Origin of the sequence: Pseudarthrobacter sp. 1C304 (assembly GCF_052245515.1) — a bacterium.
In the GTDB taxonomy this organism is placed as follows: domain Bacteria; phylum Actinomycetota; class Actinomycetes; order Actinomycetales; family Micrococcaceae; genus Arthrobacter.
In genome coordinates this window covers 170407-227167 of the sequence record NZ_JBQQCH010000003.1, presented here as the reverse complement: position 1 = coordinate 227167, position 56761 = coordinate 170407, and the positions used below count along the sequence as shown (strand labels likewise).

Below are 56761 nucleotides of genomic sequence, written 5' to 3'. Positions count from 1 at the left end.
TCCGCCGGCGACTGACCATCGCTCTGAGGATCCGCGGCATCAAGCGAGTCGGGCCTCATGCTCGAGTGTGCGGCCAACGCCTCGCCGACGGCACGGACAGGCACGCCCAACTCCCGCGCCACTTCAGCGGGTGTCGGATTCCGGCCCAGGGACTGCGTCAGTTCCGGGTGCACCCGCTGAACGCAGGTACGCAGATCCTGAACGCCCCGCGGTGGCCGGACAACCCAGCAGCGGTCCCGCAGATACCGCTTCAGCTCCCCATTGATGGTGGGCGCAGCGTAGCCCGGAAAACTGATCCCCCGGGACTCGTCGAACCCCCGGGCCGCCTTCACTAAGCCCAGATAGGCCACCTGGACCAGGTCCTCTTTTTCGCGCCCGCTCCCCGCGAAACGCTTCGCCAGTGATTGCGCCAGATCCAGGTATTCCAGAACCAGCTGGTTCTGGAATACCTCACGGAGCTGGCCGCTCCGGGACGAGTGGTTTTTGGATTGGGCCATGTCAGCGTGTCCTTTGACCATGGGTTCCGGTAAGCCCGCGGCAGGACTTAGAAGCAGGAAAACATAAGCTTGCTTATAATTCAATACTTCTTCGCTCCCGGATCTGGGCGGCCGGATGAAGCCGCAGGTCGGCTGGCTCCCGACTAAAAATCCGGCAAGATTTCCGGCGCCAGAACGTCCAGAGTGATGGCCGCGTGCTCTACCGGGCCTTCCGTGGGACTTGTATATTCTTTCTTGGTCGTGGGTGCGGACGGGACAGGTCTCCTTCAGAGCGTGGTGGACCGTCAGCCGCGGCTCTTTCCTGTATCGGAGGAACAGATGTGGTCGAAGCTTGATACGTACCTGTTTCCGCTCGGCCCCGGCACGAAGTGTCCTTCGGGAACCTTCGAATTCCATGTCCGCACCCGCAAGATGGAATGGTCCGAGGGCATGTTCGGCATCCACGGGCTGCGCCCCGGGGAGGTGGTGCCCACCCTGGACCTCTTCATGGCCCACAAACATCCGCTGGACCGTGGGCAGGTGCTCGCAGTCTGGGCGGAGCTCCTGAAGGACGGGGGACAGGGGGCGCTGCTGCATCGGATCAACGACATCCGTGGCAGGGAGAGGCGAGTTTTTTCGGCGCTGCAGGCCGTAACGGGGCCCACAGGCCAGGTGGACACGCGGCGTGGCTTTATGGTCGACGTGACTCAAAGCCTGCGCATCGAATCCCGGGACGCGACTTCAGAGGCTATCGAGCGCGTGTACGCCCATAGGGACCTCATCGAGCAGGCGAAGGGGATCGTCATGGCGCTAAGGGGGGTTGACGGGCCTGCAGCGTTCGACGTCCTGGCCGCTGCCAGCCAGCAGAGAAACGTCAAGCTCCATGCGGTCGCGGACGAACTGGTGGCCGCTGCTGCACACGGCGGGGCCGCCGAACATCTGGCGGCTTTATTCAGTTCCCACTGACCCCCTCCGCCAATCACGTGACTGGCTCCGGCTGCGGCAGTGCGTAAGTGCGCCGCGGGTATGGCTCCCCCAATAGTGTTCATTTCTTGAGCCATACCCGCGGTGGTTCTAAGGTCTCCGTACCCGTTGGAGGTTCACGGGCTTTCCTCCGCGGCTTTCAGGCCGCGCCGAATTACTTCGTCGTCGACGATCGAAAGCAGTTCGCTTTCGATCGTGATGGCGGGGCCGGTCACTGCGGCAGCGGACTGTCGCAGTGACCGGCGCAGGGTCAGGAGATCCTGGAGGGGCACTTGGGCCCAGGTGGAGAACCGCTGAACCCGGTCCGGGCGGGGAGGGGTTCCGCGGCCGCTCACGCTGCCAGCCTTGGTGCGGAAGCGCGGGGCGGCGGGTTGAAGGCCAGCACCGCCCGGGCGCTGAGTTGGCCCGCTGCGCGGATGGTGACGGAGGTGTGGTCCAGGTCCACAGAAACGACGACGGAAAGCTTCACGGCGCTCTTCCCTTTACGGAAATCGAAGAAGGCCGTCTGCAAAACCTCACCTAGAGGATAAGGGTGATAACCACAGGCAATCAACTTAAATGTGATTTCCGTTACGTAAGGAACGCGTGTGGCGAATGTTTCGCTGAACGCGTGCGGGGCCAGGTCCAGGGCCGGCGCTGTCAGTGGGTTGCCGGGAAGCTGGCGAGTATGTAGTCAGTGGCGGCGGGCCCGGTGATGCGTCTGCGGATGTTCCCGGGTTCCACGCCGTGCTTCTCGAGTGCGCTTCGGAAGTGGAGGTCTTCGAGGGGGCGGATGTGGTGCAGGAGGCACCAGCTGGTGTACAGCCCATAGAGGCAGTCAAGGCCGAGCGGTTGTCCGGCGTCCTCGGCGATGGTTGCTTCCAGGAGGAATTGTGTGATGTGCGAGGTGGGCATGGTGCGCCCTTCCAGTCATGTCACTTGTCCCACCGATCTGTTTCAGTGGCGCTCCCGCCGTGGGGAGCAGTAGGCCGGCGCTGGGTGGTCGTCATCCGGTGCCGGTATCCCGAACCTACGTCGTTAAGTCTGGTGCGTCCAGTGCGGGTAGAAGTGTCGGCTTCCGTTCAACACGTGGGACGGAGCAGCCACAGTCCCAAAGCCGCCGCCTGCCGCTGTTCCCGATACTTTCAGCGATGGGCAGACCCCGCCAGTGCCACCTGCCGGCACTGGTGGGTCTGCCCATCGACGAGGGCCGCGGTCAGTGCCCCCGGGCGATCCATTCGTCGAGCTGGGGCGCCTCGGCGCCGATGGTCGTCGGGTCGCCGTGCCCGGTCCGCACCACGGTGTCCGCCGGCAGCGTCAGCAGCCGGGTCTTGATGGACTCGATGATGGTGGGGAAGTCGCTGTAGGACCGGCCGGTGGCGCCGGGACCGCCCTGGAACAGGGTGTCGCCGCTGAAGACGGTGCCTTCGCTGGCCAGGGTGAAGCACATGGAGCCGGGGGAGTGGCCCGGCGTGTGCAGCGCCACGAGCCGTGCGCCGCCGACGTCGAACGTGTCCCCGTCCTCAATGGCGTGGTCCGGTTCGGTGCCCGGGAAGACGTTCTCCCACAGCATCCAGTCCGCGCGGTTGAGGTACACCGGGGCGTTGACGCGCGCGCGGACATCGCCGACGGCGGCGATGTGGTCATCGTGGCCATGCGTCAGCAGGATCGCGGCCACCGTGCGGCCGGCAACGGCTGCCTCGACGGCGGCGGGATCGTGCGCGGGGTCGATCACGATGCATTCCGCGTCATTGCCCACGATCCAGACGTTGTTCTCGACGTCCCAGGTGCCGCCGTCGAGGGAGAACGTGCCCGAGGTGACCAGCCGGTCGATCCTGAGGCCGTCCGCAGCTCCGCCGCTCACAGCTCGACCACCGAGCGGAGGACGGCGCCGGCGTGCATCTTGCCGAACGCCTCCTCGATCTGGTCGATGGTGATCCGCTCCGTGACGAAGGCGTCGAGGTCCAGCTTGCCCTGCCGGTACAGGTCGATCAGCATGGGGAAGTCGCGCGAGGGCAGGCAGTCGCCGTACCACGAGGACTTGAGCGAGCCGCCGCGGCCAAAGACATCCAGCAGGGGCAGTTCCAGGGTCATCTCGGGGCTGGGGACCCCCACCAGGACCACGGTGCCGGCAAGGTCGCGGGCGTAGAACGCCTGCTTGTACGTTTCGGGACGGCCGACGGCGTCGATCACCACGTCCGCACCGTTACCGCCGGTCAGTTCGCGGATGGCCTCCACGGGGTCGACGGCGGAGGAGTCCACGGTGTGGGTGGCGCCGAGGTCCTTGGCGCGGTCGAGCTTCTTCGGGTCGATGTCGACGGCGATCACCGTGGTGGCACCGGCGAGCGCGGCACCGGCAACGGCAGCCACGCCCACGCCGCCGCAGCCGATCACGGCGACGGAATCGCCGCGCTTGACGTTCCCGGTGTTGATGGCGGCGCCAATGCCTGCCATCACGCCGCAGCCGAGCAGGCCGATGGCGGCCGGGTCGGCCTCGGGGTCCACCTTGGTGCACTGGCCGGCGGCCACCAGGGTCTTCTCGGCAAAGGCGCCGATGCCCAGAGCGGCGGTCAGTTCCGTGCCGTCTTCCAGCGTCATCTTCTGGGTGGCGTTGTGGGTGTTGAAGCAGTACTGCGGCTGGCCCTTGGCACAGGCCCGGCATTCACCGCAGACGGCGCGCCAGTTCAGCACCACCCGGTCCCCGGGGGCCACCTCGGTGACGTCCGGGCCCACCGCGCTGACCACGCCGGTGGCCTCGTGGCCGAGCAGGAACGGGAAGTCGTCGTTGATGGCGCCCTGCTTGTAATGCAGGTCCGTATGGCACACACCGCAAGTGAGGATGTCCACCAGGGCCTCACCGGGTCCGGGATCCGGAACCAGGATGGTTTCCAGGGTGACATCGGCATTCTTTGCGCGGACTACTGCGCCTTTGACTTTATGGACCATGGGAAAGAGCTCCTCTGCTTAGATCACGGGGTATCCCCACAACATGCTTGCACAACGGAAGACGGCGCGGCCCCCTTAGGAGGGCCGCGCCGTCGTCGTTATCGGTTCATCAGGAAGGCCCTAGGCCGCGAGGCGGCTCTTGACCTCGGCTGCGGAGGGGTTGGTGGCCGCGCTGCCGTCCGGGAACAGGACGGTGGGGACGGTGCGGTTGCCACCGTTGAGCTTCTCCACGAGATCTGCGGTGCCGTCAACTTCTTCGATGTTGATCTCGGTGTAGCCGATGCCCTGGGCGTCCAGCTGCTTCTTCAGGCGGTTGCAGTAGCCGCACCAGGTGGTCGAAAACATGGTGATGGTGCCGGATTCGGGGGTGAAGTCCACGAAGTTCTCCTTCAACTGGTAGGCGGCGCGCGCTGCCGGCGCCGTTGCCGGCAGAAGCCGCCGGCACAATTCATACGTCACTCTCAATAACCGTAACCCGCGGGCCGCTATTCCCGCACAGCCACCAGTGCTGTACGGGCAGCGGGGAATAGTGTCCCGGAACTCCCGGTTCTTGCCTGTATGAAAGCCATAACGTACAGCGAATACGGCAGCCCCGACGTCCTGGAAGTCACGGAGCAGCCGCTGCCCAAGGTCGGCCCGGGCATGGTCCTGGTGAAAGTCAAGGCGGCCGCGGTGAACCCGGTCGACTGGAAAATCATGGCCGGCTACCTGGACCAGGTCATGGACCTGCAGTTCCCGGCAATCCCCGGATGGGATGTGGCCGGGGTGGTCGAATCCGTCGGGATCGATGCGCCGCAGTTCAGCCCCGGCGACGAGGTGATCGCCTATGGCCGGAAGGACTACGTCCACGGGGGAAGCTTTGCCGAATACATTGCACTGCCGGAGCGGCTGCTGGCCCGGAAACCCGCCTCCCTTGGGTGGGACGAATCCGCCGGCCTTCCCCTGGCCGGGCTGACGGCCTACCAGGTGCTCACCCGTCTGGGCCTGGCTCCGGGTGAGACCGTGCTGATCCATGGCGGTGCCGGCGGTGTGGGCTCCCTGGGGATCCAGATCGCCACGGCGCTCGGTGCCCGGGTAATTGCGACCGCCTCGGAAAAGAACCACGACTTCCTGCGCTCGCTCGGCGCTGAACCGGTCAGCTATGGCGAAGGCCTCGCGGAGCGGGTGCGCGCCCTGCGCCCCGGCGGCGTCGAGGTTGTGGCGGACTTCGCAGGCGGGAACCTCGAAGCCACTCTGGCCGTCCTGGCGGCGGACGGCAGGCACGCGTCCATTGCCGACAGCGAGGTGGAGGAGCACGGGGGCACCTGGATGTGGGTGAACCCCGTGGCCGCCGACCTGCAGGCGCTCGCCGGGCTGGTCGATGAGCACAACATCCGGGTCGAGATCGCCCGGACCTTCCCGCTGGAGCAGGCTGCGGAGGCCTTCCGGCTCAACATGGACGGACACACCCGCGGCAAGATCGTGGTTTCGGTCGACGGCGCATGATCCGCGGCGGCGGCCGGAGTGCGGCCGCCGCTGGCCCGCGGGTGCACCGGGTGGCATGCTGGAGCCATGTGTGGACGCTACGTCATGGCCCGGGCCGTCGGGGACCTGCTCGCTGAGTTCGACGCCGGGCTCGAGGAGGAGATCGCGATTCCGCCGTCGTGGAATGTGGCGCCGACGGCGGACGTGCCGATCCTGCTGGAGCGGCTGGTGGACGGGGAACAGGTCCGGCAGCTGCACCTTGCGCGGTGGGGCCTGGTTCCGTCGTGGGCCAAGGACCCGCGGATCGGTTCCAAGATGATCAACGCCCGCAGCGAGAGCGTGCTGGAGAAACCGGCGTTCCGGAAGGCCACCCGCGCCCGGCGCTGCGCCGTCCCCGCTGACGGCTATTACGAATGGAAGGGTGAGGGCCGGGGCAAGCAGCCCTACTACGTCCACCCCAAGGACGGCCGCCCGATCGCCTTCGCCGGCCTCTATGAATGGTGGAGGGACCACTCCAAGGCGGAGGACGACCCGGAGCGCTGGCTGCTGTCCACGTCCATCCTGACCACCGACTCGCCGCCGGAGGGTTATGCCGGCGGCATGCTGGCCGAGCTCACGGCCCTGCACGACCGGGTGCCGCTGCCGATGGACCGGGCCACCATGCAGGCGTGGCTGGACCCCCACGCCGACGACGCCGCCGGACTGGTGGACCTGGTCCGGGCCGGCGCGCACGATGTCGCGGAAGGCTGGACCATCGACGCCGTCGGAACCGCTGTCGGGAACGTGAAGAACGACTCCCCGGAGCTCATTAAGCCGGTGGGGAGCCTGTTCTAGCCTGGCCTTCCAGCCGGGAGGGCGCTGCTGGCGGTGGCGGAAGCTGCGTGGTGCCGCCGACGCACGCCGGCACCACTGCTGCTTTCCCGCTGACCGCACACCGGCTCGAATAGGCGTGCCGCCGTGTGCTCCATGTCACGTTAGTAATCCCGGGGAGCAGGCCAACAGGGTCTTAGTGCCCTTGGCCGGGGCGGCAGGCTGGGGATGCAGGGGCGCCGGCCTGCGCCGCGTCCCCTCGCGCGGGTTACAGCGTGACGTGCCCGGCGCCGTCGACCGCCCAGGTGGGATTGAAGGCGACTTCCCAGCGGTAGCCGTCGGGATCGGCAAAGTAGCCGGTGTAGCCGCCCCAGGGCTGGGTCTTCGGGGCGGCGACTATCTGCGCTCCGGCGGACTCGGCCTCCGCCATCACCCAGTCGACCTCCGCCGCGCTGCCCAGGTTGTGGCTGATTGTGATGGAGGGGACCCCGGCGGGGGGATCGGTGGCGGCTTCGGCCTGCATCTGCCCGGCATCCCACAGGGAGAGGATGAGGCCGTGGTTGGCCTGGATGAACAGGACCTCGCCCCGGACTTCCCGGTGGACGGGCCAGCCCAGGCCGTCGACATAGAAGCTGCGGGAGGCGTCAACGCTGCGGACACCCAGTGAAATTAAATCGACTCGTGGCTGCATCTTTCGATACTGTCATGGACATGTCCACAAATCACGAAGACGATAAAGCTGCCAAGGCCGACCGGGAACAGCTTGCTGCCGTGCGGGTGGCTGTTGACGAGGTGGACGAGCAGATCGTGTCCCTGATCGGACGCCGCGAGCGCCTGATCCGGATCGCCGGAACCCTCAAGTCGGACAGCGCCGAGGTGCGGGCCCCCGGCCGTGTGGAACGGGTTATCGAGCACGTCCGCGCCACGGCGGAACAGAAGGACATCGACGTCGACCTCGTGGAAAAAACCTACCGGGCCATGATCGATGCTTTCATCACGCTCGAGCTGGAAGTCTACAAAGCCAGCTCCTAGGCCCCGCCGCCTAGAGGGCTTCCTCCACCGGGACATTCGCCTGGTACTCGCGGCCGTCGCAGTCGCTGAACGCTGTCATGAGGTGCCCCTTCGCCAGGCCCATGACGGTGCTGAGCGGGAAATACCCGGTAATGGTGTTGCCGGAATGTTCCACGCCCTTGAGGTCAAAGTTCTCCTCCGTGCCGTCATGGCTGAAGCAGTAGAAGGAGACGGCCTCCCCGTTCATGAACTCGATCCCCATTCGCCGCTGATGGGAATGGTCCGGGGTTGCCGCGACGAGCCCCACCACATAGGCACCCTGGCCGGGGATATTCCCGTCAATATCGAACTTCGCCACCAAGGATGCGTCCTCGGCGGCGATGCTTACGTGCTTCAGGAGTGCGTTATGGGAGCTCATGGCTCAATCCTGCTACCTGTGCCAGCGTCCGTCCACCCCTGATCTAGGTTTTGTCCCGGCACCGTCGTAGACTGGAGTTATTCGAAGATATCTTCGAATAACTTCCGACTGGCTGGGTTCCGGCCTGAGCGCAGGCGGGGGTGCAGATGGTGTGGTCCGGGAGGCGTGATGGGCATGTTCAGCGAGGGGGTGGATGTCCTCTGCACACCCTCCGGCGAGCCCCGGGAGCTGACCTGGGCCGGCCGCGCCTACACAGTCTGCGCCGAACCGGTCCGCTGGTTCGAACGGCGCCAGTGGTGGGCCGAAGAGCAGCGGGCGCCCCTGGGGAGCGGGCCGGGGCTCGTGGACCATGAGATCTGGCGGGTGCAAGTGCAAATCCAAGGGGGCAGGGCGGATACTGCCGACGCCGGGACCTTCACCCTGGACCTCACCCGGCATATGGCCAGCGGGCGCTGGCGCCTGCTGCGCATCCACGACGCCCTGGTTTCCGTGCGGGAGCCGGAATCAGCATGAGCTTCACCCATCTCCATGTCTCCACAGCCTTCAGCGCCCACTACGGGGTGTCCTGGCCGGAGGAGCTGGCTGCCGCGGCGGCCGCGGACGGGGCCACGGCCCTCGCCTGCACCGACCGCGACGGCCTCTACGGCACTGTCAAGCACCTGAAAGCCTGCATGGCCGAGGGGTGGATCCGGTGGTCGGGGTGGACCTGGCGGTCCTGGACGACGACGGTGACCTCCGCACCCAGGTGGGGGGACGCGTCGTCGTGCTCGCCCACGGCCACAACGACGGCGCCGGCTACCGTGCGCTGTGCCGGCTGATCTCCGATGCGCATGCCCGCACCACGGGCAAGGCGGGGGGAGCGGTGCCTGTGGCTGTGACCCGGGCAGAGCTGGCATCCCGCGCCCTGCACCCGGAAACCCTCAAGCCAGTGCTGACCGTGCTGATCGGGCCGGACTCCGACGCCGGACGGGCCATGGGAGGTCGGCGCTACCTGCGCCCCCGCACCCTGTTCAAACGCTGGCTGGACGCCATGCCCGCCGGAACCATCGCCGCTGAGGTGGTCAGCCAGCTCAGCCCCCCCGGGGAGCCGCTCAGCACCGCCCACGCGGTGCGGATGCTCAAGCTCGCCGCCGAGCACGGGGTACCCGCAGTGCTGAGCAACGCCGTGCGCTATGTCGCCGAGGACGGTGCGGCCACCGCGGATGTGCTGGACTCCGCCCGCACCCTCAAATCGCTGCCCGAACTTTCCGCCGCGCCGCTGCTGCAGCCCAACGGGCAGGGCTGGCTCAAATCCGCCGGCCAGATGCTCCAGCTCGGCAAGGAGATCATGCACGCCGCCGGATACGGCGCCGCCGACCTCAAAAGCCTGATGGCGCAGACCGAGGCGCTCGCGGACCGCTGCCGGATGGACCCGGTCACGGACATGGGATGGAAGCAGCCGGTGGTGCCGGAAGCCTCCGTGATAGGCATTGCCGGAGACGCCCTCGTTGAGCTCACCCTGCGCTGCGAGGCAGGCATCAGCAGGCGGTTCCCCGGGATCACGGGCAAACCCGCCGGGGAGCTGCGCTCGCGGCTGGAACACGAACTGCGGATCATCGACAGCCTGGGCTTCGCCGCGTACTTCCTGACCGTGGCCGAGGTCTCCCGCATGATCCAGGACATGGGAGTCCGGGCCGCGGCCCGCGGCTCCGGGGCCTCCAGCCTGGTCAACTACCTGATCGACGTCAGCCAGGTGAACCCGCTGCAGCACGACCTCATCTTCGAACGCTTCCTGTCCCGGGACCGCGCCACGCTGCCGGACATCGACATCGACGTCGAAAGCGCCGAGCGGCACAACGTTTACCGGAAAATTTTTGAGCGCTTCGGCGCCGAGCGCGTCACGCTCATGAGCATGCAGAACGGCTACCGCGCCCGCGGTGCCGTGCGCGACGCCGGCCTTGCCCTGGGCATGGAGGAGGGCGAAATTGGCGACATCGCCAAGCAGCTGTGGCGTTTCTCGGCCCGGAACTTCCGTGAAGCCCTCGAGGAGAAACCCGAGCTGAAGGAGTTCGCCGGCCGGGTGGGCCAGCGCGACGCCGGCGGGAACCACCAGCTGGATCTGCTGGTGGACCTCACCGAACGGCTGGACCGGCTGCCGCGCCACATCTCCATGCATCCCTGCGGGGTGATCCTGGGGGACGCGACCCTGCTGGACCGGACTCCCGTGCAGCCCAGCGGACTTGGCCTGCCGATGAGCCAGTTCGACAAGCATGACATGGACCCGATGGGCATGCTCAAACTCGATGTCCTCGGCGTCCGGATGCAAAGTGCCATGGCCTTCGCCGTCCGCGAGGTGATCCGCCTGCATCCCTCCAAGGCCGAGGTGGTCGCAGCCGGCGCCCACCCGGTGGGGGAGGACGGGACAGGCCCGGACTACATCGCCGCGGACGGCACGATCGACCTGAACGCCGTGCCGCTCGACGACGAACCCACCTATGAGCTGATCCGCAGCACCCACACCCTGGGCTGCTTCCAGATCGAATCGCCCGGGCAGCGGGAGCTCATCGGGAAACTGGCTCCCCGTGAGTTCAATGACCTCATTATCGACATCTCCCTGTTCCGGCCGGGACCGATGAAGTCCGACATGGTCCGGCCCTTCCTGGAGCACCGGCACGGCTTCGCGCCGGAGATCTATCCGCATCCGGACCTCAAGCCCGTCCTGAAGGAGACCCACGGGGTCACAGTGTTCCATGAGCAGATCCTGAAGACCTTTGACGTCATGACCGGCTGCGGGCTGGCGCGGGCCGACGAATTCCGCCGCGCCCTCGGCAACGAGGTCCTGGAAGGCAGGGTGGAGGAGTTCTTCCGGAAGGAGGCCCGGTCGCGGGGGTACAGCCCCGAAGTGGTGGACAAGGTCTGGGGCACACTCAAGGCCTTCGGCAGCTTTGGTTTCTGCAAAGCCCACGGCGCCGCTTTTGCCGTGCCCACCTACCAGTCGGCCTGGCTCAAGACCCACCACCCGGAGGCCTTCCTCGCCGGGCTGTGGGAACACGATCCGGGAATGTACCCCAAACGGCTCCTGGTGGCCGAGGCGCGGCGGCTCGGCATCCCGATCCTGCCCCTGGACATCAACCGCAGCCAGGCCGAGTACCGGGTGGAACGCGTGGCCGCCGGCCCGGACCGTGGCAGGCTGGGCATCCGGCTGAGCCTGAACGGCATCTACGGTCTCTCCGGAACAGAACTGAAAAGGATCGTGGCGGGACAGCCCTACGACTCGCTCGCGGACCTGCGGGTCAGGTCACGGCTGAGCAAACCCAGCATCCAGCGGCTGGCCCAGCTCGGTGCCTTCGATTCCCTGCACCGGGCCTCCGGCGGGACAGCCAACCGCGCGGACCTGGTGCACCATCTGCAGACCCTGCAAAGCAGGCCGCAGCGGAAAGGCACCGACGTGATCGAGGGGCAGCTGTCGCTGCCGCTGGGAGACGTCGAGCTGAAAAACCTCAAGGCCGTCCTGCCCGCGCCCACCCTGGTGGATACCGTCCGGGCGGAGCTGGACCTGATGGCGGTGGATGTCAGCGACCACCTGATGGCCAGCCACCGGCCGCTGCTGGACCGGCTGGGTGTCACCACCGCGGACCGGCTGCTGGGACTGCGCAACGGCACCGAGGTGCTGGTCGCCGGGGTCCGCGTCGCCACCCAGACCCCTCCGATGCGGGGCGGGCGCCGCGTGGTGTTCATCAGCATCGACGACGGCACGGGCTGCGTGGACTCGGTCTTCTTCCATGAGGCCCAGAAGCTGGCCGGTCAGCTGCTGTTCGGCACCCGGCTGCTGCTGATCCGGGGAACCACCCGGCGGACCGGGCCAAGGGGGATCAGCATCAGCGCCAGCATGGCCTGGGACCTGAGCCGCACCGAGACCCTGCCGTTCCCGGTTACGGCTTCCGGGATCACGGAGCGCCGGGAACCTGAGCCGCCCGGCGCGCTGGACGGGATCAGCCGGAACCTTGCCATTACCGGGATGGGAGGCTGAGCGGTGCGTTGGTTGGCCTCTTCAGAAACCGATAGCATGGACGAGGCTGGCTGTGGTCCCCGTACGCCACAAGCTACGAAGCCTAAACTTTGAATAGGAGACACCCGTGTCAGATGCCCAGCAGATCACCCTTCTCGTCGATGGCGAAGAGACCAAGGTGACTACCGGGACCACCGGCGCGGAACTCTTTTTTGAGCGCCGCGACGTCGTAGTGGCCCGCGTCAACGGCGAGCTGAAGGACCTGGACCAGCCGCTGCCCGAGGATGCCACGATCGAGGGCGTCACCATCGACTCCCCGGACGGCCTCAACGTCCTGCGCCACTCCGCCGCCCACGTCATGGCCCAGGCCGTGCAGCAGCTGCGCCCTGACGCCAAGCTGGGCATCGGGCCCTACATCACCGACGGCTTCTACTTCGACTTCGACGTCGAGGAACCCTTTACGCCCGAGGACCTGAAGACCCTGGAAAAGATGATGCAGAAGATCATCAACCAGAACCAGAAGTTCGTCCGCCGCGTGGTCACCGAGGATGAGGCCCGCGAGGCCATGAAGGACGAGCCGTACAAGCTCGAACTGCTGGGCAAGAAGAACAACGCCGCCGAAGCGGGCGAAGGTGTCAACGTCGAGGTCGGCGCCGGTGACATCACCATCTACGACAACGTGGACCGCAAGAGCGGGGACAGCATCTGGTGCGACCTGTGCCGCGGCCCGCACCTGCCCAACACCAAGCTGATCTCCAACGCCTTCGCGCTGACCCGGTCCTCCGCCGCCTACTGGCTGGCCAACCAGAACAACCAGCAGCTGCAGCGCATCTACGGCACCGCCTGGCCCACCAAGGACGCCCTCAAGGCATACCAGGAGCGCATCGCCGAGGCCGAACGCCGCGACCACCGCAAGCTCGGCGCTGAACTTGACCTGTTCTCCTTCCCGGACGAGCTGGGCTCCGGCCTGCCGGTGTTCCACCCCAAGGGCGGCATCATCCGCAAGGCCATGGAGGACTACTCCCGCCAGCGCCACGTCGACGCCGGCTACGACTTCGTCTACACCCCGCACATCACCAAGGGCCACCTCTACGAAGTCTCCGGCCACCTGGACTGGTACAAGGAGGGCATGTTCCCGGCGATGCACATCGACGCGGAACTGAACGAGGACGGCACCGTGCGCAAGCCCGGCCAGGACTACTACCTGAAGCCGATGAACTGCCCCATGCACAACCTGATCTTCCGCTCCCGCGGACGGTCCTACCGTGAACTGCCGCTGCGGCTCTTCGAATTCGGCTCCGTCTACCGCTACGAGAAGTCCGGTGTGGTGCATGGCCTCACCCGGGTGCGCGGCATGACCCAGGACGACGCCCACATCTACTGCACCCGGGAGCAGATGAAGGACGAGCTCACCACCACGCTGAACTTCGTGCTGGGCCTGCTCAAGGACTACGGCCTGGACGACTTCTACCTGGAACTGTCCACCAAGAACCCGGACAAGTTCGTGGGCGACGACGCCACGTGGGACGAAGCCACCCGCACCCTCGCCGAGGTAGCCGAAGCCTCCGGACTGGAGCTCATCCCCGATCCGGGCGGAGCCGCGTTCTACGGCCCCAAGATCTCCGTCCAGGCCAAGGACGCCCTCGGCCGGACCTGGCAGATGTCGACGATCCAGCTGGACTTCAACCTGCCCGAGCGCTTCGAACTCGAGTTCCAGGCCGCGGACGGCACCCGCCAGCGCCCGGTGATGATCCACCGCGCCCTGTTCGGTTCCGTGGAACGGTTCATGGGTGTGCTCACCGAGCACTACGCCGGTGCCTTCCCGGCCTGGCTGGCCCCCGTCCAGGTGGTCGGCATCCCGGTGGCCGAGGCCTTCAACGACTACATGTTCGACGTCGTGGACCAGCTCAAGGCTGCGGGCATCCGCGCCGAGGTGGACATATCCTCGGACCGGTTCCCGAAGAAGATCCGCACCGCCAGCAAGGACAAGATCCCGTTCGTGCTGATCGCCGGCGGGGACGACGCCGAAGCCGGCGCCGTGTCCTTCCGCTTCCGGGACGGCAGCCAGGACAACGGCGTGCCGGTGGCCGAGGCCGTACAGCGGATCGTCGACGCCGTCCGCAACCGGACCAGCTAGCGGACAGGGAAGAAACAGGCATGCAGGAAACCACAGGGGCCGCTCCGGAGTATCCGGGGGACGACGGCGTGACCGACGACTTTGGCCTGGCCGGGGTGCCGGACGCGTTCCAGCGCCTGTGGACCCCGCACCGGATGGCGTATATCAAGGGCGGGCAGCACCAGTTCAAGAACGTGGACGACTGCCCGTTCTGTGTGGCGCCGGAACGCGAGGACGACGATTCCCTGATCGTCTACCGGGGGCGGACCAGCTACGTCGTGCTGAACCTCTTCCCGTACAACCCGGGCCACCTGCTGGTCTGCCCGTACCGGCACATCCCCGATTACACGGACCTGACCGTGGAGGAAACCGCCGAATTCGCCGAGCTGACGCAGACCGCCATGCGCGTGCTGCGCAAGGTCGCCAATCCCACCGGCTTCAACCTCGGGATGAACCAGGGTGTGACCGGCGGCGCCGGGATCGCCGGGCACCTCCACCAGCACGTGGTGCCGCGGTGGGGCGGCGACGGGAACTTCTTCCCGATCATCGCCCAGACCAAGGCGATCACCCAGACCCTGGGCGAGGTCCGCCAGCAGGTGGCGGACGCCTGGCCCCAGGCCAGCGGCGCGGGGCAGGCGGCCGCCGGGGCCACGGATGCTAAATAGGCACGCGCGCGGCTTCTTCACCGCGCTGTTCTCCCCGCTTGCCCGCTGGCTGCTGCGGATCGGAGTCTCCCCGGACGCCGTGACCATCGTCGGAACGCTCGGCGTGGTGGTCGGCGCTTTGGTGTTCTACCCGCTGGGCCAGCTCTGGTGGGGCACCCTCTTCATCACGGCCTTCATCTTCTCCGACGTCATCGACGGCATCATGGCACGGATGCAAAAGGGCGGAGGACGCTGGGGCAACTTCCTGGATTCCACCCTGGACCGGATAGCCGACGGCGCCCTGTTCGCCGGCGTCGCCATCTGGTTCTTCACCGGAGGGGAGAACACCCCGATCGCGATCGCCGCCGTCGTCTGCCTCGTCCTGGGCATGGTGGTCTCCTACGCCCGGGCGAAAGCCGAGGCGCTGGGCTTCCAGGCAAACGTGGGCCTCGCCGAGCGTGCCGAGCGGCTGGTCTCCGTCCTGGTGGTCACCGGCCTCACGGGCATCGGCCTGCCCACCGTGGTGCTTTTTGGCACGTTGTGCCTCCTCGCCGCTGCGAGCCTCGTGACGATCATTCAGCGGATCGTCACCGTGCGCCGCCAGTCGCTCGAAGAGACCGGGGGCACCGCGACCGGACAGGCTGACTGAGCGCGACGCTCCGGCCTGTCAGCGGGTGTAACCCGAATTCGACCCGGCGCGGCGGGGGACTAGTATTAGCACTACCGGCCAATGGATCCGGTAATCCGGTGTCTGCGAAGCGGCATTTGTGTGCCGTCCGCGCTCCGGCGAGGTCATCTATCTACCCATAGGGGTTTTTGTGTCTACACCTGATGTAAGCAGCGAAGCCGGCGCGTCCGCGAAGAGCGTTACGGGCAGCAACCGCGTCAAGCGCGGCATGGCGGAGATGCTCAAGGGCGGCGTCATCATGGACGTCGTTAACGTCGAGCAGGCCCGCATCGCTGAGGATGCCGGAGCCGTGGCAGTCATGGCGCTGGAACGCGTTCCCGCCGACATCCGCGCCCAGGGCGGCGTGTCCCGCATGTCCGATCCGGACATGATCGAGGCAATCATCGCGGCCGTCTCCATCCCGGTCATGGCGAAGGTCCGGATCGGCCACTTCGTCGAGGCGCAGGTCATCCAGACCCTCGGCGTGGACTACATTGACGAGTCCGAGGTCCTGACCCCGGCCGACTACGCCAACCACATCGACAAGTGGAACTTCACGATTCCCTTCGTCTGCGGCGCCACCAACCTCGGTGAGGCGCTGCGCCGCATCAACGAAGGTGCGGCGATGATCCGTTCCAAGGGCGAGGCCGGCACCGGCGACGTCTCCAACGCCACCACGCACATGCGCCAGATCCGCTCTGAGATCAAGAAGCTCGCCGGCATGGCCGAGGACGAGCTCTACGTCGCCGCCAAGGAGCTGCAGGCACCGTACGAACTGGTCAAGGAAGTTGCCGCCACCGGCAAGCTCCCCGTGGTCCTGTTCACCGCCGGCGGCATCGCCACCCCGGCCGACGCCGCGATGATGATGCAGCTCGGCGCCGACGGTGTCTTCGTCGGGTCCGGCATCTTCAAGTCCGGCAACCCGGCCCAGCGTGCCGCCGCCGTTGTGAAGGCGACCACCTTCTTCGACGACCCGGAGGAGATCGCCAAGGCCTCCCGCGGCCTGGGCGAGGCCATGGTCGGCATCAACGTCGACGAGATCCCGCAGCCGCACCGCCTCGCCGAGCGCGGCTGGTAACTGTTCGGGCGCTTCTCAATGGCCGTGGCGCGGGGCGCCCCGGCCATTGAGCCTCTGCGCCCTCTCTTATTAAGCCGAGCGAGTTAGGCGCGTCTTATTAAGCCGAGCGAGTTAGGCGCGCTTCGCACCAAGCCCGTACCACGACGGCGGCCGGTCACCTATTTTGGTGGCCGGCCGCCGTCGTTATTCCCCCCCCGTCGATTGCTCCGTAACTGCCGTTATGACGCTCCAAAAGGGCGGGTACGGAGCAACCGATGAGGGTTAGTCGAGACCGCGGCGCTTCAGCAGCGGCTCCAGCCGGGCGTCGCGGCCGCGGAACGCCCGGAATGACTCCAGCGGGTCACGGCTGTTGCCACGGGAGAGCAGCTCGGCCCGGAAGAAGTCGCCGTTGGCCCGGGTGAGGCCGCCGTTGTCCTTGAACCATTCCACGGTCTCGGCGTCCAGTACTTCGCTCCAGATGTAGGAGTAGTAGCCCGCGGCGTAGCCGGCGCCGGCGAAGATGTGCTGGAAGTAGCCGGTGCGGTAGCGCGGCGGGATCAGGTGGTGCGCCACACCGGCCGCCGCCAGGGCCTTCGCCTCAAATTCGAGGACATCCCCGGGCACCTCGGAACCGTCCAGCACGTGCCAGGCGAGGTCCAGTAGGGCTGCACCCAGGTATTCCGTGGTCCCGAAGCCCTCGCCCCACAGCTGCGCGGCATCGAGCTTGTCCACCACCTCCTGCGGCAGTGCCTCGCCCGTGGCGTGGTGGCGTGCGTAGTTGGCCAGGACCTCCGGCCACATAATCCACATCTCGTTGACCTGCGAGGGGTACTCCACAAAGTCCCTCGGCACGGAGGTGCCGGCGAACCGGGGGTAGGTGACCGAGGAAAACAGGCCGTGCAGGGCGTGGCCGAACTCGTGGAACGTGGTGCGGAGCTCGTCCAGGGTCAGGAGCGTGGGCTCGCCGGCCGGCGGCTTGGAGATGTTGAGGTTGTTGATCACCACAGGCCGGGTGCCACGCAGCCCGGACTGCTCCACGAGGGAATTCATCCAGGTCCCGCCGCGCTTGGATTCGCGCGTGTAGTAGTCACCGAGGAACAGGCCCAGCCCGGTCCCGTCCGCGTTGCGGACTTCCCAGACCCGCACGTCGGGGTGGTAGCCGGCGAGGTCGGGGCGCTCGTGGAAGGTGATGCCGTACAGGGCATTGGCGGCAAAGAACACGCCGTCGTGCAGGACGCGGTCCAGCTCAAAGTACGGCCGCAGGGCCTGCTCGTCCACCGCGTAGCGCTCCCGTTTGACCTTCGCCGAGTAGTACGCCCAGTCCCAGGCTTCGAGGGGGTGGCCGGCCACCTCGGCCAGTGCTTCGGCCTCGGCGTCGGCGTTCCGGACAGCGGCCGGCGCGAGCCGGTTCATCATGGTCTGCACGGCGGCGAAGTCCGGTGCGGTCTGCTGGTCGACGACGAGTTCGGCGTAGTTGGCGAAGCCCAGCAGCGCAGCCTTCTCGGCGCGGAGCCGGACCATGTCCTTGACCAGGTCCTGGACATCGAGGGCGCTGCCGTCGCTCCCGCGGCCGATTGATGCCTCGTAGAGGCGGCGGCGGACGTCCCGGTTGTCCAGGGCGGCGAGGGCGGGCTGGTTGCTGGGCTGGATCAGCGTCAGCAGGTACTTGCCCTCGTGCCCGGCGGTGCGGGCGGCCTCCGCGGCGCTGGCGACGTCGTCCGCGGGCAGGCCAGCGAGCTCGGCGGCGTCGTCGAGCAGCAGTGAGGCGGCCTTCATCGCTTCCTTCACCCGCTGGCCGAATTCGGTGCCGAGCCGGGAGAGCTCGGCGTTGACGGCCTTCAGCCGCTCCTGGCCGGCGTCGTCGAGCTGGATGCCGGACTGGCGGAACTCCTTGAGGTACTCCTCCACCAGGCGCGCCGATTCGGCGTCGAGCTTGTCGGTGGGGGCGGCGGCGAACCGTTCGAACAGCGCCCGGTTCAGGTACACGGCGTCCTGGTGCGCCGAGAACCTCGGGGCCAGTGTGGTTTCAAGTTCCCGGATGGCGTCGGAGGCGTCGGCGGAAACGAGCGTGAAGAACGACGCGGCGGCGCGCTGCAGGAGCTGTCCCGAACGTTCCATGGCCAGCGCGGTGTTTTCAAAGGTGGCGGGCTCCGGAGTGTCCACGATTGCCTGGATCTCCGCGAGGTGCGCGGCCAGGCCGGCCTCCACGGCTTCCGCGTAGTGTTCGGCGGTGATGTCCGCGAACGGCGGCAGGCCGAACGGCAGGGGACTGGGGCTCATGAGGGGATTAGTCATGAAATGACTCTTTCATGTAAAGGGGTGGCCATCAACGGTCTGCTAAGCGTGTTGTGGCCCCCGCCGCCGTAGGATTGCGCCATGCGTACCAACACCTCCCGGCTGCGGGGACGGCTTCTTGCCGCCGCTGCATCGGTCTCCCTGATGGCCGCCGTGGCCTCCTGCGGCATCGGCGCCGGCCCGGACAGCAGCCCGTCGGGTTCTCCGGCCGCCGCCGGCGGCACCACCACCGGACCGGCCGCGGCCCAGACCCCGGACCCGGCGGCGCCGTCGTCGGGCACTCCGACCGCCACCCCGACGCCGACTCCGACCCCCGGGAAGGGGCCCGGCTGCGAGGCTGTCCGGTGCACGTCGGTGGTGGTCACCGGCGACATGCTGGTCCACGCCCAGCTCTGGGAACAGGCCCGCGCGGACGCGCTGGCGACGGGCGCCAAGGGACTGGATTTCGGGCCCCTGATTGAGGGCCAGCGCAAGTACATCGAGAAGAGCGACCTTGCGGTCTGCCACCAGGAGACGCCGGTGGCCGGACCGGCCGGGCCGTTCTCCGCCTACCCGTCATTCAACGTTCCGCCGCAGATTCTCACGGCAGCCCGGCAGGTGGGCTATCAGGTGTGCACCACCGCCAGCAACCACACGATTGACCGCGGCACCGCCGGGCTGGTCCGGACCCTGGACGCCCTGGACGCTGCGGGGCTGCAGCACACGGGTGCCTACCGGAGCGAAGTCGACTCGGAAGGCATCCTGATTGTGCCGACGGCGGCGGCGAAAATCGCGGTGATCAGTGCGACCTACGGCCTGAACGGGCAGGTCCCGGAGGCCGCCTGGCAGGTGGACATGCTTGACCCCGAGGTGATGATCGCCAAGGCGAAAAAGGCCCGGGAACTCGGTGCCGACATCGTGCTCGCCGCGATGCACGCCGGCGACGAATACTCCAGTGTCCCCAACGCCGAGCAGACATCGGTCGCGCACGCCCTCGCGGACAGCGGCCAGTTCACCATGATCTACAGCCACCACTCGCACTCGGTCCTGCCGATCGAGAAGTACAAGGGCACCTGGATTGTCTACGGACTGGGCAACGGGATCACCGAACTTTCGCCGAACTATGTGGTGAACAATGAAGGGCTGCTGGTCCGGGCCCAGTTCAGCCAAGACGACGCCGGCACCTGGACCGCCTCCGACCTGGCCTGGGCGCCGTCGGTGATGGTCCGCGGACCGTACCGCTGGTGCTCCGTGGCGTCCGATGCTCCGCAGGGCACCTGCGCCAGTGCCGCGGCAGACGCCGCCACCCGCAAGCGCACACAGACTGTAGTCGAGTCGATGGGGGCCGCGGCTGCGGGAGCCCACGAGCTGCTGATCACTACGGAACCGTAGCCCGTCCCGGACTGGAGGCTTTTCGTGGGCAGAGTATCGACGGCGGACCGGGAACCCCGGAAGGGGACCTTCGCCAACGGCATGGAGTATGTCACCTGGGGCAGCGGCTCCAAGACGCTCCTCTTCATCCAGGGCGGGCCGGGGAGCACGGTTCCCAAGGGAATGCTGCGGGGAATATACCGGCGCCAGTTCGATCTCTTTCTCCAGGCCGGCTACGCCGTCTGGGTTGTCACCCGCCGCCGGGGCATGCCGCCGGAGCACACCATCGCTGACATGGCGGACGACTACGCCCAACTGATCGCCGAGCAGTTCGGCGGGCGTGTGGACCTCGTTGTGGCGGAGTCGTTTGGCGGGATGGTGGGGCAGTACCTGGCCGCGCGGCATCCGGACGTCTTCGGCCACATCGCCCTGGTGGTCACCGCGGCTGAGCTGAGCGACTGGGGCAAGGACGTTGATGCCCGGATGGCCACGGCACTGGCGGCCGGAGACCCGCGCGGGGCCGGCACCATCTTCGCGGAGTACATGTTCCCGGGCCGGCGAACGTGGTGGTTGCGGCGGCTGATCGGGCCCATCATCACCCGCCGGCTCCTCAGTGGATCCGCCTTTCCCGCCCAGGACGTGCTCACCGAGGTAAAGGGGGAGATGACCTTCGATTCCCGGGCGGTGCTTCCGCTCATCCGGCGCCCCGTGCTGCTGATCTGCGGCACCACCGACCTGTTTTTCCGCCGGGACACCGCGGCGGAAACGGCCGGGCTGATCCCGGACTGCACCCTCGTCTGGTACGAGGGGAAAGGCCACTTCCGGGCCGCCTCCAGCGGGCGCATGGCCCGCGACGTGCTGGCCTATGCCGGCCGCAGCTGAAGCCGCCGGGCAACCGCGGGCTCCGGGCCCTAGGGCCGGGGCGCGTCCAGAGCCAGGGTCATAAAGACGCTGTTCGGGTCCTCCGTGTAGCCGACAAAGGGCGGGCAGATTTCGAATCTGTGCCGCCTGTACAGCCGGCGCGCCGGTTTGAAGAAGTCCTGGCTGCCGGTCTCAAGGTAGAGGCGGCCGTAACCGCCGCGCCGGGCCTCGTCCACGATGTGGTTCAGCAGCAGGGTGGCGACGCCCTGTCCCCGCGCGTGGGCGGCGGTGCGCATCGACTTGATCTCGCCTTGCTTGGCCCCGGACGCGCCGGTCCCGAGCTGTTTCAGCGCCCCGCACCCGAGCAGTTCACCGTCCTCGCGCGCCGTCCAGAAGCTGATCCCGGGCCCGGCAAGAGCCGCAGGATCCAGAGCGTGCACACTTTCCGCGGGCGACGTCGCGAACATGTCCGCGAGGTGCTCGGCCAGGAGCTGCCGGACGTCCGCCCGGCCGGGGTTGTCACGGTCAATCCGGATCAACGCGCGCTGCTCCTCTCCCGCGGTCGCCGGAAGCGCGCGGGGTCGCCGTATCGTTCCGGCGCGTCCGACGGTTTCCGGCGTTTTCGAGTCCGACGGCGGCTGACGGCTCACCGCGGGCGGCGGGCGGCGTGCTCGCGGGCGAGGACCGCGTAGGTGTCATCCAAGGCGCCGGGGGTGAAGCTGCCGTATTTGCGTTCGACGGCGGTCCGGATGAGGAAGTCCGCCAGTGCCGGGTTCTTCGGCAGCAGGGAGCCGTGCAGGTAGCTCGCCACGATGTTCCGGTAGCGGGCGCCTTCCTGCCCGTCGGCGCTGTTGTTGCCCGTGCCCTTGGCGGTGGTTCCCAGCGGTGACACGCCCGGGCCAAGGGTGGTCTGGCCGCTGTGGTTTTCATAGCCCAGGATTGTGCCGAACTCGGGGGAGGACACGGACACGTTGCCGATCAGCCGTTCGTCGGTGCCGTTGGTCTCCACGTCCAGGATGCCGATCCCCGGGATCACGGAACCCGTCCGGGTCTTGAAGAACTTGCCGAACAGCTGGTAGAGCCCGCAGATCACCAGCATGGGCGTGCCGTCCTCGGCCAGCTGCTTTAGCACGGTCTCGCGGGACAGCAGGTCATCCTGGATGACGAGCTGGCCGCTGTCCTGCCCGCCGCCGCCGACAATCAGGTCAACGTCGGCCGGGAACTCGTCGCCCACGTTGTACTCCAGCAGCTCCGGTGTGTAACCGTGCCAGCGCAGCCGCTGGGCCAGCACCAGGGCGTTGCCCCAGTCGCCGTAGATGTTCATGTCGCGCGGATACAGCTGCACGACCCGGATGGTTCCTTTGGAGGGCGCGGGGGATTCCTCCGGCGGGAGGACGTGCCCGAACGAAAGGCTGGAATCGGACTGGGGGGTCATGAGACCACCTCTACTGTGGTGATTTTGGACAGCTCGCGGCGGATCGCCAGCATGGCTGTGTAGGTGCAGAAAATCCGCTTCGGCTTGTCCCGTGCGCCGCTGATGAAGGCCGCCAGGGCCGGAGCGATCTCGGTGTCCACGGCCCCGATCGCCACGTCGTCATACTGCAGGCGGAGCGCCATGTCGTAGGCGCGGGAGCCGCTCAGCTGGTCCACGCCGCCGTCGCGGAGGGTGTCGAACTCAACATCCCACAGCCAGGACATGTCGCGGCCGTCGGCATAGTTGTCATTAATCGCGATCATCGTGGCGTAGCCGGCCGCCGGGAAGGACTTCAGACCCAGCCGGAAGCCGCTGGGATTCTTCACCAGCACCAGGTCCAGCGGCAGGCCGTCGACCACCAGGCTCTCGCCGCGGCCGAACGCCGGCGCCACCTGGGACAGCGCCTCCAGGAGCCCGGCGTTGTCCGCGCCTGTTTGTCCGGTCCCCGCGTCCTTGACCGCAATCGCCCGGGCCAGGGTCAGCGCGGCGGCGGCGTTGAAAATGTTGTACACGCCCCGGAGCTTCATCGCCGTCGTTGCCGTGACGCCGTCGTACTCAAAGTCGGCGTCCGCCGCGCCCACCCGGCGCAGCACGACGTCGGCGTGCGGCTTCGCGGGCGCCGCCGGCACCGGGCTGCCGGGGGCGGCGCGCAGCTCGTCGTCGTTCGGGAAGGTGCTCAGCAGCGAATCGTCCAGGCCGAAGTAACGGACCTCGGGGCCGGCGGCGGTGGCAGGGTTGAGCGTTTCCGCGATTCGGGCGACGCGCGGGTCCTCCCGGTTCAGGACCACGGTGCCCGTGGTCTTCGACGCAATGTGCTGCAGCAGCTGCGCCGTCTTATCGATCTCGCCGAAACGGTCCAGCTGGTCCCGGAGGACGTTGAGCAGCAGGCAGTAGCGTGGCGGCACCTGGTTCACGAAATGCACCGCGTGGGCCTCGTCCAGCTCCAGGACGGCGACGTCGGCGTCCAGCCGGCCGCGCCAGTCCACCTCGCCGAGCAAGGCCGCGGCCACGCCGCGGGTGAAGTTGCTGCCGGTCCGGTTTGTGAAGACCTTCAGGCCCTGGCTCTCCAGCAGTTCCACCACCATCTTCGTGGTGGTCGTCTTGCCGTTCGTACCGCTGACGACGGCGACGCCCAGCGGCAGCGTCGACAGTGTCCTCCGCATGAATCCGGGATCGATTTTTTCGACCACCAGCCCGGGAAGGGCCGAGCCTCCGCCCCTGAGCCGGGAGACCCGGCGAACGAACTTTCCGAGCGGAACGCTGAAGTAAAGCATGGTTTGTAATATATCCCAGCGGCGGCATGCAAGCCCGCCGGGCAGGGGCCCGGCATGCCTCACGGAGGGGCCGGGAGCACTATGCTGTTCGGATGACCAACCCCTCTTCCACGCCTGAATCCCGCGTGGGCTCAGGCCTGCGGATCGGCGTCCTGGCCCTCCAGGGTGACTTCCGCGAACACCTGCACGCGGTGGAAGACGCCGGCGCCACCGGCGTCGGCGTCCGCCGGCCGGCCGAACTCGACGGCCTGGACGGCCTCATTATTCCCGGCGGCGAATCAACCACCATCGACAAGCTCTCCCGGGCGTTCGGACTCCGCGACCCCCTGCGCCGCGGCATCCGTGACGGGCTGCCGGTCTACGGCTCCTGCGCCGGGATGATCCTCCTCGCAGACCAGATCACGGACCCCGCCAGGGACCTCGACGGCAACCCGCAGCAGACGTTCGGCGGCCTCGACATCACGGTGCGCCGCAATGCGTTCGGCCGGCAGCGCGAGTCCTTCGAAACGGACCTCGACTTCAAGGGCCTCGATTTCAGCGCCACCGGCAACGGTGTGGCACCCGTCCATGCGGTCTTCATCCGCGGACCATGGGTGGAGCGCGTCGGCGACGGCGTGGAGGTCCTCGCCGAAGTGGAGCCTTCCAAGGCATCCCACCCTGAGGCCCTGGCCGGGACGGCTAGAATTGTTGCTGTGCGTTCCGGAAAGCTGCTCGCCACCTCCTTCCACCCGGAAGTGACAGGGGAGAAGCGCGTGCATGAATTGTTTATTCGAATGATCAGAGGAGAAGCGTAAAGCATGTCAGGCCACTCCAAATGGGCGACGACCAAGCACAAGAAGGCCATCCTCGATAGCCGACGGGCAAAGTCGTTCGCCAAGCTGATCAAGAACATCGAAGTCGCCGCGCGCATGGGCGGCCCGGACCTCGCCGGCAACCCCAGCCTGGAACTCGCCGTCACCAAGGCCAAGAAGACGTCGGTCCCGGCCGACAACATCGACCGCGCCATCAAGCGCGGCGCCGGCCTCACCGGCGAAGTTGTTGACTACACGGAGATCATGTACGAATGCCGTGGGCCGCAGGGCTCGGCGCTGCTGATCGAGTGCCTCACGGACAACAAGAACCGGGCAGCCTCCGAGGTGCGCCTCGCCATCTCCCGCAACGGCGGCACCATCGCCGATCCCGGATCGGTCAGCTACCTGTTCTCCCGCAAGGGCGTGGTGTCGCTGCCGAAGAACGGCCTCAGCGAGGACGACGTCCTCATGGCCGTGCTCGACGCGGGCGCGGAGGAAGTCAAGGACAACGGCGACAGCTTCGAAATCCACTCCGAGCCGACCGACCTGCAGGCCATCCGCGAGGCGCTCAAGGAAGCCGGGATCGAGTACGACACCGACGAAGCCGAATTCGTGCCCTCCATGCAGGTGCCGCTGGATGTCGATGCCGCCAAGAAGTTCATGAAGCTGGTGGACGCCCTCGAAGAGCTCGACGACGTCCAGAACGTCTACAGCAACGCCGACCTCAGCGACGAAGTGCAGGCCGCACTGGAAGCAGAGTGACCCTTCGCGTCCTCGGCGTCGATCCGGGCCTCACCCGCTGCGGGATCGGCGTCGTGGACGTCGAGAAGAACCGACGTGCCACCATGGTGGCGTTCGGCGTCGTCGGTACCTCACCCGAGGAAAGCCTGGACCAGCGGCTCCTGGTCATCGCCACCTCGATCGACGACTGGCTGGACCGGCACGAACCCGACGTCCTCGCCGTCGAACGCGTCTTCTCGCAGCTGAACGTCAGCACCGTCATGGGCGTGGCGCAGGCGTCCGGCGTGGTGATCGCCGCCGCCGCGCGGCGCGGCATCCCGGTGGCACTGCACACGCCGTCGGAGGTTAAGGCCGCAGTCACCGGCAGCGGGACCTCCAACAAGGACGCCGTCACGAAGCTGGTCACCAAAATCCTTCGGCTCGACGCCCCGCCCCGGCCCGCAGACGCCGCCGACGCCCTCGCGCTGGCCATCACCCACGCCTGGCGGGCCGGCAGTGGCGCCTCCAGCACGTCCGCCACGCGGGCAGGCCTGCCGGCGCCGGGCGGGCAGTCCCTGACCCCCGCCCAGCGCGCCTGGGCGGACGCGGAAGCCAAAGCGCGGCGTGCCCGCTGAATATCCGCCGGTGCCGCCGCAGGGCTTGGTAGGGTATTCGTAGATATGTTCGGATAGCCGGTTGGGCCGGCACCGTTTATATAGACACCGTATATATAAACACCGTTTAAATAGACACTGTTTTAGATAGCTGTCTCAAATAGACACTGTTTTCAGTTGAATTGTCAGGAGCCCGGCTTGATCAGTTTTCTCCGCGGAACCGTTGCGCACGTCGGCCTGTCCTCCGCAGTGATCGACCTCAACGGCGCCGGCATGAGCGTCAACGCCACGCCGCAGACCCTCAGCAGGCTCCGCACCGGCGAAGAGGGCAAACTCTTCACGTCCCTGATCGTGCGGGAGGACTCCCTCACCCTTTTCGGGTTCGGCACAGATGATGAGCGCGAGGTCTTCGACGTCCTGCTGAGCGTCAGCGGGGTGGGACCCCGGCTGGCGCTGGCAGTCCTGGCGGTCCACGAGCCCGAGGCCATCCGCGTCGCCGCGCACTCCGGCGACGGGAAGGCCTTCACCAAGGTTCCCGGCATCGGGCCCAAGGTGGCCGGCCGGATTGTGCTGGAACTCGCCGGCAAGCTGGTGCCGCACGGTACCCCCGCCGGCACCGCGGCGCCGGAGGCATCCGCCGAGGCGGTCTGGAAGCCGCAGGTGGTTGCCGCCATGACCAGCCTTGGCTGGTCCGAGAAGGACGCCACGTCCAGCATCGACAAATCCCTCGCCGATTCACCGGGTCTGGCCGAGAAGGGCAATGTCGCCGAGATCCTGCGGGCCACGCTGCGCTGGCTGGGCCAGGACGGCGCCCGTGCCGGGAACAGGATAGGCGCCCGTGGCTGAGCCGTCCCTGGTCGGCGGGGGAGAGGAGCCGGAGGAGCGGGTTATCGAAGCCGCGCTCCGGCCCAAGAGCCTGCACGACTTCGTCGGCCAGCACCGGGTCCGGAAGCAGCTGTCCCTCGTCCTCGAGGCTTCCCGCATGCGCGGCCGCAGCGCCGACCATGTGCTGCTCTCCGGCCCGCCCGGCCTGGGAAAGACCACGCTGTCCATGATTATTGCGGCGGAGATGAATGCCCCGCTGCGGATCAGCAGCGGGCCCGCCATCCAGCATGCCGGGGACCTCGCGGCCATCCTGTCCTCCCTTTCCGAAGGTGAGGTCCTCTTCCTCGACGAGATCCACCGCATGTCCCGCCCGGCCGAGGAAATGCTCTACATGGCGATGGAGGACTTCCGGGTCGACATCGTGGTCGGCAAAGGCGCCGGGGCCACGGCCATCCCGCTTGAGCTGCCGCCGTTTACGCTGGTCGGTGCCACAACGCGCGCGGGCCTGCTGCCCGGGCCCCTCCGGGACCGCTTCGGCTTCACCGGACACCTCGAGTTCTATGCCGTGGCCGAACTGGAACTCGTGCTCCGGCGGTCCGCCGGCCTCCTGGACCTCAAGGTCAACTCCGCCGGGTTCAGCGAAATCGCGGGCCGCTCCCGCGGCACGCCCCGCATCGCCAACCGGCTTCTGCGCCGGGTCCGCGACTGGGCGCTGGTGCACGGGATCGAGCAGATCGACGCCAGGGCCGCGTCCGCAGCGCTGGACATGTATGAGGTGGACAAACGGGGCCTGGACCGGCTGGACCGCGCGGTACTCGATGCCCTCATCACCAAGTTCGGCGGCGGTCCTGTCGGCCTGTCCACCCTGGCCATCGCCGTCGGAGAAGAGACCGAAACGGTGGAAACCGTCGCCGAGCCGTATCTTGTCCGCGAGGGCCTGCTGGGCCGCACCCCCCGCGGGCGGATCGCACTCGCGCCGGCCTGGACGCACCTGGGCTTCGCCGTGCCGCCGGGGGTGTTCGCGCAGGACCCGCTGGAGCTCTTCCCGGCCGACGACGGCGATCCGGACACCGGTGCCGGACCGGGCCTTCATGCCGATCCGGAATGGATCCGTAATAGTCAATAGCACCGCTGCGCAACGTTTTCCCTTTAGACTGGTATGACGCTCGGCACGTTCGGGTCTTTGTCTCTGCGCGCGGCCAGCACCTGGCCGACGTCGGCGCGGCATCTTTGCCTGCCAGCCAGCCCGGAGCGAAGCGGACGTTGCTGTAAAACCAGCTACGCAAGTACAGAACGGAACTTTCCCTGTGTTCGGACTTATCTCTGCCCAGACCCAGCCGCAGGCCGGCGGCGGCATCGACATCATGACCATCCTGCTGTTCGCCATGCTCGGCGTCTTCATCTTCATGATGTTCCGCCGCAACAAGAAGACCCAGCAGCAGCAGGCGCAGCTCCAGTCGAAGTTTGCCCCGGGTGTCGAGGTCATGACGAGCTTTGGCCTGTTCGGCCGCATCGTCGAGATCGACGAGGAAGAGAACAAGGTCCTGCTGGAACTGTCCCCGGGCAACACCGCCACCGTGCACCGCCAGGCCGTCACCAAGATCGTCGAGCCCGTTGTCGCCGCCGAGGAGCCCACCGTGGTTCCCAACGACGCGTCCTCGCTGACCGCCGAGACGCCCGGCACCGCTGAGGGCACCGTCGCCGGTGGTACCGCCGGAACCGCCGGTACCACCGACAATACGGTCCCGCGCGTCGAGACGCCCGAAGAAACCATGCGCCGCCTCAACGACGAAGGCAAGAAAGACAGCTAGTCTGCCTGATTGAGCACCCCCGCGAAGTAACGGTTGCGGGCAACCGCCGGAACGGGCCGCACAGCCCGCACCGGCGGTTCCTCCGTAAATACTAGAAAGATCGACAATGGCACGAACTGGCCCCAAAAACACAGCCCTCCGGGTGCTGGTCTGGCTCGGCGTAATCCTCGCCGTCCTGACCGCCGTCCTGGCCGGCGGCACCATGGCCGGGCAGGCGAGCTGGGCTCCCAAGCTGGCCCTGGACCTTGAAGGCGGCACCCAGATGATCCTGGCGCCCAAGGTCGAGGGCGGTTCGGACATCACCGAAGAGCAGCTCAACCAGGCCGTGGCGATCATCCGCCAGCGCGTGGACGGCTCCGGCGTCGCCGAAGCCGAAATCAGCACGCAGTCCGGCCGCAACGTGGTCGTCAGCCTTCCGGGGACGCCGTCCAAGGAAACCCGCGCCCTGATCCAGGCCTCCGCCGACATGAACTTCCGGCCCGTCCTGCAGGCCGGTCCCGGCGCAGCCGTGCCCGAGGAGGCGCGGACCCCCGAGGACCAGCTGCCCAAGCCGACCGCCGAGCCCACCAACGGCAGTGACGTCAACTGGGTCACCCCCGAGATCTACAAGGAGTTCGAGGCCCTCGACTGCGATAACCCGTCGCAGGAGCAGCGGGAGCGTTCCGACCCGGCGAAGCCGCTGGTCACCTGCGAACCCGCATCCGCCAACACGCCGGCCATCAAGTACATCCTGGGCCCGGTTGAGGTCAAGGGATCGAACATCGCCGGTTCGTCCTTCCAGCTGCAGCGCGGTGCCCAGGGCGCCGTGACCAACGAGTGGGCTGTGAACATCCAGTTCAACGACGAAGGCACGGCCAAGTTCAAGGAAGTCACCGAGCGGCTGTACCAGTTCTTCATCGCGGGCGGCGGGGAGAGCGGGTCCGATCCCAAGGCGCAGTTCGCCATTGTCCTGGACGACCAGGTCATTTCCGCGCCGCGCTCCCTCGCAGTCATCACCGACGGCCGCCCGCAGATCACGGGCGGGTTCACCGAGGAATCCGCGAAGGCCCTCTCCGACCAGCTGCGCTTCGGCGCCCTGCCGATCAGCTTCGAGATCCAGAGCGAACAGCAGATCTCGGCAACCCTCGGCGGCGAGCAGCTCCGCATGGGCATGCTCGCGGGCCTGATCGGCCTGCTGCTGGTGGTGGTCTACTCGCTGGTGCAGTACCGGGCACTGGGCCTGGTCACCGTCGCCTCCCTGGTGATGGCCGGCGCGTTCACCTACCTGGCCATCGCAATCCTTGGCTGGACCGAGAACTACCGGCTCTCGCTGGCCGGCGTCGCGGGCATCATCGTAGCCATCGGCCAGACCGCGGACTCGTTCATTGTCTACTTCGAACGTATCCGCGATGAGCTCCGCGAGGGCCGCGGCCTCGTCTCCGCCGTCGAGAACGGCTGGAAGCGTGCCAAGCGGACGGTCCTGGCGTCCAAGGCCGTCAACCTGCTGGCCGCCGTCGTGCTGTACTTCGTGGCGGTGGGCAACGTGCGCGGCTTCGCGTTCACGCTGGGCCTGACGGCCATTGCCGACCTGATCGTCGTCTTTATGTTCACGCACCCGACCCTGCAGCTGCTGGCCCGCACCAAGTTCTTCGGTGAAGGCCACCCGCTCTCCGGGCTGGACCCGAAGAGCCTCGGCGCGGTGCCCCTGTACCGGGGTGCGGGACGGTTCCGCACGCCTGCCGACAAGCCGGCCATGGCAGCTTCGCTCCGCGCCAAGAACACCGGCGCCGCGGCCGAGGCCGAACGCCGGATGACCATTGCAGAACGACGCCTCGCGGAACGGCAGGACCAGCTTGCCGGGTCTTCCAAGAGCGTGTCCAAGGAGGGCAACTAAATGGCCACCAGCTTCGCCAATTTCGGCAACGAGCTCTACACGGGCAAGCGCTCGTACGACTTCGTCGGATCCAAGAAAATCTGGTTCCTGATCGCGGCCGTCCTGGTTGCACTTTCGATCCTGCTGCCCGTCGTCAAGGGCGGCTTCAACCTCGGGATTGAATTCCGGGGCGGCTCTGAATTCACGGTCTCCAACGTGCAGACCACGGACCCGGCCCTCGGCGAGAAGGCCGTCGAGGACGTCGTCGCCGGCAGCGTGCCCCGCGTGGCCAACGTCGCGGGCAACACGATGCGGATCCAGACGGACAAGCTCACCGAGGACGAGACGCTCCAGATCAAGGCCGGACTCACCGAAGCCTACGGTGTGACGGACAACGAGGTGACCTCCACGTTCATCGGCCCCACCTGGGGCGCGGACGTCACCAAGCAGGCCCTGCTGGGCCTGGCGATCTTCGTCGCGCTGGCCGCCGTGCTGATGGCGCTGTATTTCCGCACGTGGAAGATGTCGCTCTCGGCCATCGTGGGCATGCTCGTGACGATGTTCATCACGGCCGGTGTCTACGCGCTCAGCGACTTTGAGGTCACGCCGTCGGCGATCATCGGCTTCCTCACCGTGCTGAGTTACTCGCTGTACGACACCGTGGTGGTCTTCGACAAGATCCGTGAGAACACCGCGGACCTGCAGGCCTCCACCCGGCGGACGTTCAGCGAGGAAGTCAACCTGGCCGTCAACCAGACCCTGGTCCGCTCCATCAACACGATGATGGTGGCCATCCTTCCGGTCGGCGCCATCCTCTTCATCGGCGCCGGGCTCCTGGGTGCCGGAACGCTGCGGGACCTCTCCCTGGCCCTGTTCGTCGGGATCCTGATCGGCACGGCGGCCACCATCTTCATCGCGGCGCCGCTCTACGCCTGGCTGCGCCAGGGCGAACCGGAACTGGTCAAGCAGGCCGAGCGGGTGCACCAGCGCCGCGCCCATGCCGCCAAGACCGGCGCCCCGGCAGAACCGGCCACGGCCTAGCCGCACCGGACTGCAGCACCGGACTGACTGAAGGGCCTGCCCGCCGGGCGGCCAAGCAGTTACCCACGGGCCGGAGAACGTCATTCGTGACGCTCTCCGGCCCGTTGCCGTACAACGGCCGGTTATCGAAGTATCCTGCTGCGGGAATAGACTGGAAGAATTAACAGGTTCGGAGAGGTGCTCCATTGGAAGAACGTTCGACGCCGGCGCCAGCAGCGCCGGTGGATAAGGCTCCAGGCCAGGGTACGCAGACTGGTGTGGTGGCTCCCGGACGCGCCGATGTGCCGGTGCCGGTGGACAGCTCGGGCGCACGCCCCACGTTCCCCGGCCGGCGCGAACGCACCCGCTCCCGGCTCGCCCGCCTGACCGGGCGCGGTGCCCCCGCCTATTCACCCATCCTCGAGCCATTGCTGCGGACTGTGCGGGCCAACAACCCCAAAGAGGACTTCGACCTCATCCAGCGCGCCTTCGTCGTAGCCGAGCGCTGCCATCGCGGCCAGAAGCGCAAGAGCGGCGATCCCTACATCACACATCCGGTGGCCGTGGCCACCATCCTGGCCGAACTGGGGCTCAGCGGAACCACCCTCGCTGCGGCCCTCCTGCACGACACCGTGGAGGACACCTCCTACACCCTGGATGACCTGAAGGCCGAGTTTGGGCCGGAAGTCGCCATGCTGGTGGACGGGGTGACCAAGCTGGACAAAGTCAGCTTCGGTGAGGCCGCGCAGTCGGAAACTGTCCGCAAAATGGTTGTGGCCATGGCCAAGGACATCCGGGTCCTGATGATCAAGCTTGCCGACCGGCTGCACAACGCCAGGACCTGGCGCTTCGTCTCGGCCGAGTCCTCGGCGCGCAAGGCCCGGGAAACCCTGGAAATCTTTGCCCCGCTGGCGCACCGGCTCGGCATGAACACCATCAAGTGGGAGCTCGAAGACCTCTCCTTCGCCGCCCTGTACCCCAAGGTCTACGAGGAGATCGTCCGCATGGTGGGGGACCGGACCCCCGAGCGCGAAAAGAACCTCTCGGTGATCCGCAACCAGATCACCGAAGACCTGCGCGAAGCCAGGATCAAAGCCACCATCACGGGCCGGCCCAAGCACTACTACTCGATTTACCAGAAGATGATTGTCCGCGACAAGGACTTCGACGACATCAACGACCTGATGGGCGTCCGGGTCCTGGTGGACTCGGTCCGGGACTGTTACGCCGCTCTCGGCGCCATGCATTCGCGCTGGAACCCCCTCCCCGGGCGGTTCAAGGACTACATCGCGATGCCCAAGTTCAACATGTACCAGTCGCTGCACACCACGGTGATCGGCCCGGGCGGCAAGCCCGTGGAGATCCAGATCCGCACGCATGAGATGCACCGCCGCGCGGAGTACGGCGTCGCGGCGCACTGGAAGTACAAGGACCAGCCCAACCGCACGGCCGCCGGTCCCGGCAGCCCGCGCGACGGCGACATGGGCTGGCTCCGGTCCCTGGTGGACTGGCAGCAGGAAACCTCCGATCCCGGCGAGTTCCTCGATTCACTGCGCTTTGAGATCAACGCGCGGGAAGTGTTCGTGTTTACGCCCAAGGGCGAGGTCATGGCCCTGCCCGCCGGGTCCACGCCGGTGGACTTCGCCTACGCCGTCCACACCGAGGTGGGCCACCGGACCATCGGTGCCCGGGTCAACGGGAAGCTGGTTCCGCTCAACAGCGAACTCAACCACGGCGACTGGGTGGAGATCTTCACCTCCAAGGCGGAAGGCGCCGGGCCCAGCCAGGACTGGCAGCACTTCGTCAAGAGCGCGCGTGCCCGGAACAAGATCAGGCAGTGGTTCAGCAAGGAACGCCGCGAGGAATCGATCGACCGCGGCAAGGACCTGCTGACGAAGGCCATGCGCAAGCAGAACCTTCCGCTGCAGCGCCTCATGACCCACGATGCGCTGGCCGCAGTGGCCGAGGACTTCAAGTACGTCGACATCTCCGGACTCTATGCCGGGGTGGGGGACGGGCACACCTCCGCCCAGTCCGTCATGGAACGCCTCGTGGAAAGCCTGGGCGGCAACGATACGCCCGAGGACGACCTCACCGAGGTGTCCATCCCCACGCAGGTCACCAAGGCCCGTTACTCCGATTCCGGTGTTGTGGTGCGCGGTGTGGACGACGTGTGGGTCAAGCTGGCGCGGTGCTGCACGCCGGTCCCGCCGGACCCGATCCTGGGCTTCGTCACCCGCGGATCCGGGGTGTCCGTGCACCGGACGGACTGCACCAACGTCAGCGGGCTGCTGGAGCAGCCGGACCGCATCGTCGAGGTCGAATGGGCGCCGACGCAGTCAAGCGTCTTCCTGGTCGAGATCCAGGTCGAGGCGCTCGACCGGAAGTCCCTGCTCTCGGACGTGACCCGAATCCTGTCGGAAAACCACGTCAACATCCTGGCTGCGAGCGTGCACACCTCCACGGACCGGGTGGCGATCTCCAAGTTCGCGTTTGAGATGGGCGACCCCAAGTACCTGAGCCACGTGTTGAGCGCGGTCCGTCGCATCGATGGTGTCTTTGACGTCTACCGCACTACGGGCAACCGCAGGCGCAGCTGAGCGGCACCGGGCACGAGGGCCGCGCCCCTGCTCACGGACGCGGCTGCCGGGGCAAGGTGAGGATCTCGGCCCCGTCGCCGGTGATGGCGATGGTGTGCTCGCTGTGTGCTGTCCGGCAGCCGGTTGCACTGCGGAGGGTCCACCCGTCGGCGTCCGTGACCAGCTCGGCGGTGTCCGCCATGACCCACGGTTCCAGCGCCAGCAGCAGCCCGGGGCGGAGTTTGTATCCGCGGCCGGGGCGCCCGGTGTTGGGGACGTGCGGGTCCTGGTGCATCGTTGATCCGATGCCATGTCCGCCAAACTCCGTGTTGATGGCGTAGCCCGCCTCGCTGAGGACGGAGCCGATGGCATGGGAGATGTCGCCGATGCGGGCTCCGGGGCCTGCTGCGGCGATCCCTGCGGCCAACGCGCGCTCGGTGGCGCTGATCATCGCGGTGCTCTCCGGAGGTTGTGAGCTGCCAACGATGAAGCTGATGGCTGAGTCCGCCGCGACGCCGCCTTTGGCCACAGCGAGGTCGAGTGTCAGCAGGTCGCCGTCGGCAAGCGTGTAGTCGCGTGGCAGCCCGTGGAGAACGGCGTCGTTGACGCCCGTGCAGATGTAGTGGCCGAAGGGCCCGCGTCCGAAGGACGGGGCGTAGTCGACGTAGCAGGACTGCGCCCCGGCTTCTACAATCATCGCCTGTGCCCAGCGGTCGATATCCAGGAGGTTGGTGCCGACCGTGCTGCGGTTTTTCAGGGTCTGCAGAATGTCAGCGACGAGGGCGCCGGCCTCCCTTGCCCGGGCCAGTTCGGTGGGGTTCAGAATCTCGATCATGTGGCGCCTTCTTTCAGTATCCAATAACTATACCGGCCATATTATCCCGGTAATAGAATTGGAAGCATGGTCAGATTGCCGCTCACACCCTCCGAAGTCGAGCGCGGAGAACGCCTCGGTGCCCTGCTGCGCCACGCCAGGGGAGATCGCCCGATGCTGGAGATCGCGCTGAGCGCAGGTGTCTCACCGGAGACCCTCCGGAAGATCGAAACGGGCCGGGTGGCCACCCCGGCCTTTCCGACCATCGCCGCGATCGCGGGTGTCCTCGGCTTGTCGCTCGATGCGGTGTGGGCCGAGATCAACGGGGCCGAACGTGCTCCTGAACGGGCTGCTGAACTGGCCGGTACCGGCCACGGCCCGCGCGGGCGTCTGGCCTCCTGAGGCGGGGCGCCCGGGCCCGTGCGCGGCTGGCGCTGCGATGCTACGGCGACGGGCCGGCCCGGAGGCTGTCGAGTTTCGCCAGGGCCGCCTTCTTGTGCGGCATCTTGGGTGTAGCCTCGACGGCCAGCAGGAGCAGCCGCAGGCGCAGGCCCAGTTCGGGCTGGGCCAGAAGTGCCCGGAGTGCGGGCACGGCCCGCTCGGCGTCCACGTGCAGCGCTATGTCCACGGAGGTCCGCAGCGGGCTGGTCACCATCAGTCCGCCAAGGCTTACGACGTCGTAGGCGCCCAGACGCACTTCATGAAGGGTGCAGCCCCGGGCGGACCTGAGGCTGGAGATGCGCCGTTTTGCGTCCACCAGGAGGGCCAGGCGGTCCGGCTCCGGGGCGCAGCCGAATATCCAGGCGGCCGTCATCCGTCCGGCGACCACCCGCTGCCGGACGGCCGGACGGATCAGGCCCGCGGCGGCCCGGGCGCGGAGGTGCGGGGTGGGACGGGTGCCCGGCGCCAGGTATCCGCACTCGTTGAGCCGTGTGAGCACACCATCGGAGGCCATGGCCTGGAGTTCCGGCCACGTGAAAAGGTGCCCGGGGGAGTACAGTTCGGGGCCGGACGGAACCGGCGGGGCGGGAGGGCCGGAAGCTGGGACCATGCCGCCATCCTGTCCCGACCCAGAGCAAGCGAACAGGCCCCGCCCCGGTCATGTGGATAACCGGTGCGGGGCCTGCTGTGTGTGGTGCCTGGGCTAGGAGAGTTCGCTCGCCGACTTCTCGAGCTGTTCCAGCCAGGCCTCGCGGGCTTCGAGTGCTTCCTTGGCGGCCTGGATCTTGCGCTGGTCGCCGGCCTTCTCTGCCTTGGCCAGATCGTCGCGGAGGCCCGCGATGGCGGACTCCAGCTGCGTCAGGGCGCTGTTGGTGCGTGCCTTCGTCTCCGGGTTGGACCGCTTCCAGTTCTCGTCCTCGGCCTGGCGTACGGCGTCTTCGACCTTCCGCAGCCCTGCTTCGACGCGGCCCATGTCGGCGCGGGGCACCTTGCCGGCTTCTTCCCAGCGGTCGCGGATGGACTGCAGCGACTTCTTGGCGGCAGCGAGGTCCTTGATGGGGAGGAGCTCGTTGGCTTCCACCAGGAGGGCTTCCTTCACTACAAGGTTGGCGCCGTACTCCTGGTCGATCTCGTCGTTGGCTGCCTGCCGGTTGGTGAAGAAGACATCCTGGGCCGCACGGAACCGCGCCCAGAGGGCGTCGTCGTCCTTGCGGCTGGCGCGCGGTGACGCCTTCCACTGGTCCATCAGGCGGCGGTACTCGCCGGCGGCGAACCCCCAGTCGGTCGACGAGGACAGTGCCTCGGCCTCCGTGATCAGCTTCTCCTTGGCAGCCTTGGCTGCCGAGTTGTTGCTGTCCAGCTGGGAGAAGTACGCGCGGCGGTGGCGGTCGAACACCGTGCGGGCTGCACGGAACCGCTTCCAGAGCGCGTCTTCGTTGCTGCGCCCAAGCCGGACGCCGCTCTTCTGCGCGGTCTTCCAGCTCTCGAAGAGTTCGTTCATGCGGGCGCTGGAGGTCTTCCACTGGATCTGTGCCGGGTCATGGCCGGCGATCTCCTCTGCCTCGGCCACGATGGCTTCACGGGCCGCCAGTTCGGCGGCGCGCACGGCCTCGTGTTCGGCCTTCTCAGCCTTTTCCAGCGCGGTGATCTGCTGGGCGAGCGTGTCCAGGCGGGCCTCGGCGGAGCGGATATCGCCCACCATGTTCCGCTCGGCCAGCAGCTCGCGCAGGTGCGTGACGGTCTTCTGCATGTCTGTGGTGGGCGCCTTGGAGCTCACGCGCTGTTCCAGCAGAAGGATCTGGGCGGCGACGTCGTCGTACTTCCGGGCGAAGTAGCCCAGGGCTTCGTCGTCGCTGACGCCGGGATACTGGCCCACGGGGTGCTCTTCGCCGTCGACGGTCAGGAACACATGGCCGTCGCCTTCGACGCGGCCCCAGCGTGCGGCCTCGGCCAGCGAAGCGGCGGAGGAAACGGCCGCGGGCACGGCAGCCGGGGCTGCCGGTGAGGGCTTGGACTTCGGCCGGGCAGCAAATGCTGCCGGGGACGGTGCGGGGCGGGGTGCGGCGGGAGCTGGCGCAGCAGCGTCCTCGGCAGCCGCCGGTGCAGCGTCCTCGGCAGGAGCCTCGGCAGCCGCCGGTGCAGCTTCCTCTGCAGCCGCCGGTGCAGCTTTCTCGGCCTCCGCGGCCTGCCCGGTCGCCGCTTCCGGCGCCGTGTCTGTGGGGGTGTCGGTTGCCTCGGCTGTCACCGAAGCCGGGGCTTCGGTTTCGCCGGCAGCTGCTGCTGACACTGTTTCGTCGGATTTCTGACTGTCTGTCACCGCTAGAAGTCTTTCGCTTGGAGGGAAATACCGGGGCCGTGGCCTCTGGGACAACGGCTGGTTACTTCAGAGAGAACGAGTCTATCGTGACTGGTTCCGCGGGGGCGCCGTCTGTGGCGTTATCACCCGGTTTTAGTCCGGCGGCCGCGATAGTGGACACCACGTCCAGGCCCGAGGTCACCTTGCCCACCACCGTGTAGCCGCCGGCGGCATCGGCCGGAATGACGGTGTCTTTGTACACGATGAAGAACTGGGTGCCGTTGCTGTAGGCATTGCCGCCGCTGCGGGCCACCGCAATGGTGCCGGCGGGGTAGTTGTTGTCCTGCGGCGTGTTTTCCAGCGGGCCCCACGTGAAGCTGGGGTCGCTGCTGCCGTCGCCGGCCTTGGACCCGCACTGCAGCACACCGAACGTCTCGCCCGTGGTGAGCCGGTGGCAGCTCAGCCCCGCGTAGAAGTTCTGGTCCGCGAGGGACTTGAAGACGGCGGCCGCCTGGGGCGCTGACGTACCGTCCAGTTGGACGCCGAGAGGGCTGCCGTTCAGCGTGAGTTCGCCGGTGAAGGTCTGCCCCGCGGCCGTCTCGGGCTTGGGGATGTTCTCGCCGTTCGTGGGGGAGGCCGACGGCGTGGGGGACGGGGTGGTCAGTCCGGCCTGGGCGGCGGCGTACTCATCCTCGGTGGGGTTGGAGGAAAACACCGTCAGCTGGAGCACCAGGGCAAGGACCACCGCGGCCGTTCCTGCGCTGATGGCCAGGACGTTGTCGCGCTTGCGGCGCTTGTCCTGTTCCTTGCGCAGCTCGCGCTTCGCCTCCATCTGCTGGACGCGCCGCCTGGCTTCGCGGGCGCTCCGTGAACTGGCCGCCAAAAGTCCTCCTGGGTGTAGGGCCGAAACCGGGCCGCGCCGGGGCGCCGTCGCGGTTTCAGCGGTCATGCTGCCGGCAATCCGGCGGTACCCTTCCGCATTAGAAGTTGCGGCCGGGGAACGCATAAACTGACTGCCGCACACAGTTTATGCATGACCGGCCGCTCTGCTGCCTATCTGATCCCCGTTTCGGACGCCCCGTTTTGGCCGCAACGCGGCGCAGGAGGCGCCGCCCGGTTTTACCTGAGGAGAAAATCCACCATGGCACGCACCGCCTCCCTGTCCGGATTCCCCGAGTGGCTTCCCGAGGAACGGCTGGTGGAGCTGCATGTGCTGGACACGCTGCGCCGGGTCTTCGAACTCCACGGTTTCTCCTCGATCGAAACCCGCGCGGTGGAGACGGTGGGGCAGCTGCTGCGCAAGGGTGAGATCGACAAAGAGGTCTACGGCCTGAGCCGGCTGCAGGACGACGACGGTGCTGACGCCGCCGCCTCGCACAAGGCCGATCCCCACGCCCTGGCGCTTCACTTCGACCTCACCGTGCCCTTCGCCCGGTACGTCGTCGAGAACGCCGGCTACCTTGCTTTCCCGTTCCGCCGCTACCAGATCCAGAAGGTGTGGCGCGGCGAGCGTCCGCAGGAAGGCCGTGCCCGCGAGTTCACCCAGGCGGACATCGACATCGTGGGCGACGGCGACCTGCCGTTCCGCTACGACGTCGAGATCGCGCTGGTCATCGCGGAGGCGCTGAGCGCCCTCCCGATCCCTGACTTCCTGCTCCGGATTAACAACCGCAAGCTGGCCGAAGGCTTCTACAACGGCATCGGCCTCACGGACACCGCGGGGGTCCTGCGCAGCATCGACAAGCTGGAGAAGATCGGACCGGCCAAGGTGGCCGAACTCCTGAAGTCAGAGCTCGGGGCCTCGGACCAGCAGGCGCAGGCAGCGCTCAAACTCGCCTCGATCCGCACCGAGGACACCGCGTTCGTGGAACAGGTCCGCGCCCTCGGCGTCAGCAACGAGCTGCTCGAGGAAGGCCTGGCGGAACTGGAGCAGGTCATCGCGGCAGCCGTCCAGCGCGCCCCCGGCAAGGTGGTGGCCGACCTCAGCATCGCCCGCGGCCTGGACTACTACACCGGCACCGTGGTGGAAACCGTCCTGGTGGGCCACGAGCAGCTTGGCTCGATCTGCTCCGGCGGACGCTACGACGCCCTCGCCAGCAAGGGCAACCGCAAGTTCCCCGGCGTCGGCCTCTCCATCGGCGTCACCCGGCTGGTCTCCCGGATCCTCAGCCAGGACCTCGCCAAGGCCACTCGTTCCGTGCCCACCGCGGTGCTGGTGGCGCTGAACAGCGATGACAGCTGGGGTGCGGCGCAGGACGTCGCCGCCGCCCTGCGCAGCCGCGGCATCGCCACCGAGGTGGCCGCCAAGGCCGAGAAGTTCGGCAAGCAGATCAAATTCGCGGACCGCCGCGGCATCCCCTTCGTCTGGTTCACGGACGACGACGGCAAGCACCAGGTCAAGGACATCCGCTCCGGCGAACAGGTCGACGCCGACCCGGCCACCTGGGCGCCGGCCGCGGAGGACCTGAACGTCCGGGTCCTGAAGGCCTAGACGGAGGCGTAGGCCGGGCCGCGGCCTACGCTGCGGCTTTCCGGACCCGCCCCCGGCGCCGCAACACGAGGAAGCGCCCGGCCAGGCCCACGGCGAGGACAGCCGCCATGCCCAGCACCGAGGCGGGCGGCAGGGTGACGGCCAGGACCAGGCAGCCAAGGAAGCCCAGGGCGTTGAGCCAGCGCGGCGCATGCCACGGGCGCGCCGGCAGGGTGAAGGCGGCCGCGTTGGTCACCGAGTAGTAGATCAGCACGCCGAAGCTGGAGAAGCCCACCACGGTGAGCACGTTCGTGGTCAGCAGCAGGACGATCACGGCGGCCGCCACGGCCAGTTCGGCGAGGTACGGGACGGTGTGCGCGCCGCCCACCCGGGCCAGCGGGGACGGCAGGTCGCGTTCCCGGGCCATGGCCATGGCGGTCCGGCCCACACCCGTGATCAGGGCCAGCAGCGCGCCGAGGCACGCTGCGGCCGCGCCCGCCTGGACGAACGGGGCGCCGGCGCTGAGCTGCGAGCTGGTGACGGCGTCGAGCAGCGGCGCCGTTGACGTGGCAAGCTGCTCCGCGGGCAGGTGCCACTGCAGCAGCAAGGCCAGTCCGAGATAAATCACGAAGGCCGCGCCCAGCGCCGCGAGGATGGCCCGCGGGATGGTGCGGGTGGGATCCTTGACCTCCTCGCCGAGGGTCGCAATCCGGGCGTACCCCGCGAAGGCAAAGAACATCAGGCCGGCTGCGGGCAGGACGGCCCAGCCTCCCGCCGGGGCCGCTCCGGCAGTCCCACCGGGCGCAGGATGCGGACCCAGGATGGCGGCGGCGGCCACGAAGGCCAGGGTGGCAAGGACCACGCCCAGCAGGATCCGGGTCAGCAGGGCTGTCCGGGTGATGCCGAGCAGGTTGACTCCGGTCAGGACCACGACGGCGGCCAGCGCCAGCGGCGTCGCGAATTGCGGGGCCACATAGTGGCCAAATGTCAGGGCCATCGCCGCGCAGGAAGCGGTCTTGCCCGTCACGAAACCCCAGCCCGCGATAAAGCCGGGCCACTCTCCCAGCCGGTTCCGCCCGTAGACGTAGGTGCCGCCGCTGGACGGATAGATGGCGGCCAGCTGGGCGGAGGCGACCGCATTGCAGTACGCGATCACGCCCGCCACGGCCGCCGCAACAGCCAGCAGGGGACCTGCCAGGGCCGCGGCCGGGGCGAACACCACAAAGACGCCGGCGCCCAGCATGGACCCGAGCCCGATGGCGGTCGAATCCACTACCCCCAGCCGGCGCTCCAGCTGCCGGGGTGGGGGCTGCTCGGGTGACGGGTGGCTCTGATGCCGGCTTGCCATGGCAGGGGGTGCCTTTCCAACGGGTAAACTCGAACGGGATCGCTCCTGTAGCGATCCTATTGAACTTGAGTTTTGATTTCCCTCTGTCTTCTTCAGAAAGGCGTGCTGTGCTGCGCACACATGACCTCGGATCCCTCCGCTCCGAGCACATTGGACAAACCGTAACCCTCACCGGCTGGGTAGGCCGGCGTCGTGACCACGGTGGTGTCGCCTTCGTCGACCTGCGCGACGCGTCCGGCGTCGCCCAGGTTGTGGTCCGGGAAGAAGAGGTCTTCCACGGGCTGCGCAACGAATACGTCCTGCAGGTGACCGGCACCGTCTCCCAGCGTCCCGAGGGCAACGAGAACCCGGCGCTCCCCACCGGCCAGATCGAGGTCATGGCCGAGAAGGTCACCATCCTCAACACCTCTGATCCGCTCCCGTTCCAGATCGACGAGCACGTGGAAGTCGGCGAGGAAGCCCGCCTCAAGCACCGCTACCTGGACCTGCGCCGGCCCGGCCCCGCCCGCAACCTGCGCCTGCGCTCCGAGGCCAACCGCGTGGCCCGCGAGCTCCTCCACCAGGACGGCTACGTCGAAATTGAGACCCCGACGCTGACGCGTTCGACGCCGGAAGGCGCCCGCGACTTCGTGGTCCCCGCGCGCCTCGCGCCGGGTTCGTGGTACGCGCTGCCGCAGTCCCCGCAGCTGTTCAAACAGCTCCTGCAGGTGGGCGGGTTCGAAAAGTACTACCAGATCGCCCGCTGCTACCGCGATGAGGACTTCCGCGCGGACCGCCAGCCGGAGTTCACCCAGCTCGACATCGAAGCCAGCTTCGTGGAGCAGGACGACGTCATCCGCCTTGGCGAGAACATCGTGAAGGCACTCTGGAAGCTGATCGACGTCGAAATCCCGACGCCGATCCAGCGCATCACCTACCACGACGCCATGGCGCGCTACGGCTCGGATAAGCCGGACCTGCGCTTCGGCCAGGAGCTCACCGAACTCACCGAATTCTTCAAGGACACCAACTTTGGCGTCTTCAAGGCCCCGTACGTGGGTGCCGTCGTGATGCCGGGCGGTGCCTCGCAGGCACGCCGCGCCCTCGACGCCTGGCAGGAATGGGCCAAGCAGCGCGGCGCCAAGGGCCTGGCCTACGTCCTGTACAAGGAAGACGGCGAACTCGCCGGCCCCGTGGCCAAAAACCTTACCGACACCGAGCGTGCAGGCCTGGCCGACGCCGTCGGCGCCAAGCCCGGCGACTGCATCTTCTTCGCGGCCGGGGAAAAGACCCCGTCCCGGGCCCTGCTCGGCGCTGCCCGCGTGGAGATCGGCCACCGCACCGGCCTCATCAACCCCTCGGACTGGGCCTTCTGCTGGGTGGTGGACGCCCCCATGTTCGAACCCGCCGCAGCCGCGGTGGCCTCCGGCGACGTCGCCGTCGGTGCCGGCAAGTGGACCGCCGTGCACCACGCCTTCACCTCGCCCAAGCCCGAGTTCATGGACACCTTCGACCAGGACCCGGAATCGGCCCTGTCCTACGCCTACGACATTGTCTGCAACGGCAACGAGATCGGCGGCGGCTCCATCCGTATCCACGAGCGCGACGTGCAAGAACGGGTCTTCGAACTGATGGGCCTGGACAAGGAAGACGCCCAGACCAAGTTCGGCTTCCTGCTGGAGGGCTTCAAGTTCGGCGCCCCTCCGCACGGCGGCATCGCCTTCGGCTGGGACCGCGTGGTGGCGCTGCTGGCCGGCGTCGAGTCGATCCGCGACGTCATCGCGTTCCCGAAGTCCGGCGGCGGCTTCGACCCGCTGACCCAGGCCCCGGCTCCCATCACGGCGCAGCAGCGCAAGGAAGCCGGCGTTGACTTCAAGCCCGAAGCCAAGAAGGCTGACGGCACCAAGTAGTAGTTCGAGAAGATGATCGGCAAAGGCTCTCCGGGCAACCGGGGAGCCTTTGCTGTCACGGCATCTGCTGTCCGGCACAGGCCGGACAGTGTGGGGGACGGAAGGGGTCACATGGCACCGGGGCCCATGCCCAACATTGAGGAACTGATGGACGCGGCGTGGGCCGCCGCCGACCGGGAGGAGCACTCCGGCTGGGTGCTCCGCGCGGCCTCCGGGGTGACCCAGCGGGCCAACTCCGTCTGGCCGCGCGAACCCGGAGCAGATCCGCACCAACTTTCCGCGGCGCTTCGGGAAGCGCGCCTGTGGTACCGGAAACGCCGGCTCCCGCTGATCTTCCAGGTCTTCGACGACCCGCGCTCCGCGCCGCTCAACGCCGTACTGGACGAGGAGGGATTCACCCGGCAGTCCGAGACCCTGATCCTGGTCCGGGACGGCGGGAGGGATGTCCGTGCCGCCAGCGGCGTCGAAATATCCGACGTGCCCACTCCGGAGTGGCTGCGGCTGTGGTGGAGTGTGGACGGCCGAGGCGACGACATAGACCTTGGCGTCGCCCGCGGAATCCTGGAAGCGTGCCCCTCGCTGTATGCCCTCGTGCGCGACGACGGCGGCGAGCCGGCCGCCGTCGGACGCCTGTCCCTGCCGCCGGAAGCCGGTGGCCCTGCGGGCGGGCTGTACTGCATGGCGACGCGCCCGGACGCCCGGCGGCGCGGCCATGCCTCCCGCATCCTGCAGGCGCTGCTGCGCGAAGGTAACGACCGCGGAGTCACGGCCTTCTGGCTGCTGGTGATGGCCGCCAACACCGGAGCCCGGGACCTCTACTCCCACGCGGGGTTCCGGCCGGCTGGCCGCTACCTCTACCGGCAGGAACGGCCCAAGAGGCACCTCACAGGCTGCTGACCGGGTGTCTCAGCCGGTTGCGTCCCGGGACTCCCGGTACCGGAGAAGCCTCGATGTGATGGCCGACGCCAGATAGAAGGACACCAGCGCATATGCTGCGCCGGCGGCGATGATCGCGGGGACGTTGGCGCCGTCCATGAACAACGCGCCGCACGTCAGCAGGACCGACGCCAGCCCGGCACCCCACGCGGCGGCCCGGGCCTGGCTCCTGACCGACGGGAACGGCGAATTCCAGGCCTGCACGAACAAGCCCGCGACGGCTCCGGTGGCCGGGGCCAAAGCCATCCCGGCGCCGACCGGCACACCGACCAGGATGGGGATGAGCCCCACTCCGCCAGGCCCCCACGTCGCGGCGAGGTCGGGGTCCATGGCCCGCTGGACGGCCGAGATTGCGCTCAGGACAGCGCCAACAGCCGCGCCGGTTGCCATGCCGGCAAGGACCGCCAGCAAGTACAGCGGCAGCAGCAACGATCCAAGCTTTTGTCCGGCGGTTTTTGGCATGGGCCCACCCTAGCGGCCGCCGCTGAGGGATCCCTGAGTGCGGCCGGACGCTGCCAATTCGCTGGACGATCGGGCCTCGCGTGCGCCTCGTTCCGACGGCGGCCGGTGCGGCGGCGGAACCCGTTTAATTGTCAGTGCCCCTTGAGACGATGTGGGTATGGAAAACAAGGTGGTTTTCAGCCCAGCGGTTTTTAGTAGCGAGGTTCGGGAGGCGGCGGAGGCTTTGGCCGCGTCCGCTGCGGCGCTGGCTGCCTCGATGGGCGCGGGCGCGTCCGGTCTTCCTGCCGGCGGTCCTCCCGGCGGCCGTTCTGAGGGCGGTTCTCCAGACGATGGTTCTGGGCTGTTGGAGGGTGGGGATCCGTTGCGGGATCTGGCGGATGCGTGCCTGGACGGTTTGGCGGGGCTTGCTCGGGTGGAGGCGCAGAGCGCGGCGTTGAAGGTCCTGGTCGCCGGGGAGTACCTGCACACCAGCGAGGCGTTGGCGGCGCCCGAGGCGTGCGGCACGGCGCAGGAGATGGCGGAGGTGGCCGAGGTCGCGGGTGTGCTGACGGTGTCGGAGCGTTCGGCCGGGGCGTTTCTGGGTGAGTGTGTGGCGTTGACCGCGCGGCTGCCGCTGACTTTGGCGGCGTTGGGGGACGGGTCGCTGTCGTGGCAGCATGCCCGGGTGATGGTGGACGAGACGGCGAATCTGGACGCCGCGGGGGCGGCGGCGCTGGAGGCGCATTTCCTGGACCCGGCCGTACCGGACCCGGCCCGGGGGTGCCCGGCCGGGGAGCTGGTCCCGGGACGGTTCCGGGCCAAGGCCCGCACGTGGCGGGAACGCCACCATCCGGTGAGCATCGAAATCCGGCACAGGAAGTGCGCGGCGGACCGGAGGGTGGAGTTCGTTCCGGACAACGACGGGATGGCCTGGTTCAACGCGTACCTTCCGGCGGAGACCGCGGCGGGGATCTGGAACCGGACCACCGCCGGGGCGAGGGCGCTGCAGGGCCCGGAGGAGCCGCGGACCCTGACCCAGCTCCGCGCCGACGTCGCCGCCACCCTCCTCCTCAACGGCAACACCGGCAACGGGACGGGCAACGCTGCAGGCGGCGGGGCCGGCGAAGGCACTGGCAGCACCGGCGGGGCAGCTGGGATTTCTGGCGGAACGGCCGCTCCCGGACACGGCATTGATGAAGTCCCGGCCGCAGGCGGGGACATCATGCGCGGGGACACCGTGCGCCGGGATGTTGTGGGTGGGGGTGTTGTGGGTGGTGGTGTGCCGGTGCCGCGGGCGCAGGTTCTGGTCACTGTGCCGGTGATGTCGCTGCTGGGGGTGACGGAGGAACCGGCGATGCTGGATGGGTACGGGCCGATTCCGCCGTCCATGGCCCGCCGCCTGGTGGCTGGCGGTGCGGATTCGTTTCACCGGGTCCTGGTGGATCCGCGGGACGGGGCGCCGCTGGAGATCGGGCGGACCAGTTACCGGGTCACCAAGGCCCTGCGGCAGTGGCTGCGGCTTCGCGACGCTAAATGCTCCTTCCCGGCCTGTAACAACGCTTCCCTGGACAACGATGCGGACCACTTGTTGGCTTGGGCCGATGGCGGCACCACCGGGATCGCCAACCTTGGCCAGCCGTGCCGCAAACACCACCGCCTCAAACACACCACCGCCTGGACCCCGGCCGGAGCCACCACGACCAGCCCGCCCGGCTGGACCTCACCGACCGGACGGACCTACCCCAGCGAACACCAGGACTGGGAACCACCCCACTGGCCGAACACCATCCCACTCACCGGCGCAATCCGGGACCCCGGCACGCCGCTGGACCAAGGCTGGTGCCCGGACCCCGGCACGCCGCTGGACCAAGGCTGGTGCCCGGACCCCGGCACGCCGCTGGACCAAGGCTGGTGCCCGGACCCCGGCACGCCGCTGGACCAAGGCTGGTGCCCGGACCCCGGCACGCCGCTGGACCAACGCAGGTGCCCGGACCCCGGCACACCGCTGGACCAAGGCTGGCGCCCGGATTCTGGCGCGGACTGGGATCAGGTCGAGACTGGGTTCCCTGGCTGCGAACCTGGCGCCCTGCTTGATCCGGGACTACCACCCGAAGCAGGGTGGTGTCCGGAACAGGAGCCGCCTCCCGACCCCTTCGCGGGCTGGTTCCAGTTCACCGCCGCTTGACCACAGGCGGCGCGGGCAAGGTTGCTCCGGAATGGGACGGCACCCTCGCGGTGTCGCCCCGGGGTTGACGGATCTGGTGAACTGCCCCATTCTGATGCCATGAGTAATCCCCGGGGTGACAGCCCGCCTGGTGACGTGATCGGCAGGGCATGGCGTTCCGCCCTGTCCCACCGCACGGAGGCCGACGGCTCACTATCTGCTGCCGCAGCGCGGTTCATAGCCGCAGGAGTCGGGCCGGACCAGGTGCTCGAAGTCCTCTCCGACGGCGGAGACGCTCTGTATAACGCCGCCCGGCAGCGCAGCCGCGGCTGGGCGGAGCCATTCGGCGGGGCGTTGGCCGTTGCGCTCCTCTCGGCGGAGGTAAGCGCTTTGGCGGCACACCTGAATTCCCGGGCATCCGGTATCCGATCGGAAGCCGTAACTGAGCTACTCGATGACTACAGCGCTGTCACTGTGGCAGGTGAACTCGGTGTCTCGCGCCAAAAGGTCTACGAGATTTCCCGCTCGGGCCTTCGCCCGCCATATATCGATCACGTGCCTTGGAGGACTCCGTGAAACCGATTGAAGAACAGGTCCAACTGCCCGACCCAGAGCAACATTTCTACGTCCATCCCTTGGACCTGCCAGGGGCCCGCAAGGAGTACCTGACTGGCTGGTGGCTGGGTATTGCGGCCACGCCCCAAGTGTTCACCGCATTGCTGGCCGCTTTGTGGGCAATCAGCAACAACCGTGTCACACCAATCGTTGTGCCCCTTTTGTTGACCGTCATGGCCGGCTTCGTCAGTGCCCGGCTGACCAGGGCGGCGTGGGACTACATCCCACGCCGGCGCCACGACACGCAACGCCGGCCGGCACGCCTCGGCGCCACAGCAGCCGTGGTCAAGGCGCTCTCCCTGCTGGCCGGGCTCGTCATCTTCATCCTCTGGGCAGGTGCCCAAGGATTCACTGGGAGCTTCAGCTCCTACCCGCTGGGCATGGGCGCGGCCCTCGTTCTGATTTTGGCCCTGGACCTCGTTGTGGGGCTGAGCCGCGGCCGGACCAGGGATGCAGACGTCCTGGGCGGACTTCTAACGCTTATCGTCTCGGCGGGGGCTCTGTGGGGCGGATTTGCGCTGCTGTCCGACGCGGCGGACGGTCTTCAGTGGACTGGCCTCGTGGCCGGCGCTGCGACCCTGGTGACAGTCTGGTCGGGGTGGCTGGCCTTCGCGGCGTGGCAGACCCGCCGCAACCACGCCTGACACTGCGGCGCGTGCGGGCAGCTGATCTGGAAGCTGATGGGACAGGGCCTTTCAGCACTGGGACCCCCGGTTGATGGAGGAGAAAAATCAGAATCATCAAACCGGTGTGCCACATCGTCCTGACCAAACGAAAGTGAACGCTGGCGTGTGCCCCAACGGCCAGGTTGCCGTGCCAGCCGTCGGGCATACGCAATGCGAATGGAGGCTTCCCATGAAAGTTGTTCTCGCGGAATCCGTAGCAATGATGGCCATCGGTGACGGTGTCCTCGGAGTGGTGTTTCCCGTGCAGCACTCGACCCGGTGGGAGTTCGGGCCGGAACCATGGCGCAAGTGCATGCGTATGTGGGCCGAGCACCCCGGCTTGACCCGGGCCGTGAGCGCCCTGCAGATCGCCGCGGGCCTGGTGTTGGCGTCGCGCCTTCGTGCAGCTCCGCCACGCAAGTAGGTTTGGCCCCGCCGCCGGGGCCGGTCCCAGGCTGTCGCAGCCGCTACGCCGGCGGATCCGTCACCAGGATCCGCACGGCGCAGAGGTCTGCGGCGGCCTTCTTCAGCACCGCGGCGCGCGGATCCGGGACGTCGAGGAAGGCCAGCCGCGGCCGTCCGGCGTACTGCTTCAGTATCGGTTCCGCCAGGACTTGTTCGGCCAGGGTCCTATCGCCGCCGGGCGCCACGTACTCGATCCGGTGGTCCGCGAAGATGCGTGCGGCATGGCCGGCCACGGCCTCCACGAGGGCGTCGGCCTGGTTGGCACGCCGCCGTGCAAAGCGCTGCTGGGACCAGCCGCCGGCCGCCGTCCGCGACTGGACATGGCGGGTGCCGGTCTTGGAGGCGAGAACTGACCCGCCGCTGACCACGGCCACGGAGTAACCGCCGCGTCGGACCAGCACCGCGCCCATGCTCCGGGGCTGGGACGCCAGGGCGGCAAGGCGGCCCACGGCATCGGTGCCGCGCCCGGGCCGCCCGTCCTCAGGCCACGGCGCCTGCAGCAGCGCCACCGCGCCGTCCGCGGCGCTCAGCTGCAGCCCGGCGTCGAGCTCTTCTTCGACCAAGCCGCCGTGGCTCGCGGCGAAGCGCTCCACCCAGCCAGGCAGCCGGGCGCCGGAGACGAACGCCACACGGGTCTCGGTGGTGGTCATGGCGGATGTCTCCATTGTCGTTGTCGGGGCAGGCGGGAACTAGAAGTAGCCTATCTATGTGGATGATCTTTTTGGCGCAGGACGGGACGGCGCCGCCGCTCCCGAGGATGAAGGCGACGCCGGGGAGTCCGGCGACAGCCGCCGGGTGTCCCCCCGCAGTCCACTGGCCGTCCGGATGCGGCCGCGGACCCTTGACGACGTGGTGGGCCAGCAGCACCTCCTCGGGCAGGGCTCGCCGCTGCGCCAGCTCGCAGCAGGCACGGACGCTACTGGCCCCGCGGGCCCCAGTTCATTGATCCTCTGGGGACCTCCCGGAACCGGAAAGACCACCCTGGCCCACGTCATCGCCAAGGGCCCCGGGCGGAAGTTCGTTGAACTCTCCGCCATCACCGCCGGCGTCAAGGACGTCCGCCGCGTGATGGACGAGGCCCTCACAGCCCGAGACCTCTTCAAGACCACCACGGTGCTGTTCCTCGACGAGATCCACCGCTTCAACAAGGCCCAGCAGGACGCGCTGCTTCCGGGCGTCGAGAACCGGTGGGTGGTCCTGGTGGCCGCGACCACCGAGAACCCCTCCTTCTCGGTCGTGTCGCCGCTGCTGTCCCGGTCCCTGCTGCTGACGTTAAAACCGCTCACCGATGCCGACGTCGAGGGCCTGTTGGTGCGGGCCGCAACGGATGACCGCGGACTCGGAGGCAGGGTGGAACTCGACGACGAGGCGCTGGCGCACCTGGTCCGGCTCTCCGGGGGCGACGCCCGGCGTGCGCTGACGGCGCTGGAGGCGGCGGCCGGCGTCGCTTTCGGGGACGCGGACGACGTCGACCCCGACGGCATTGCCGGGACCGACGCCGGCGCAGCTGCCGAGGCGCCGCCGGTGAAAATCGAACTCAAGCACACCGAACGCGCCCTGGACGTCGCCTCCGTGCGCTATGACCGTGCCGGTGACCAGCACTACGACGTCGCCAGTGCCTTTATCAAGTCCATCCGGGGTTCCGACGTCGACGCCGCCCTTCACTACCTTGCCCGGATGCTCGAGGCAGGGGAGGATCCCCGGTTCGTGGCCCGCCGGATTGTCATCTCCGCGGCCGAGGACGTGGGAATGGCTGATCCGACGGCGCTGCAGACCGCCGTCGCCGCCGCCCAGGCCGTCCAGCTGATCGGCATGCCCGAGGGCCGGATCATCCTGGCGGAGGCAGTGGTGCACCTCGCCACCGCGCCCAAATCCAACGCCGCCTACATGGGGATCAACCAGGCGATCGCCGATGTCCGTGCCGGCCTGGGCAATGGCATCCCCGCACACCTGCGCGACGCCCACTATCCGGGCTCCAAGCAGCTGGGCCACGGGAAGGGCTACAAATACGCGCACGACGCACCCCACTCGGTGGCCGCGCAGCAGTACCCGCCGGACGACCTCGTGGGGCGCAACTACTACGAACCGACCGCCAACGGAGCCGAACGCGACATCGCCACGCGGCTGGAGCGGCTGCGCAGGATCATCCGCGGCAAATAGCCGGCAGGCCCAGTGCCGCCGTGGACCCGGAACGGCCCGGCGGTACCGGCGTGCTAGGATTGTTCGTTGTCTGGCAAGGCACAGACGCACAATCCACCGCTTTCCGGCACTTGGTGCTGTTGAGATGGGTTTGCCCTGTGCCCAGTAGCAAAAGGCAGCGGTTGGCCGATGCTCTCCATCGTGGAGGCCAGTAACACTGACACACCGCAGATATTGGAAGGACACAAGTGGCTAACAACACTCGTGCTCGCCGTACCGCACGCCTCTCGCGTGCACTCGGCATTGCTCTGACCCCCAAGGCCGCCAAGTACATGGAGCGCCGCCCGTACGGCCCCGGTGAGCATGGCCGTGCCCGCAAGAAGCAGGACTCCGACTACGCCGTACGTCTGCGCGAAAAGCAGCGCCTGCGCGCCCAGTACGGCATCCGCGAAGCCCAGATGACCCGTGCCTTCGAAGAAGCACGCCGCACCAAGGGCCTGACCGGTGAAAACCTGATCGAACTGCTCGAAATGCGTCTCGACGCCCTCGTGCTGCGTGCCGGCTTCGCCCGCACCATCGCCCAGGCCCGCCAGCTGGTTGTCCACCGCCACATCCTGGTTGACGGCATCCGCGTTGACCGCCCGTCGTTCCGCGTCTCCGAGGGTCAGCTGATCCACGTTCACAGCCGCAGCGAAACCATGCCGCCGTTCCAGGTTGCAGCAGCCGGCGCACACCGCGACGTCCTGCCGATGGTTCCGGCCTACCTGGACGTCAAGCTTGACGCCCTGCAGGCACGCCTGGTCCGTCGCCCCAAGCGCTCCGAGGTCCCCGTGACCTGCGAAGAGCAGCTCGTTGTGGAATTCTACGCACGCTAGATCCAATGCGACACCATACAAAGAAGCCCGTGGCACGCGCCACGGGCTTCTTTGTATGTAAGGTACTGGGGGGAGTTCTGCGGTTGCCGGTTTTATCCGCCGGCAGCACCCGCAGAAAACGACGCAACAAGGAGATGAACGACTATGACTGGTGGCGATATTGCCGGCCTGATCGCGGCCGGAGTGTTCGCACTGCTGGTCCTGCTGCTGGCAGTGCCGATTCTCAAGCTCGGGGGAGTGTTTGACGAAATGCGGACCTCCATCCGATCCATCAGCGACGGCGCCACCCCGCTGATGGACGAGGTCACCGCCACCGTCTCCACCACCAACGAGCAGCTCAAGAAGGTCGACGGGATCGCGAACAACGTCTCCGACGCGTCCGCCAACATCTCGGCCCTGTCCTCGCTGATGGCCGCCACGGTCGGTTCGCCGCTGATCAAGGTCGCGTCCTTCAGCTATGGCGTGCGCGCGGCCTTCAGCGCCCGCAAAAAGCCCGCCACCGGCCGCCGCAGCCGCTAACCCACCGGGAGACCCTGACATGAACAGAATCATCTGGATGGGAATCGGCGTCGCCATCGGCGTCATCGCCTTCCGCAAGATCACCGAGGCGCAGTCCAACCTGGGACCCGAGGGCCTCAACCGGGCCGTCGGGCGGCTTGCCGATGGCGTGTACGACTTCGCCGACGCCGTCCGGGCTGGCATGAACGAGCGCGAAACCGAACTCCGCGGCGCCCTCGGCCTGGACAGCGGCCTCGACGCCCGCCTGGAGCAGGCTGCCGGCAAGGATGCAGTCCGGCGCTAGCCGCGAGAGAATAAGAAGCGGCGGCACCCTACGGGGCCGCCGCCGGCTCGGCCGCCGGCCCGGAGGGTTCCGCGGGGCGACCGCGGAAACCATAGACACACTGAAACTAAACGCAGTGAACATACACGCAGTGAATATTGAAGGGTAAGTAATCAGCTCATGAAGTCGCAGGAGATCACCAAGCGCTGGATCGACTTTTTTGTCAGCAAGGGCCACACGGCGGTTCCCTCCGCCTCCCTGGTCTCCAGCGACCCTTCCCTGCTGTTCACGGTGGCCGGCATGGTCCCGTTCATTCCGTATCTGACAGCCCGCGAGGAAGCGCCCTACAGCCGGGCCACCAGCGTGCAGAAGTGCATCCGGACCGGTGACATCGAGGAAGTCGGCAAGACCGCACGGCACGGCACCTTCTTCCAGATGTGCGGAAACTTCTCCTTTGGCGACTACTTCAAGGAAGACGCCATCAAATTTGCCTGGGAGCTGCTCACCACCAGCGTTGACGACGGCGGCTACGGGCTGCCGCCCGAGCGGCTCTGGGTCACCGTCTACGAAGAGGACGACGAGGCCGAGCAGCTCTGGCTGAAGAACACCGGCATGCCCGCCGAACGGATCCAGCGGATGGGCAAGGCGGACAACTACTGGTCCACCGGCCAGCCCGGCCCGGCCGGCCCCTGCTCCGAAATCTACTACGACCGCGGACCGTCCTACGGCGTCGAGGGCGGACCGATCGCGGACGAGAACCGCTACGTGGAGATCTGGAACCTCGTGTTCATGCAGTACCAGATCGACAACGTCCGCTCCAAGGTGGACTTCGACATCACCGGCGAACTGCCCAAGAAGAACATCGACACCGGCCTCGGCATGGAACGCCTCGCGATGATCCTGCAGGACGTCGAGAACATGTACGAGACCGACCAGGTCCGCCCTGTGATCGACAAGGCCGCCGCGCTTTCCGGCAAGGAATACACCTCTGCCGAGACGGCCGAGGACCCGCACCACACCGACGACGTCCGCATGCGCGTCGTCGCCGACCACATCCGCTCCTCCCTCATGCTGATCGCCGACGGCGTCACACCCTCCAACGAAGGTCGCGGCTACGTGCTGCGCCGGCTGATCCGCCGCGCTGTGCGCTCCATGCGCCTGCTCGGCGTGGAGAAGGCCTGCCTGCCGGAACTGCTGCCCGCGTCCCGCGACGCCATGAAGGGCGTCTACCCGATTGTGGAGACGGACTTCGACCGGATCAGCCGGATCGCCTACGCCGAGGAAAAGGCGTTCCTGCGCACCATCGCCTCCGGCACCGCCCGCCTTGAGGACGCCGTCAAGGAATCCAAGGCCGCCAACCAGCCCCTCTCCGGAGCCGACGCTTTCGCCCTGCACGACACCTACGGCTTCCCGATCGACCTCACCCTCGAAATGGCCGAAGAAGCCGGCCTGAAGGTCGACGAGCCGGAGTTCCGCAAGCTCATGCTGGAACAGCGCCAGCGGGCCCAGGCCGACGCGAAGGGCAAGAAGGGCTCCCACGCGGACCTCAGCGCCTTCCAGGAGCTGCTCTCCGCCGGCGAAACCGTCTTCACCGGCTACACCGAACTCACCGGCGAATCCAAGGTCCGCGGCATCCTGGCCGGCGGCCGCAAAGTCTCGCAGGCGTCCACCGGCGAGGAAATCGAGCTGGTCCTCGCCGAGACTCCGTTCTACGCCGAGGCCGGCGGCCAGGCCGCCGATACCGGCCTGATCACCGGAGACGGGTTCGTCGTCGAGGTCCTCGACGTCCAGCGTCCGGTCAAGGGCCTGAGCGTGCACAAAGCAATCGTCCGCGAAGGCGAAATCGGCGCTGACTCCCTCGTGCAGGCGGCCGTCGACCGGGAACGCCGGCACGCCGCCGAGCAGGCCCACACGGGAACGCACATCGTGCACGCAGCGCTGCACCAGATCCTCGGCCCGGAGGCTTTGCAGCGCGGCTCTTTCAATAAGGCCGGCTACCTGCGCTTCGACTTCGCCTGGGGCGAGGGCCTGAGCGCGGCCACCCGCTCCGAGATCGAGGAAGTCTCCAACATCGCCATCCGCAACAACTACCGGGTGGAAACCAAGGTGATGGGCCTCGCCGAGGCCAAGGCCCTCGGCGCCATGGCACTCTTCGGCGAGAACTACGGCAACGAAGTGCGCGTCGTGGAGATCGACGGCGCCTGGTCCCGCGAGCTCTGCGGGGGCACGCACGTCGACAACACCTCGCTGATCGGCAGCCTGTCCCTCCTGGGCGAACAGTCAGTGGGATCGGGAAACCGCCGCGTCGAAGCCTTCGTGGGCATGGACGCTTTCCGGCACCTCGCCGCCGAACGCGCGCTGGTCACGGAGCTCACGGACATGCTGAAGGTTCCGTCCGGGCTCCTCGCGGACCGGATCGCCAGCACGTTGACCAAGCTCAAGGCTGCCGAGAAGGAACTCGACCGGCTGCGCAAGGAGCAGCTCACGGCGGCCGCTGCGCAGCTCGTAGGAACCGCCAAGGACGCCGCCGGCGTCAAGGTCATCGCGCACGACGCCGGCCAGGTCAGCGGCGCCGACGACCTGCGGGGCCTCGCCCTGGACCTGCGGACCCGTCTCGGCTCCGAGCCGGCAACCGTCGCGGTTGCCGGTGCCAGCAACGACCGGCCGGTCGTCCTGATCGCCACGAACGAGGCCGCCCGGGCGGCAGGCGTCAAGGCAGGAGCGCTGGTACGCCTCGCTGCCGGGATCCTCGGCGGCGGCGGTGGCGGCAAGGACGACGTTGCCCAGGGCGGCGGCACTGACGCCACCCAGGTCGGTGCGGCCCTCGCCGCCGTCGTGGACGCCATCACCCGGCGATAACGGACGGACAATGAACGAAGCTGCTGTGCCCGGCGACTACCCCCGGGGCGTGAAACTGGGGATCGACGTCGGCACCGTCCGGGTTGGCGTCGCGGTCTGCGACCGCGACGGCATCCTGGCCACCCCGCTCCGCACGCTGGAGCGGAACACGAAGAAGAATACCGACGTGCGGATCCTCGCGGAGCTGGCTGTAGAGCTTGGTGCTGTGCAGATTTTTGTCGGCCTGCCGCGGACCATGAAGGGCGAGGAACATGCCTCCGCCCGGATGGCCTCAGACTACGCAGAGCTACTGGCGGGTAAACTGGGGGAGTGCGGTTCCGAGGTTCCGGTGCTGCTGGTCGACGAGCGGCTGAGCACCGTGACAGCACACCGCAACCTGCACGAAGCTGGCATGAGCAGCCGGAACCACCGTAAGGTAGTTGATCAGGTTGCGGCCGCAGGTATCCTGCAGCATGCGATCGATATGCAAAAGGCCAGGGGGACGGATGTAGGACGCCGCGTGATCGCGGAGTCCTCACCGGGGCCGACCGGGGACGGCGCTCAGGCCGGACCCGCAACGGACATGCAATCTGCACACACGCATTCTGCCCAAAATGGAAGGCTACAGTGAGCCCGGTCAACAGTGACGATCCCTCCAGCGATGCTTACGGCGGCGCCGGCCGACCGCTGACGCGCAAGGAGATCAGGGCGCAGGAAAAGTCCCAGGCGACGCAGGGGCAGGACGTGATCCCGCCCCAGGCTTTCCAGTCCGCCGCGGACACCCCGCCCGCCGGGCTCAACGCCGTGTCCGGACGGGATGCTGCCTCCGGACCCGGGCCTGTCCGGCCGGAACCCGTCCGCCCGGAACCGGTCCAGGCTGCCAACGCCCCGGACCTGCCGCCGGCGGCCCCCACCGTGCATGAAGAGACAGCGCATGAGGAAGCAGCGCACGAACAGCCCGTGCACGGCGAGGCGGCGTCTGAGCAGCCGGTGTATGAAGAGCCCGTGCATGGGCATCCCGTGCATGACGAGCCTCACCACTACGAGCCCGCGCCTGCGGAGCCGGTCCACGCGGAACCCGTGCATGAGTATGCCGGCGCAGTGACCGGCCTTGATCACGGCCATGACGCCCACGACCATGATGCAGAGCATTATCCCGTCCATTCCGCCGGGGACGCCCCCTACGGCCATCCCGGTGCGGACAACTATCCCGCCGACTACCAGCACGAGGAAGACGGCCGCGTAGTTCTGGCCGGTGGTGCCGCCATCCGCACGTCCAAGGGCCCGTCCAAGAAGGTCCGCCGCCGGCGCCGCTTCCTGGCGCTGCTGCTCACCCTTTCAGTGTTCGTCGTGGCACTTGCCGTCGGCGCGCAGTTCCTCAAACCTCTCCTCGGCAGCGATAAAGTGGCCGACTACCCCGGCCCCGGAACCGGCGAGGTGGTCATCACCGTGCCGCCGGGCGCCGGCCCGAAATCCGTGGCCACTGAACTCGAGGAGAAGAACGTGGTGGCCAACGCCGACACGTTCCTCAAGGATTTCCTTGCCTCCGGCGGGGCGC

54 protein-coding genes and 1 pseudogene (2 of these 55 running past the window's edge) are annotated in these 56761 nt (G+C 67.7%); 35 read left to right on the top strand and 20 right to left on the bottom strand.

The window, feature by feature from the left end:
• Window positions 1-497, bottom strand: the 5' portion of a protein-coding gene (locus ACTWQD_RS08575; protein WP_443195726.1) for a sigma-70 family RNA polymerase sigma factor. It extends 274 nt beyond the left edge of the window; 497 of the gene's 771 nt are visible here — the first part of the coding sequence; it begins with the start codon at window positions 495-497; its stop codon lies off the left edge, out of view.
• A gap of 318 nt (window positions 498-815) precedes the next feature.
• On the opposite strand from ACTWQD_RS08575, the gene ACTWQD_RS08570 reads away from it, so the two are divergent.
• Window positions 816-1442 (top strand): PAS and ANTAR domain-containing protein, encoded by a 627-nt coding sequence (locus ACTWQD_RS08570; RefSeq protein ID WP_443195725.1) that lies wholly within the window; start codon window positions 816-818, stop codon window positions 1440-1442.
• A 134-nt stretch (window positions 1443-1576) separates the two neighbouring features.
• Here ACTWQD_RS08570 and ACTWQD_RS08565 read toward each other — a convergent pair whose 3' ends face one another.
• The 6 genes from ACTWQD_RS08565 to ACTWQD_RS08540 form a co-directional block, all read right to left on the bottom strand.
• The gene (locus tag ACTWQD_RS08565; RefSeq protein ID WP_443195724.1) at window positions 1577-1795 is read right to left on the bottom strand and encodes a hypothetical protein; all 219 of its coding nucleotides are present in this window, start codon (window positions 1793-1795) and stop codon (window positions 1577-1579) included.
• Window positions 1792-1929: a hypothetical protein gene (locus ACTWQD_RS08560; RefSeq protein WP_443195723.1), complete on the bottom strand. Its 138-nt coding sequence runs from the start codon at window positions 1927-1929 to the stop codon at window positions 1792-1794. Before ACTWQD_RS08560 ends, ACTWQD_RS08565 begins: the two co-directional genes overlap by 4 nt.
• Before the next feature lie 170 nt (window positions 1930-2099).
• A complete protein-coding gene (locus ACTWQD_RS08555) occupies window positions 2100-2354 on the bottom strand; it encodes a hypothetical protein (protein ID WP_443195722.1) in 255 nt (84 codons plus the stop codon).
• Window positions 2355-2655: 301 nt separating this feature from the next.
• Window positions 2656-3303 carry an MBL fold metallo-hydrolase gene (locus ACTWQD_RS08550; protein ID WP_443195721.1) on the bottom strand — a complete coding sequence of 216 codons (648 nt, stop codon included), beginning with the start codon at window positions 3301-3303 and terminating at the stop codon, window positions 2656-2658.
• Window positions 3300-4385, bottom strand: a complete 1086-nt coding sequence (locus ACTWQD_RS08545; protein WP_443195720.1) for an S-(hydroxymethyl)mycothiol dehydrogenase — start codon at window positions 4383-4385, stop codon at window positions 3300-3302. The genes ACTWQD_RS08550 and ACTWQD_RS08545 overlap by 4 nt, the downstream gene beginning before the upstream one ends.
• A gap of 120 nt (window positions 4386-4505) precedes the next feature.
• Complete coding sequence (locus ACTWQD_RS08540; RefSeq protein ID WP_066439967.1) at window positions 4506-4763, bottom strand: mycoredoxin; 258 nt, start codon at window positions 4761-4763, stop codon at window positions 4506-4508.
• A gap of 180 nt (window positions 4764-4943) precedes the next feature.
• Here ACTWQD_RS08540 and ACTWQD_RS08535 point away from each other — a divergent pair, with 180 nt between their 5' ends.
• Both ACTWQD_RS08535 and ACTWQD_RS08530 read left to right on the top strand, forming a co-directional pair.
• A complete protein-coding gene (locus ACTWQD_RS08535) occupies window positions 4944-5870 on the top strand; it encodes an NADP-dependent oxidoreductase (RefSeq protein ID WP_443195719.1) in 927 nt (308 codons plus the stop codon).
• Window positions 5871-5936: 66 nt separating this feature from the next.
• Window positions 5937-6683: an SOS response-associated peptidase gene (locus ACTWQD_RS08530; RefSeq protein WP_443195718.1), complete on the top strand. Its 747-nt coding sequence runs from the start codon at window positions 5937-5939 to the stop codon at window positions 6681-6683.
• 244 nt (window positions 6684-6927) lie between these two features.
• Here ACTWQD_RS08530 and ACTWQD_RS08525 read toward each other — a convergent pair whose 3' ends face one another.
• The gene (locus ACTWQD_RS08525) at window positions 6928-7350 is read right to left on the bottom strand and encodes a VOC family protein (RefSeq protein WP_443195717.1); all 423 of its coding nucleotides are present in this window, start codon (window positions 7348-7350) and stop codon (window positions 6928-6930) included.
• A 14-nt stretch (window positions 7351-7364) separates the two neighbouring features.
• Here ACTWQD_RS08525 and ACTWQD_RS08520 point away from each other — a divergent pair, with 14 nt between their 5' ends.
• A complete protein-coding gene (locus ACTWQD_RS08520; protein WP_443195716.1) occupies window positions 7365-7691 on the top strand; it encodes a chorismate mutase in 327 nt (108 codons plus the stop codon).
• A gap of 10 nt (window positions 7692-7701) precedes the next feature.
• Here ACTWQD_RS08520 and ACTWQD_RS08515 read toward each other — a convergent pair whose 3' ends face one another.
• The gene (locus tag ACTWQD_RS08515) at window positions 7702-8088 is read right to left on the bottom strand and encodes a hypothetical protein (RefSeq protein ID WP_066437579.1); all 387 of its coding nucleotides are present in this window, start codon (window positions 8086-8088) and stop codon (window positions 7702-7704) included.
• A 168-nt stretch (window positions 8089-8256) separates the two neighbouring features.
• Between ACTWQD_RS08515 and ACTWQD_RS08510 the strand changes: the two genes are divergently transcribed.
• The 6 genes and pseudogenes from ACTWQD_RS08510 (at window position 8257) to pdxS (ending at window position 16581) form a co-directional block, all read left to right on the top strand.
• Entirely contained in the window at window positions 8257-8601 is a 345-nt protein-coding gene (locus ACTWQD_RS08510) for a DUF6504 family protein (RefSeq protein WP_443195715.1), read from the top strand.
• A pseudogene (locus tag ACTWQD_RS08505) lies at window positions 8598-12097 on the top strand (DNA polymerase III subunit alpha). The gene ACTWQD_RS08510 and the pseudogene ACTWQD_RS08505 overlap by 4 nt, the downstream one beginning before the upstream one ends.
• 106 nt (window positions 12098-12203) lie before the next feature.
• The gene (gene thrS / locus ACTWQD_RS08500) at window positions 12204-14213 is read left to right on the top strand and encodes a threonine--tRNA ligase (RefSeq protein ID WP_443195714.1); all 2010 of its coding nucleotides are present in this window, start codon (window positions 12204-12206) and stop codon (window positions 14211-14213) included.
• A gap of 20 nt (window positions 14214-14233) precedes the next feature.
• Window positions 14234-14857, top strand: coding sequence for an HIT family protein (locus ACTWQD_RS08495; RefSeq protein ID WP_443195713.1), 624 nt, complete (start codon window positions 14234-14236; stop codon window positions 14855-14857).
• A complete protein-coding gene (gene pgsA, locus ACTWQD_RS08490; protein ID WP_443195712.1) occupies window positions 14847-15485 on the top strand; it encodes a phosphatidylinositol phosphate synthase in 639 nt (212 codons plus the stop codon). Before ACTWQD_RS08495 ends, pgsA begins: the two co-directional genes overlap by 11 nt.
• A gap of 169 nt (window positions 15486-15654) precedes the next feature.
• A complete protein-coding gene (gene pdxS, locus ACTWQD_RS08485; RefSeq protein ID WP_443195711.1) occupies window positions 15655-16581 on the top strand; it encodes a pyridoxal 5'-phosphate synthase lyase subunit PdxS in 927 nt (308 codons plus the stop codon).
• Window positions 16582-16842: 261 nt separating this feature from the next.
• Here the strand turns inward: pdxS and ACTWQD_RS08480 are convergent, their stop codons facing one another.
• Window positions 16843-18855: a M3 family metallopeptidase gene (locus ACTWQD_RS08480; RefSeq protein WP_443195710.1), complete on the bottom strand. Its 2013-nt coding sequence runs from the start codon at window positions 18853-18855 to the stop codon at window positions 16843-16845.
• An 81-nt stretch (window positions 18856-18936) separates the two neighbouring features.
• Here ACTWQD_RS08480 and ACTWQD_RS08475 point away from each other — a divergent pair, with 81 nt between their 5' ends.
• Together ACTWQD_RS08475 and ACTWQD_RS08470 are read left to right on the top strand one after the other, a co-directional pair.
• Entirely contained in the window at window positions 18937-20226 is a 1290-nt protein-coding gene (locus ACTWQD_RS08475) for a CapA family protein (RefSeq protein WP_443195709.1), read from the top strand.
• A 24-nt stretch (window positions 20227-20250) separates the two neighbouring features.
• Window positions 20251-21087, top strand: a complete 837-nt coding sequence (locus ACTWQD_RS08470) for an alpha/beta fold hydrolase (RefSeq protein WP_443195708.1) — start codon at window positions 20251-20253, stop codon at window positions 21085-21087.
• Between the two features lie 29 nt (window positions 21088-21116).
• On the opposite strand, the gene ACTWQD_RS08465 is transcribed toward ACTWQD_RS08470, so the two are convergent.
• From ACTWQD_RS08465 to ACTWQD_RS08455, 3 genes are all read right to left on the bottom strand, one after another.
• Window positions 21117-21605, bottom strand: a complete 489-nt coding sequence (locus ACTWQD_RS08465) for a GNAT family N-acetyltransferase (protein WP_443195707.1) — start codon at window positions 21603-21605, stop codon at window positions 21117-21119.
• Between the two features lie 107 nt (window positions 21606-21712).
• Complete coding sequence (locus ACTWQD_RS08460; RefSeq protein WP_443195706.1) at window positions 21713-22501, bottom strand: type 1 glutamine amidotransferase; 789 nt, start codon at window positions 22499-22501, stop codon at window positions 21713-21715.
• Window positions 22498-23814, bottom strand: coding sequence for a MurT ligase domain-containing protein (locus ACTWQD_RS08455; RefSeq protein ID WP_443195705.1), 1317 nt, complete (start codon window positions 23812-23814; stop codon window positions 22498-22500). Before ACTWQD_RS08455 ends, ACTWQD_RS08460 begins: the two co-directional genes overlap by 4 nt.
• Before the next feature lie 92 nt (window positions 23815-23906).
• On the opposite strand from ACTWQD_RS08455, the gene pdxT reads away from it, so the two are divergent.
• The 9 genes from pdxT (at window position 23907) to ACTWQD_RS08410 (ending at window position 34047) form a co-directional block, all read left to right on the top strand.
• The gene (gene pdxT / locus ACTWQD_RS08450) at window positions 23907-24608 is read left to right on the top strand and encodes a pyridoxal 5'-phosphate synthase glutaminase subunit PdxT (protein ID WP_443195704.1); all 702 of its coding nucleotides are present in this window, start codon (window positions 23907-23909) and stop codon (window positions 24606-24608) included.
• A gap of 3 nt (window positions 24609-24611) precedes the next feature.
• Window positions 24612-25367, top strand: a complete 756-nt coding sequence (locus tag ACTWQD_RS08445; protein ID WP_066437608.1) for a YebC/PmpR family DNA-binding transcriptional regulator — start codon at window positions 24612-24614, stop codon at window positions 25365-25367.
• Window positions 25364-25960, top strand: coding sequence for a crossover junction endodeoxyribonuclease RuvC (gene ruvC, locus ACTWQD_RS08440; RefSeq protein WP_443195703.1), 597 nt, complete (start codon window positions 25364-25366; stop codon window positions 25958-25960). The genes ACTWQD_RS08445 and ruvC overlap by 4 nt, the downstream gene beginning before the upstream one ends.
• Window positions 25961-26137: 177 nt before the next feature.
• Entirely contained in the window at window positions 26138-26785 is a 648-nt protein-coding gene (gene ruvA / locus ACTWQD_RS08435) for a Holliday junction branch migration protein RuvA (RefSeq protein ID WP_443195702.1), read from the top strand.
• Window positions 26778-27890 (top strand): Holliday junction branch migration DNA helicase RuvB, encoded by a 1113-nt coding sequence (gene ruvB / locus ACTWQD_RS08430; protein ID WP_443195701.1) that lies wholly within the window; start codon window positions 26778-26780, stop codon window positions 27888-27890. Before ruvA ends, ruvB begins: the two co-directional genes overlap by 8 nt.
• Before the next feature lie 238 nt (window positions 27891-28128).
• A complete protein-coding gene (yajC, locus tag ACTWQD_RS08425; protein WP_443195879.1) occupies window positions 28129-28575 on the top strand; it encodes a preprotein translocase subunit YajC in 447 nt (148 codons plus the stop codon).
• Between the two features lie 106 nt (window positions 28576-28681).
• Window positions 28682-30448 carry a protein translocase subunit SecD gene (gene secD, locus ACTWQD_RS08420; protein ID WP_443195700.1) on the top strand — a complete coding sequence of 589 codons (1767 nt, stop codon included), beginning with the start codon at window positions 28682-28684 and terminating at the stop codon, window positions 30446-30448.
• The gene (gene secF / locus ACTWQD_RS08415; RefSeq protein WP_443195699.1) at window positions 30449-31468 is read left to right on the top strand and encodes a protein translocase subunit SecF; all 1020 of its coding nucleotides are present in this window, start codon (window positions 30449-30451) and stop codon (window positions 31466-31468) included.
• 185 nt (window positions 31469-31653) lie between these two features.
• A complete protein-coding gene (locus ACTWQD_RS08410; RefSeq protein ID WP_443195698.1) occupies window positions 31654-34047 on the top strand; it encodes a RelA/SpoT family protein in 2394 nt (797 codons plus the stop codon).
• A gap of 31 nt (window positions 34048-34078) precedes the next feature.
• Here ACTWQD_RS08410 and map read toward each other — a convergent pair whose 3' ends face one another.
• Window positions 34079-34861 carry a type I methionyl aminopeptidase gene (gene map / locus ACTWQD_RS08405; protein ID WP_443195697.1) on the bottom strand — a complete coding sequence of 261 codons (783 nt, stop codon included), beginning with the start codon at window positions 34859-34861 and terminating at the stop codon, window positions 34079-34081.
• A 66-nt stretch (window positions 34862-34927) separates the two neighbouring features.
• On the opposite strand from map, the gene ACTWQD_RS08400 reads away from it, so the two are divergent.
• Complete coding sequence (locus ACTWQD_RS08400; protein WP_443195696.1) at window positions 34928-35242, top strand: helix-turn-helix domain-containing protein; 315 nt, start codon at window positions 34928-34930, stop codon at window positions 35240-35242.
• 40 nt (window positions 35243-35282) lie between these two features.
• On the opposite strand, the gene ACTWQD_RS08395 is transcribed toward ACTWQD_RS08400, so the two are convergent.
• The 3 genes from ACTWQD_RS08395 to ACTWQD_RS08385 all read right to left on the bottom strand — a co-directional run bounded on the left by ACTWQD_RS08395 (window position 35283) and on the right by ACTWQD_RS08385 (window position 38460).
• The gene (locus ACTWQD_RS08395; protein WP_443195695.1) at window positions 35283-35891 is read right to left on the bottom strand and encodes a hypothetical protein; all 609 of its coding nucleotides are present in this window, start codon (window positions 35889-35891) and stop codon (window positions 35283-35285) included.
• A gap of 93 nt (window positions 35892-35984) precedes the next feature.
• On the bottom strand, window positions 35985-37598 hold the full coding sequence (locus ACTWQD_RS08390; RefSeq protein ID WP_443195694.1) for a DUF349 domain-containing protein: 1614 nt from the start codon (window positions 37596-37598) through the stop codon (window positions 35985-35987).
• Window positions 37599-37659: 61 nt separating this feature from the next.
• Complete coding sequence (locus ACTWQD_RS08385; RefSeq protein ID WP_443195693.1) at window positions 37660-38460, bottom strand: peptidylprolyl isomerase; 801 nt, start codon at window positions 38458-38460, stop codon at window positions 37660-37662.
• A 258-nt stretch (window positions 38461-38718) separates the two neighbouring features.
• Here ACTWQD_RS08385 and hisS point away from each other — a divergent pair, with 258 nt between their 5' ends.
• Window positions 38719-40068 carry a histidine--tRNA ligase gene (gene hisS, locus ACTWQD_RS08380; RefSeq protein ID WP_443195692.1) on the top strand — a complete coding sequence of 450 codons (1350 nt, stop codon included), beginning with the start codon at window positions 38719-38721 and terminating at the stop codon, window positions 40066-40068.
• Window positions 40069-40093: 25 nt separating this feature from the next.
• Here the strand turns inward: hisS and ACTWQD_RS08375 are convergent, their stop codons facing one another.
• Window positions 40094-41395: an APC family permease gene (locus ACTWQD_RS08375; RefSeq protein WP_443195691.1), complete on the bottom strand. Its 1302-nt coding sequence runs from the start codon at window positions 41393-41395 to the stop codon at window positions 40094-40096.
• 107 nt (window positions 41396-41502) lie between these two features.
• On the opposite strand from ACTWQD_RS08375, the gene aspS reads away from it, so the two are divergent.
• Both aspS and ACTWQD_RS08365 read left to right on the top strand, forming a co-directional pair.
• Entirely contained in the window at window positions 41503-43284 is a 1782-nt protein-coding gene (aspS, locus tag ACTWQD_RS08370) for an aspartate--tRNA ligase (protein ID WP_443195690.1), read from the top strand.
• A 126-nt stretch (window positions 43285-43410) separates the two neighbouring features.
• Window positions 43411-44181 carry a GNAT family N-acetyltransferase gene (locus tag ACTWQD_RS08365; protein ID WP_443195689.1) on the top strand — a complete coding sequence of 257 codons (771 nt, stop codon included), beginning with the start codon at window positions 43411-43413 and terminating at the stop codon, window positions 44179-44181.
• Between the two features lie 9 nt (window positions 44182-44190).
• On the opposite strand, the gene ACTWQD_RS08360 is transcribed toward ACTWQD_RS08365, so the two are convergent.
• A complete protein-coding gene (locus tag ACTWQD_RS08360) occupies window positions 44191-44682 on the bottom strand; it encodes a hypothetical protein (RefSeq protein ID WP_443195688.1) in 492 nt (163 codons plus the stop codon).
• Window positions 44683-45094: 412 nt separating this feature from the next.
• Between ACTWQD_RS08360 and ACTWQD_RS08355 the strand changes: the two genes are divergently transcribed.
• The 3 genes from ACTWQD_RS08355 to ACTWQD_RS08345 all read left to right on the top strand — a co-directional run bounded on the left by ACTWQD_RS08355 (window position 45095) and on the right by ACTWQD_RS08345 (window position 48529).
• Entirely contained in the window at window positions 45095-46846 is a 1752-nt protein-coding gene (locus ACTWQD_RS08355; RefSeq protein WP_443195687.1) for a DUF222 domain-containing protein, read from the top strand.
• Between the two features lie 551 nt (window positions 46847-47397).
• Window positions 47398-48084, top strand: coding sequence for a hypothetical protein (locus ACTWQD_RS08350; protein ID WP_443195686.1), 687 nt, complete (start codon window positions 47398-47400; stop codon window positions 48082-48084).
• Window positions 48085-48295: 211 nt separating this feature from the next.
• Window positions 48296-48529, top strand: a complete 234-nt coding sequence (locus ACTWQD_RS08345) for a hypothetical protein (RefSeq protein ID WP_443195685.1) — start codon at window positions 48296-48298, stop codon at window positions 48527-48529.
• A gap of 43 nt (window positions 48530-48572) precedes the next feature.
• On the opposite strand, the gene ACTWQD_RS08340 is transcribed toward ACTWQD_RS08345, so the two are convergent.
• Window positions 48573-49220: an acVLRF1 family peptidyl-tRNA hydrolase gene (locus tag ACTWQD_RS08340; protein WP_443195684.1), complete on the bottom strand. Its 648-nt coding sequence runs from the start codon at window positions 49218-49220 to the stop codon at window positions 48573-48575.
• Window positions 49221-49278: 58 nt separating this feature from the next.
• On the opposite strand from ACTWQD_RS08340, the gene ACTWQD_RS08335 reads away from it, so the two are divergent.
• From ACTWQD_RS08335 to mltG, 7 genes are all read left to right on the top strand, one after another.
• Window positions 49279-50730, top strand: coding sequence for a replication-associated recombination protein A (locus ACTWQD_RS08335; protein ID WP_443195683.1), 1452 nt, complete (start codon window positions 49279-49281; stop codon window positions 50728-50730).
• Between the two features lie 227 nt (window positions 50731-50957).
• A complete protein-coding gene (gene rpsD, locus ACTWQD_RS08330) occupies window positions 50958-51584 on the top strand; it encodes a 30S ribosomal protein S4 (protein WP_066437676.1) in 627 nt (208 codons plus the stop codon).
• A 144-nt stretch (window positions 51585-51728) separates the two neighbouring features.
• Window positions 51729-52103, top strand: a complete 375-nt coding sequence (locus tag ACTWQD_RS08325) for a DUF948 domain-containing protein (RefSeq protein WP_443195682.1) — start codon at window positions 51729-51731, stop codon at window positions 52101-52103.
• A gap of 19 nt (window positions 52104-52122) precedes the next feature.
• Window positions 52123-52386 (top strand): DUF6167 family protein, encoded by a 264-nt coding sequence (locus tag ACTWQD_RS08320; RefSeq protein WP_231728613.1) that lies wholly within the window; start codon window positions 52123-52125, stop codon window positions 52384-52386.
• Window positions 52387-52545: 159 nt separating this feature from the next.
• Window positions 52546-55224: an alanine--tRNA ligase gene (alaS, locus tag ACTWQD_RS08315; RefSeq protein WP_443195681.1), complete on the top strand. Its 2679-nt coding sequence runs from the start codon at window positions 52546-52548 to the stop codon at window positions 55222-55224.
• Between the two features lie 10 nt (window positions 55225-55234).
• Window positions 55235-55834: a Holliday junction resolvase RuvX gene (gene ruvX, locus ACTWQD_RS08310; protein WP_443195680.1), complete on the top strand. Its 600-nt coding sequence runs from the start codon at window positions 55235-55237 to the stop codon at window positions 55832-55834.
• Window positions 55831-56761 carry the 5' portion of an endolytic transglycosylase MltG gene (gene mltG, locus ACTWQD_RS08305; protein ID WP_443195679.1) on the top strand. Its footprint extends 791 nt past the window's final position, so only the first 931 of its 1722 coding nucleotides appear in the window; its start codon is at window positions 55831-55833; its stop codon lies off the right edge, out of view. Before ruvX ends, mltG begins: the two co-directional genes overlap by 4 nt.

Coding starts and splice junctions, on each gene's coding strand:
- ACTWQD_RS08570 (WP_443195725.1), top strand. CDS start 816: ATGTGGTCGAAGCTTGATACGTACCTGTTTCCGCTCGGCCCCGGCACG.
- ACTWQD_RS08555 (WP_443195722.1), bottom strand. CDS start 2,354: ATGCCCACCTCGCACATCACACAATTCCTCCTGGAAGCAACCATCGCC.
- ACTWQD_RS08545 (WP_443195720.1), bottom strand. CDS start 4,385: ATGGTCCATAAAGTCAAAGGCGCAGTAGTCCGCGCAAAGAATGCCGAT.
- ACTWQD_RS08535 (WP_443195719.1), top strand. CDS start 4,944: ATGAAAGCCATAACGTACAGCGAATACGGCAGCCCCGACGTCCTGGAA.
- ACTWQD_RS08530 (WP_443195718.1), top strand. CDS start 5,937: ATGTGTGGACGCTACGTCATGGCCCGGGCCGTCGGGGACCTGCTCGCT.
- ACTWQD_RS08525 (WP_443195717.1), bottom strand. CDS start 7,350: ATGCAGCCACGAGTCGATTTAATTTCACTGGGTGTCCGCAGCGTTGAC.
- ACTWQD_RS08520 (WP_443195716.1), top strand. CDS start 7,365: ATGGACATGTCCACAAATCACGAAGACGATAAAGCTGCCAAGGCCGAC.
- ACTWQD_RS08515 (WP_066437579.1), bottom strand. CDS start 8,088: ATGAGCTCCCATAACGCACTCCTGAAGCACGTAAGCATCGCCGCCGAG.
- ACTWQD_RS08510 (WP_443195715.1), top strand. CDS start 8,257: ATGGGCATGTTCAGCGAGGGGGTGGATGTCCTCTGCACACCCTCCGGC.
- ACTWQD_RS08495 (WP_443195713.1), top strand. CDS start 14,234: ATGCAGGAAACCACAGGGGCCGCTCCGGAGTATCCGGGGGACGACGGC.
- pgsA (WP_443195712.1), top strand. CDS start 14,847: ATGCTAAATAGGCACGCGCGCGGCTTCTTCACCGCGCTGTTCTCCCCG.
- ACTWQD_RS08480 (WP_443195710.1), bottom strand. CDS start 18,855: ATGACTAATCCCCTCATGAGCCCCAGTCCCCTGCCGTTCGGCCTGCCG.
- ACTWQD_RS08475 (WP_443195709.1), top strand. CDS start 18,937: ATGCGTACCAACACCTCCCGGCTGCGGGGACGGCTTCTTGCCGCCGCT.
- ACTWQD_RS08460 (WP_443195706.1), bottom strand. CDS start 22,501: ATGACCCCCCAGTCCGATTCCAGCCTTTCGTTCGGGCACGTCCTCCCG.
- ACTWQD_RS08455 (WP_443195705.1), bottom strand. CDS start 23,814: ATGCTTTACTTCAGCGTTCCGCTCGGAAAGTTCGTTCGCCGGGTCTCC.
- pdxT (WP_443195704.1), top strand. CDS start 23,907: ATGACCAACCCCTCTTCCACGCCTGAATCCCGCGTGGGCTCAGGCCTG.
- ACTWQD_RS08445 (WP_066437608.1), top strand. CDS start 24,612: ATGTCAGGCCACTCCAAATGGGCGACGACCAAGCACAAGAAGGCCATC.
- yajC (WP_443195879.1), top strand. CDS start 28,129: ATGACCATCCTGCTGTTCGCCATGCTCGGCGTCTTCATCTTCATGATG.
- secD (WP_443195700.1), top strand. CDS start 28,682: ATGGCACGAACTGGCCCCAAAAACACAGCCCTCCGGGTGCTGGTCTGG.
- secF (WP_443195699.1), top strand. CDS start 30,449: ATGGCCACCAGCTTCGCCAATTTCGGCAACGAGCTCTACACGGGCAAG.
- map (WP_443195697.1), bottom strand. CDS start 34,861: ATGATCGAGATTCTGAACCCCACCGAACTGGCCCGGGCAAGGGAGGCC.
- ACTWQD_RS08400 (WP_443195696.1), top strand. CDS start 34,928: ATGGTCAGATTGCCGCTCACACCCTCCGAAGTCGAGCGCGGAGAACGC.
- ACTWQD_RS08395 (WP_443195695.1), bottom strand. CDS start 35,891: ATGGTCCCAGCTTCCGGCCCTCCCGCCCCGCCGGTTCCGTCCGGCCCC.
- hisS (WP_443195692.1), top strand. CDS start 38,719: ATGGCACGCACCGCCTCCCTGTCCGGATTCCCCGAGTGGCTTCCCGAG.
- ACTWQD_RS08375 (WP_443195691.1), bottom strand. CDS start 41,395: ATGGCAAGCCGGCATCAGAGCCACCCGTCACCCGAGCAGCCCCCACCC.
- ACTWQD_RS08365 (WP_443195689.1), top strand. CDS start 43,411: ATGCCCAACATTGAGGAACTGATGGACGCGGCGTGGGCCGCCGCCGAC.
- ACTWQD_RS08360 (WP_443195688.1), bottom strand. CDS start 44,682: ATGCCAAAAACCGCCGGACAAAAGCTTGGATCGTTGCTGCTGCCGCTG.
- ACTWQD_RS08345 (WP_443195685.1), top strand. CDS start 48,296: ATGAAAGTTGTTCTCGCGGAATCCGTAGCAATGATGGCCATCGGTGAC.
- ACTWQD_RS08340 (WP_443195684.1), bottom strand. CDS start 49,220: ATGACCACCACCGAGACCCGTGTGGCGTTCGTCTCCGGCGCCCGGCTG.
- ACTWQD_RS08325 (WP_443195682.1), top strand. CDS start 51,729: ATGACTGGTGGCGATATTGCCGGCCTGATCGCGGCCGGAGTGTTCGCA.
- ACTWQD_RS08320 (WP_231728613.1), top strand. CDS start 52,123: ATGAACAGAATCATCTGGATGGGAATCGGCGTCGCCATCGGCGTCATC.
- alaS (WP_443195681.1), top strand. CDS start 52,546: ATGAAGTCGCAGGAGATCACCAAGCGCTGGATCGACTTTTTTGTCAGC.
- ruvX (WP_443195680.1), top strand. CDS start 55,235: ATGAACGAAGCTGCTGTGCCCGGCGACTACCCCCGGGGCGTGAAACTG.